At 74.0% G+C, this 56,915-nt stretch carries 46 protein-coding genes (1 of these 46 running past the window's edge); 28 read left to right on the top strand and 18 right to left on the bottom strand.

The window, feature by feature from the left end:
* Positions 1-134: 134 nt before the first annotated feature.
* Positions 135-311 carry a hypothetical protein gene (locus tag ACZ4U4_RS23235; protein ID WP_467877473.1) on the bottom strand — a complete coding sequence of 59 codons (177 nt, stop codon included), beginning with the start codon at positions 309-311 and terminating at the stop codon, positions 135-137.
* A gap of 229 nt (positions 312-540) precedes the next feature.
* Between ACZ4U4_RS23235 and ACZ4U4_RS23230 the strand changes: the two genes are divergently transcribed.
* Positions 541-1,362, top strand: coding sequence for a calcium-binding protein (locus ACZ4U4_RS23230; protein ID WP_467877471.1), 822 nt, complete (start codon positions 541-543; stop codon positions 1,360-1,362).
* Between the two features lie 72 nt (positions 1,363-1,434).
* Here the strand turns inward: ACZ4U4_RS23230 and ACZ4U4_RS23225 are convergent, their stop codons facing one another.
* Entirely contained in the window at positions 1,435-3,882 is a 2,448-nt protein-coding gene (locus ACZ4U4_RS23225; RefSeq protein WP_467877468.1) for an HAD-IC family P-type ATPase, read from the bottom strand.
* A 59-nt stretch (positions 3,883-3,941) separates the two neighbouring features.
* Positions 3,942-4,217 carry a DUF2530 domain-containing protein gene (locus tag ACZ4U4_RS23220; RefSeq protein WP_467877466.1) on the bottom strand — a complete coding sequence of 92 codons (276 nt, stop codon included), beginning with the start codon at positions 4,215-4,217 and terminating at the stop codon, positions 3,942-3,944.
* Positions 4,218-4,489: 272 nt separating this feature from the next.
* Here ACZ4U4_RS23220 and ACZ4U4_RS23215 point away from each other — a divergent pair, with 272 nt between their 5' ends.
* Complete coding sequence (locus tag ACZ4U4_RS23215) at positions 4,490-5,956, top strand: NCS2 family permease (RefSeq protein ID WP_467877463.1); 1,467 nt, start codon at positions 4,490-4,492, stop codon at positions 5,954-5,956.
* A 28-nt stretch (positions 5,957-5,984) separates the two neighbouring features.
* Here ACZ4U4_RS23215 and ACZ4U4_RS23210 read toward each other — a convergent pair whose 3' ends face one another.
* Both ACZ4U4_RS23210 and ACZ4U4_RS23205 read right to left on the bottom strand, forming a co-directional pair.
* Positions 5,985-7,394, bottom strand: a complete 1,410-nt coding sequence (locus ACZ4U4_RS23210; protein WP_467877461.1) for an MFS transporter — start codon at positions 7,392-7,394, stop codon at positions 5,985-5,987.
* Positions 7,395-7,531: 137 nt separating this feature from the next.
* Complete coding sequence (locus ACZ4U4_RS23205) at positions 7,532-7,759, bottom strand: CopG family antitoxin (protein WP_467877458.1); 228 nt, start codon at positions 7,757-7,759, stop codon at positions 7,532-7,534.
* A 130-nt stretch (positions 7,760-7,889) separates the two neighbouring features.
* On the opposite strand from ACZ4U4_RS23205, the gene ACZ4U4_RS23200 reads away from it, so the two are divergent.
* The 3 genes from ACZ4U4_RS23200 to thpR all read left to right on the top strand — a co-directional run bounded on the left by ACZ4U4_RS23200 (position 7,890) and on the right by thpR (position 10,464).
* Positions 7,890-8,327 carry a MarR family winged helix-turn-helix transcriptional regulator gene (locus tag ACZ4U4_RS23200; protein WP_030285761.1) on the top strand — a complete coding sequence of 146 codons (438 nt, stop codon included), beginning with the start codon at positions 7,890-7,892 and terminating at the stop codon, positions 8,325-8,327.
* Between the two features lie 29 nt (positions 8,328-8,356).
* Positions 8,357-9,793: an MFS transporter gene (locus ACZ4U4_RS23195; protein ID WP_467877456.1), complete on the top strand. Its 1,437-nt coding sequence runs from the start codon at positions 8,357-8,359 to the stop codon at positions 9,791-9,793.
* 86 nt (positions 9,794-9,879) lie between these two features.
* A complete protein-coding gene (thpR, locus tag ACZ4U4_RS23190; protein ID WP_467877453.1) occupies positions 9,880-10,464 on the top strand; it encodes an RNA 2',3'-cyclic phosphodiesterase in 585 nt (194 codons plus the stop codon).
* 170 nt (positions 10,465-10,634) lie between these two features.
* Here the strand turns inward: thpR and ACZ4U4_RS23185 are convergent, their stop codons facing one another.
* Together ACZ4U4_RS23185 and ACZ4U4_RS23180 are read right to left on the bottom strand one after the other, a co-directional pair.
* Positions 10,635-11,633 carry an aldo/keto reductase gene (locus ACZ4U4_RS23185; protein ID WP_467877451.1) on the bottom strand — a complete coding sequence of 333 codons (999 nt, stop codon included), beginning with the start codon at positions 11,631-11,633 and terminating at the stop codon, positions 10,635-10,637.
* Positions 11,634-11,690: 57 nt separating this feature from the next.
* A complete protein-coding gene (locus ACZ4U4_RS23180; RefSeq protein ID WP_467877519.1) occupies positions 11,691-12,389 on the bottom strand; it encodes a GDSL-type esterase/lipase family protein in 699 nt (232 codons plus the stop codon).
* A 187-nt stretch (positions 12,390-12,576) separates the two neighbouring features.
* Between ACZ4U4_RS23180 and ACZ4U4_RS23175 the strand changes: the two genes are divergently transcribed.
* Entirely contained in the window at positions 12,577-13,572 is a 996-nt protein-coding gene (locus ACZ4U4_RS23175; RefSeq protein ID WP_467877448.1) for a TolB-like translocation protein, read from the top strand.
* A 42-nt stretch (positions 13,573-13,614) separates the two neighbouring features.
* On the opposite strand, the gene ACZ4U4_RS23170 is transcribed toward ACZ4U4_RS23175, so the two are convergent.
* Complete coding sequence (locus ACZ4U4_RS23170; protein WP_467877445.1) at positions 13,615-14,355, bottom strand: VOC family protein; 741 nt, start codon at positions 14,353-14,355, stop codon at positions 13,615-13,617.
* Positions 14,356-14,683: 328 nt separating this feature from the next.
* Between ACZ4U4_RS23170 and ACZ4U4_RS23165 the strand changes: the two genes are divergently transcribed.
* Entirely contained in the window at positions 14,684-15,430 is a 747-nt protein-coding gene (locus ACZ4U4_RS23165; RefSeq protein WP_467877443.1) for a DUF4232 domain-containing protein, read from the top strand.
* Positions 15,431-15,685: 255 nt separating this feature from the next.
* Here the strand turns inward: ACZ4U4_RS23165 and ACZ4U4_RS23160 are convergent, their stop codons facing one another.
* Both ACZ4U4_RS23160 and serC read right to left on the bottom strand, forming a co-directional pair.
* Positions 15,686-16,159 carry a PPOX class F420-dependent oxidoreductase gene (locus ACZ4U4_RS23160; RefSeq protein ID WP_467877441.1) on the bottom strand — a complete coding sequence of 158 codons (474 nt, stop codon included), beginning with the start codon at positions 16,157-16,159 and terminating at the stop codon, positions 15,686-15,688.
* Between the two features lie 164 nt (positions 16,160-16,323).
* Complete coding sequence (gene serC / locus ACZ4U4_RS23155) at positions 16,324-17,442, bottom strand: phosphoserine transaminase (protein ID WP_467877439.1); 1,119 nt, start codon at positions 17,440-17,442, stop codon at positions 16,324-16,326.
* A 469-nt stretch (positions 17,443-17,911) separates the two neighbouring features.
* Between serC and ACZ4U4_RS23150 the strand changes: the two genes are divergently transcribed.
* From ACZ4U4_RS23150 to ACZ4U4_RS23135, 4 genes are all read left to right on the top strand, one after another.
* Complete coding sequence (locus ACZ4U4_RS23150; RefSeq protein ID WP_467877516.1) at positions 17,912-18,778, top strand: isocitrate lyase/PEP mutase family protein; 867 nt, start codon at positions 17,912-17,914, stop codon at positions 18,776-18,778.
* 184 nt (positions 18,779-18,962) lie between these two features.
* On the top strand, positions 18,963-19,382 hold the full coding sequence (locus ACZ4U4_RS23145; protein WP_467877437.1) for a hypothetical protein: 420 nt from the start codon (positions 18,963-18,965) through the stop codon (positions 19,380-19,382).
* Positions 19,383-19,499: 117 nt separating this feature from the next.
* Positions 19,500-19,814, top strand: a complete 315-nt coding sequence (locus ACZ4U4_RS23140; protein WP_467877434.1) for an SHOCT domain-containing protein — start codon at positions 19,500-19,502, stop codon at positions 19,812-19,814.
* 447 nt (positions 19,815-20,261) lie between these two features.
* Positions 20,262-23,111, top strand: coding sequence for an FAD-binding and (Fe-S)-binding domain-containing protein (locus ACZ4U4_RS23135; protein ID WP_467877432.1), 2,850 nt, complete (start codon positions 20,262-20,264; stop codon positions 23,109-23,111).
* A 5-nt stretch (positions 23,112-23,116) separates the two neighbouring features.
* Here the strand turns inward: ACZ4U4_RS23135 and ACZ4U4_RS23130 are convergent, their stop codons facing one another.
* Positions 23,117-23,974, bottom strand: a complete 858-nt coding sequence (locus ACZ4U4_RS23130) for a LysR family transcriptional regulator (RefSeq protein ID WP_467877429.1) — start codon at positions 23,972-23,974, stop codon at positions 23,117-23,119.
* Between the two features lie 69 nt (positions 23,975-24,043).
* Between ACZ4U4_RS23130 and ACZ4U4_RS23125 the strand changes: the two genes are divergently transcribed.
* The 9 genes from ACZ4U4_RS23125 (at position 24,044) to ACZ4U4_RS23085 (ending at position 35,812) form a co-directional block, all read left to right on the top strand.
* Positions 24,044-25,039 (top strand): EamA family transporter, encoded by a 996-nt coding sequence (locus ACZ4U4_RS23125; protein WP_467877426.1) that lies wholly within the window; start codon positions 24,044-24,046, stop codon positions 25,037-25,039.
* 323 nt (positions 25,040-25,362) lie between these two features.
* Positions 25,363-26,172, top strand: coding sequence for a TIGR03084 family metal-binding protein (locus tag ACZ4U4_RS23120; protein ID WP_467877423.1), 810 nt, complete (start codon positions 25,363-25,365; stop codon positions 26,170-26,172).
* Positions 26,169-27,878 carry an acyclic terpene utilization AtuA family protein gene (locus tag ACZ4U4_RS23115; protein ID WP_467877420.1) on the top strand — a complete coding sequence of 570 codons (1,710 nt, stop codon included), beginning with the start codon at positions 26,169-26,171 and terminating at the stop codon, positions 27,876-27,878. The genes ACZ4U4_RS23120 and ACZ4U4_RS23115 overlap by 4 nt, the downstream gene beginning before the upstream one ends.
* Complete coding sequence (locus ACZ4U4_RS23110) at positions 27,875-29,473, top strand: acyl-CoA carboxylase subunit beta (protein WP_467877417.1); 1,599 nt, start codon at positions 27,875-27,877, stop codon at positions 29,471-29,473. Before ACZ4U4_RS23115 ends, ACZ4U4_RS23110 begins: the two co-directional genes overlap by 4 nt.
* Positions 29,474-29,480: 7 nt before the next feature.
* Positions 29,481-31,412 (top strand): acetyl/propionyl/methylcrotonyl-CoA carboxylase subunit alpha, encoded by a 1,932-nt coding sequence (locus ACZ4U4_RS23105; RefSeq protein WP_467877414.1) that lies wholly within the window; start codon positions 29,481-29,483, stop codon positions 31,410-31,412.
* Between the two features lie 134 nt (positions 31,413-31,546).
* Positions 31,547-32,722: an acyl-CoA dehydrogenase family protein gene (locus ACZ4U4_RS23100; protein WP_467877412.1), complete on the top strand. Its 1,176-nt coding sequence runs from the start codon at positions 31,547-31,549 to the stop codon at positions 32,720-32,722.
* Positions 32,723-32,823: 101 nt separating this feature from the next.
* Entirely contained in the window at positions 32,824-34,419 is a 1,596-nt protein-coding gene (locus tag ACZ4U4_RS23095) for a 4-coumarate--CoA ligase family protein (protein ID WP_467877410.1), read from the top strand.
* Positions 34,416-35,210, top strand: coding sequence for an enoyl-CoA hydratase family protein (locus ACZ4U4_RS23090; protein ID WP_467877407.1), 795 nt, complete (start codon positions 34,416-34,418; stop codon positions 35,208-35,210). The genes ACZ4U4_RS23095 and ACZ4U4_RS23090 overlap by 4 nt, the downstream gene beginning before the upstream one ends.
* Positions 35,198-35,812 (top strand): TetR/AcrR family transcriptional regulator, encoded by a 615-nt coding sequence (locus ACZ4U4_RS23085; protein WP_467877404.1) that lies wholly within the window; start codon positions 35,198-35,200, stop codon positions 35,810-35,812. The genes ACZ4U4_RS23090 and ACZ4U4_RS23085 overlap by 13 nt, the downstream gene beginning before the upstream one ends.
* Before the next feature lie 63 nt (positions 35,813-35,875).
* On the opposite strand, the gene ACZ4U4_RS23080 is transcribed toward ACZ4U4_RS23085, so the two are convergent.
* Entirely contained in the window at positions 35,876-36,976 is a 1,101-nt protein-coding gene (locus ACZ4U4_RS23080) for a citrate synthase 2 (RefSeq protein ID WP_467877402.1), read from the bottom strand.
* A gap of 433 nt (positions 36,977-37,409) precedes the next feature.
* On the opposite strand from ACZ4U4_RS23080, the gene pdxH reads away from it, so the two are divergent.
* Both pdxH and ACZ4U4_RS23070 read left to right on the top strand, forming a co-directional pair.
* Entirely contained in the window at positions 37,410-38,108 is a 699-nt protein-coding gene (pdxH, locus tag ACZ4U4_RS23075; protein WP_467877400.1) for a pyridoxamine 5'-phosphate oxidase, read from the top strand.
* A 543-nt stretch (positions 38,109-38,651) separates the two neighbouring features.
* Positions 38,652-40,079, top strand: coding sequence for a PAS domain-containing protein (locus tag ACZ4U4_RS23070; RefSeq protein WP_467877398.1), 1,428 nt, complete (start codon positions 38,652-38,654; stop codon positions 40,077-40,079).
* 52 nt (positions 40,080-40,131) lie between these two features.
* Here the strand turns inward: ACZ4U4_RS23070 and ACZ4U4_RS23065 are convergent, their stop codons facing one another.
* A complete protein-coding gene (locus ACZ4U4_RS23065; protein WP_467877396.1) occupies positions 40,132-40,890 on the bottom strand; it encodes an SIS domain-containing protein in 759 nt (252 codons plus the stop codon).
* 259 nt (positions 40,891-41,149) lie between these two features.
* Between ACZ4U4_RS23065 and ACZ4U4_RS23060 the strand changes: the two genes are divergently transcribed.
* Together ACZ4U4_RS23060 and ACZ4U4_RS23055 are read left to right on the top strand one after the other, a co-directional pair.
* Entirely contained in the window at positions 41,150-41,842 is a 693-nt protein-coding gene (locus ACZ4U4_RS23060) for a metal-dependent transcriptional regulator (RefSeq protein WP_467877393.1), read from the top strand.
* 794 nt (positions 41,843-42,636) lie between these two features.
* A complete protein-coding gene (locus ACZ4U4_RS23055) occupies positions 42,637-43,509 on the top strand; it encodes an alpha/beta fold hydrolase (RefSeq protein WP_467877390.1) in 873 nt (290 codons plus the stop codon).
* 518 nt (positions 43,510-44,027) lie between these two features.
* Here the strand turns inward: ACZ4U4_RS23055 and ACZ4U4_RS23050 are convergent.
* The 4 genes from ACZ4U4_RS23050 to ACZ4U4_RS23035 form a co-directional block, all read right to left on the bottom strand.
* Positions 44,028-45,353, bottom strand: a complete 1,326-nt coding sequence (locus ACZ4U4_RS23050; protein ID WP_467877387.1) for a hypothetical protein — start codon at positions 45,351-45,353, stop codon at positions 44,028-44,030.
* The gene (locus tag ACZ4U4_RS23045; protein ID WP_467877384.1) at positions 45,343-47,631 is read right to left on the bottom strand and encodes a hypothetical protein; all 2,289 of its coding nucleotides are present in this window, start codon (positions 47,629-47,631) and stop codon (positions 45,343-45,345) included. The genes ACZ4U4_RS23050 and ACZ4U4_RS23045 overlap by 11 nt, the downstream gene beginning before the upstream one ends.
* A 118-nt stretch (positions 47,632-47,749) precedes the next feature.
* Positions 47,750-49,387, bottom strand: coding sequence for a transporter (locus tag ACZ4U4_RS23040; protein ID WP_467877381.1), 1,638 nt, complete (start codon positions 49,385-49,387; stop codon positions 47,750-47,752).
* Positions 49,384-50,190, bottom strand: a complete 807-nt coding sequence (locus tag ACZ4U4_RS23035) for an ABC transporter ATP-binding protein (RefSeq protein ID WP_467877514.1) — start codon at positions 50,188-50,190, stop codon at positions 49,384-49,386. The genes ACZ4U4_RS23040 and ACZ4U4_RS23035 overlap by 4 nt, the downstream gene beginning before the upstream one ends.
* A 614-nt stretch (positions 50,191-50,804) precedes the next feature.
* Between ACZ4U4_RS23035 and ACZ4U4_RS23030 the strand changes: the two genes are divergently transcribed.
* Entirely contained in the window at positions 50,805-52,196 is a 1,392-nt protein-coding gene (locus ACZ4U4_RS23030) for a transcriptional regulator (RefSeq protein WP_467877378.1), read from the top strand.
* A 273-nt stretch (positions 52,197-52,469) separates the two neighbouring features.
* Positions 52,470-54,161: a hypothetical protein gene (locus tag ACZ4U4_RS23025; protein WP_467877376.1), complete on the top strand. Its 1,692-nt coding sequence runs from the start codon at positions 52,470-52,472 to the stop codon at positions 54,159-54,161.
* 131 nt (positions 54,162-54,292) lie between these two features.
* Here the strand turns inward: ACZ4U4_RS23025 and ACZ4U4_RS23020 are convergent, their stop codons facing one another.
* On the bottom strand, positions 54,293-55,639 hold the full coding sequence (locus ACZ4U4_RS23020) for an ABC transporter substrate-binding protein (RefSeq protein ID WP_467877373.1): 1,347 nt from the start codon (positions 55,637-55,639) through the stop codon (positions 54,293-54,295).
* 117 nt (positions 55,640-55,756) lie between these two features.
* On the opposite strand from ACZ4U4_RS23020, the gene ACZ4U4_RS23015 reads away from it, so the two are divergent.
* Together ACZ4U4_RS23015 and purU are read left to right on the top strand one after the other, a co-directional pair.
* On the top strand, positions 55,757-56,269 hold the full coding sequence (locus tag ACZ4U4_RS23015; RefSeq protein ID WP_467877512.1) for an SCO4402 family protein: 513 nt from the start codon (positions 55,757-55,759) through the stop codon (positions 56,267-56,269).
* A gap of 60 nt (positions 56,270-56,329) precedes the next feature.
* Positions 56,330-56,915 carry the 5' portion of a formyltetrahydrofolate deformylase gene (gene purU / locus ACZ4U4_RS23010; protein ID WP_467877370.1) on the top strand. The gene runs 338 nt beyond the window's last position, so only the first 586 of its 924 coding nucleotides appear in the window; it begins with the start codon at positions 56,330-56,332; its stop codon lies beyond the right edge, outside the window.

Here is a 56,915-nt window from a genome sequence, read left to right as displayed (position 1 = left end):
ACCCTGGCCTCCCCTACACAACGCACGCCCCGACCGGGCCCCGGCTCCCCCCCCCCCCCCCCCCCCCTCCCCCGCCCCCCCCCCCCCCCCCCCCCCCCCCCCCCCCCCCACGTCCTACGCCAGCTGCCGGCGCCTCACCCGGTGAACTTCTTGACCGCTCCCCAGATCAGCGCACCCGCGCCGACCGCGAGGAGGAGCCAGCCCCACCACTGGATCGGCCCGGAGTCGCCGCCGGACGAGTGGTAGCTGTGGTGGTAGTGGTGCGACCGTGCCAGTACCTCGTAGGTGAGGTCCCCCGTGGAGAAAGCCATGGGCAGGGACCTTAGGCGGCGCGGCGGCGGGGGCGCCAGCCGCGTGCGGGCACTGTGACCCGCTTGATACGGCCCCCGGGGCGCCGTCCCCGCGTCCGGTCGCCGTAGCACGTCTGTGACGCGGAACGGGCATACGGCACAAGGGAGTTCACGCTTCCGCCAACCCTGCCGGATACACCTGCGGACATGCCCGCGGTGGGCCCGCCACCGCCTCACGAAGGTGTCCGCCATGCTCTCTTCCCGCACCGGCCGCCCGGCGCTCCGCGCCGCGGCCGCCCTCGCCCTCGTCCTCGCCGCCGGGGCCACCGCCCCGAGCGCCGTCGCCGCCGCACCGCAGGCCACCGCCGCCGTGGCCGACAACGGCCGGGAACTCGCCTACACCGCGGCCCCGGGCCAGGCCAACGAGGTCACCGTCACCGAGACGTACGAGGGGTCCGACCACACCCACCTCACCTACCTGATCGACGACCGCGTGCCCGTCACCGCAGGTCACGGCTGCACCCACCCGGACGCCGCCGACCCCACGAAGGTCCGCTGCACGGTCGAGACCGTCGAGAGCCAGAGCCCCTACGCCGCGCTGACGATGGACCTCGGCGACCGCGACGACCGGGTCGCTCTGGCCAACACCGCGGGGGAGACGTACTACTTCAACCGCATCCTGCTCGGCGACGGCAACGACACCGCGACGACCACCGGCGCCGCCGACGGCAGCACGGTCGTCGGTGGCGCGGGCGACGACCGGATCACGGCGGGGGAGGCGGCCATCGCCCTCGGCGGTGCGGGCCGCGACACGATCGAGGTGAACGGCGGCTCCGCGTTCGCGGAGGGCGGCCCCGGCGACGACGTCCTCAAGGGCGGCCCCGGCGACCAGAACCTCTCCGGCGGCGACGGCGACGACAGGCTGTACGGCGGTCCCGGCGACGACATCCTCAACGGCGGCGCGGGCGACGACATCCTGTACGGCAACAGCGGCAACGACCACCTGTACGGCGGCCCGGGCCGGGACCGGCTGTCGGGCGGGCCGGGCGAGGACGTCGTCCAGCAGGACTGAGCCGGTGAGCCGGACGCCGGGGGAGCGGGGCGGGCCGGCGCCCGGAAGACACCGGCCCGGGCCCGCCCGCCCTCACGGCATCGTCCGCCCCAGCCGCCGCCAGACGATCTCCAGCGTGAGCCCGGCGACCACCGCGATGCCCACCGCCGTCCACGGCAGGACCGTGCCCACCAGCCGCAGCGCGAAGAAGTGCTGGAGCCACGGCACGGCCAGCACGATCAGGAAGGCCCCGCCCATCGTCGCGACCAGCGCGATCCGCCACCAGGTGTAGGGGCGGGCGATGATCGCCAGCACCCACATCGCGGTGAGGAAGAGCGTCAGCGTCGCCGCGCTGGTCTCGGCGGACAGCGCGTCGGGCCCGGTGTAGTGGTGGCGCGCCAGCAGATACGTCACGAATGCGGCGACGCCGGTGATCAGCCCGGACGGCACCGCGTACCGCATCACCCGGCGGACGAAGTGCGGCCGCGCCCGCTCCTTGTTCGGCGCCAGCGCCAGGAAGAACGCCGGGACGCCGATGGTCAGCGTCGACAGCAGCGTCAGATGGCGCGGCAGATACGGGTACGGGATCTGCCAGCAGGCCACCAGGAGCGCCAGCAGCACCGAGTAGACCGTCTTCGTCAGGAAGAGGGTGGCGACCCGGGTGATGTTGCCGATCACCCGGCGGCCCTCGGCGACCACCGACGGCAGCGTGGCGAAGCTGTTGTCGAGCAGCACGATCTGCGCCACCGCCCGCGTCGCCTCCGAACCGGCGCCCATCGCGACGCCGATGTCCGCGTCCTTCAGCGCCAGCACGTCGTTGACGCCGTCGCCGGTCATCGCGACATGGTGGCCGCGCGACTGGAGGGCGGCGACCATGTCCCGCTTCTGCCGCGGGGTGACCCGGCCGAAGACCGTGCCGTCCTCGACCGCCGAGGCCATCGACTCCGGTGCGTCGGGCAGCTCCCGCGCATCCACCGGCGCCGCCGCCCCCGGCAGCCCCAGCCGCCCGGCGACCGCGCCGACCGACACCGCGTTGTCGCCCGAGATGACCTTGGCGGCCACGTCCTGCTCGGCGAAGTACGCCAGCGTCGCCCCGGCGTCCGGCCGCACCCGCTGCTCCAGCGCCACCAGCGCCGCCGCCTCCACGTCCCGGGCGAGCGCCGGATCGTCCAGCTCCCGCGCGCTGCGGGCCAGCAGCAGTACCCGCAGCCCCTCGGCGTTCAGCTCCTCGGTCTCGGCGAGCGCCGGATCGCCGGGCGGCAGCAGCACATCGGGGGCGCCCAGCAGCCAGGTCGTACGGCCGCCCGCGGGGTCGTCGAGGACCGCGCCGCTGTACTTGCGGGCGGACGAGAACGGCAGCGTCGCGGCGCACCGCCAGCCGTCCTGTTCGGGGAACGCCTCGATGAGGGCGAGCAGCGAGGCGTTCGGCCGCGGGTCGGCGCCGCCGAGCGCGCCGAGGATCTGCCGCAGCCGCCCCTCGTCGGCGCCGTTCAGCGGCCGCAGCGCGCTGACGTCCATACCGCCCTCGGTGAGCGTCCCGGTCTTGTCCAGACAGACGACGTCGACCCGGGCCAGCCCCTCGATCGCCGGCAGCTCCTGCACCAGGCACTGCTTACGGCCCAGCCGGATCACCCCGATCGCGAACGCCACCGACGTCAGCAGCACCAGCCCCTCGGGCACCATCGGCACGATCCCGGCGACCATCCGCCGCACCGCGTCGTCGCCCGCCATGTGCAGGGTGAAGAGGTGGCTGAGGATCAGCCCGAGCGCGGTCGGGATCATCATCCACGTCACATAGCGGAGGATCTGGCTGATGCCGGTCCGCAGCTCGGAGTGGACGAGGGTGAAGCGGCTGGCCTCCTCGGCGAGCTGCGCCGCGTACGCCTCACGGCCGACCCGGGTCGCGCGGAACGCCCCGCCGCCGGCCACCACGAAGCTGCCGGACATCATCGGGTCCCCGGGCTGCTTCAGTACCGGGTCCGCCTCGCCGGTCAGCAGCGATTCGTCGACCTCCATGCCGTCCGCCTCCAGGACGGTGCCGTCCACGACGACCTTGTCCCCGGGGCCCAGCTCGATGACGTCGTCGAGGACCACCGCCGAGGTGGAGAGCGGGGCGGCCCGCCCGTCCCGCCGGACGGTCGGCTTCGCCTCCCCGACCACCGCGAGGTTGTCGAGCGTCCGCTTGGCGCGCAGCTCCTGGAAGATGCCGATGCCGGTGTTGGCGATGATGACGAAGCCGAACAGCCCGTCCTGGATCGGCCCGACGATCAGGATGATCACGAAGAGGACGCCGATGATGGCGTTGAAGCGGGTGAAGACGTTGGCCCGCACGATGTCCGGCACCGAGCGCGAGGAGCGCACCGGTACGTCGTTGACCTCGCCGCGGGCGACCCGCTCGGCGACCTCGGCGGCGCTCAGCCCCGGATGCGCGGGTGGCCCGCCGTCGCTCCCCGGCGCCGCACCGGCGCTCGCGCCGTCCGGCCCTCCGGAGCTGCTGCTGTCCGATTCCGGACCACCGCCGGGTTTCGCCCACTGCGTCATGGTTCGACGGTACGGGGGCGGGGCGCGGCGCACCCGCCGGGGGTGGGCGGTGCGGTGGGTCAGGCGGTGTCGGGGGTGGCCTCGGTGGCCGCCTCGGCGGCGCGCTTGATGGCGGCGTCCCGCTTGCGGACGTACCAGATGCCGAGGCAGCCGAGGCAGCCGCCGGCCAGGCAGGTCCACACCCACCAGGCGTGGTGGTTCCGGGCGAAGAGCGGATAGAAGGGCAACTGGCCGAGGAAGAGGACGAACCAGATGATGGTGCCGCCGGTGATCGTGCCGACGACCGGCCCCTCAAGCGGCGCCGGAGCCGCGCGCAGTTCGGACTTCTTCCACATGGACCCCAGCTTACGGGGGCCACCGGACGGGCCCGCGCCCGGCCGTGGCGGGGTTCCGGCAGGCGTGGGGCGGCCGTGTGACGCAGAGGTCTACGCGCGAAGATAGCGATCAACGAATTGTTTATTCATACTGAACTCTTCCGGATCTGACTGGTTTGAATCGTTGATTGCTCCAAACTGATCAGGAAAGTTGCTGTCCGTGCCCCCGTCCCGGGATCACCCGGGCCGATCCCCCGCGCCTTTCCCAGGCCCGTACCACTGAGGTCCCGCCCATGTCGTCCTCGGCCACCACACCGGTCGAAAATGCTCTTCGGAGCCCAGGTCACCCGCCCAAGAACGGGCTCGACCGCTTCTTCAAGATCTCCCAGCGGGGCTCGACGGTGGGCCGCGAACTCCGCGGCGGCCTGGCGACCTTCTTCGCGATGGCCTACATCATCGTGCTGAACCCGATCATCCTCGGCGCGGGCGTCGACAAATACGGCCACCACCTCGACAACGGGCAGCTGGTCACCGCCACCGCCCTGATGGCCGGTCTGAGCACCGTCCTGATGGGCGTCGTCGGCAACGTCCCGATCGCCATCGCCGCGGGCCTGGGCATCAACGCCGTCGTCTCCCTCCAGCTCGCCCCCAAGATGAGCTGGCCGGACGCGATGGGCATGGTCGTCCTCGCCGGTCTGGTGCTGATGATCCTCGTCGCCTCCGGTCTGCGGCAGCGCGTCATGGACGCCATCCCGCCGGGGCTGCGGCGCGCCATCGCCATCGGCATCGGCATGTTCATCTCGCTGATCGGCCTGGTCGACGCCGGCTTCGTCAGCCGCAACCCGGACGCCGCGCACACCACCGTGCCGATGGGTCTGGGCCAGGGCGGTCAGCTCAAGGGCTGGCCGGTGCTGGTCTTCGTGCTGGGCCTGGTGCTGATGTTCATGCTGGTGGTCCGCAAGACCAAGGGCGCGATCCTGATCGGCATGGTCGTCATGGCCGTCGTCGCGATCATCATCAACGCCATCGCCACCATCCCGGACGCCGCCTGGGGACTCGCCGTCCCGAACGTCCCCGACAAGATCGTCGACACGCCGGACTTCGGGCTCATCGGCCACATCAGCCTCTTCGGCGGCTTCCGGGAGGTCGGCTGGCTGACCGGCTGCCTCTTCGTCTTCACCGTGCTGCTCTCCGGCTTCTTCGACGCGATGGGCACCATCATCGGCGTCGGCGAGGAGGCCGGGCTGACCGACGAGAACGGCACCCTGCCCGGCATGGGCCGCATCCTGATGGTCGACGGCATCGCCGTCGCGGCGGGCGGCGTCGGCTCCGCCTCCGCCAACACCTGCTTCGTCGAGTCCACCGCCGGCGTCGGCGAGGGCGCCCGCACCGGTCTGGCGAACGTCGTCACCGGCGGGCTCTTCCTGCTCGCGCTGGTCTTCACGCCGCTGGCGACCGTGGTGCCCGCCCAGGCGGCGACGCCCGCGCTGATCGTCGTCGGCTTCCTGATCATGGCGTCCAACGTCCGGGACATCGACTGGGGCGACTTCACCGTCGCCATCCCGGCGTTCCTCACCATGATCTCGATGCCGTTCACCTACAGCATCACCAACGGCATCGGCATCGGCGTGCTCGCCTTCATCCTGCTGCGCACCGCCACCGGCCGCTTCCGGGAGGTCCCCTGGCTGCTCAACGTCGTGGGCCTGTGCTTCCTGGTGTACTTCCTGCTCAACCCGATCGAGCAGCTGCTCGGGACGTGAGCGCTCCCCGGAGGTGCCGGCCGCCGCGTCAGCGGGCCGGCACCTCCGGCCCCGGAAATGTCGGAGGGCCCGGGGTCGCGTCGCGCACCGTGCGGGCGGCGCCGATCAGCAGCAGCGGGGTGGCCAGGGCCAGCAGCCCGGCGGCGAGCAGCGCGGTCCGCTCTCCGGTGGCGGCGGCGAGCAGCCCGCCCAGCGCGGTCAGCGCCGCGATGGACGCCCGCGACGTCACCGACCACGCCGCAAGCACCCGCGCCACCCGGTCCGCCGGAATCCGTTCCAGCCGGTACGTGACGAGCACCGGGGTGTAGACCCCGATGCAGCAGATCATCGCCAGCTCGACGGCGACGACCAGCGCGAAGCCGCCCACCCCCGGCCCGGTCAGCGCCAGCCACGGCAGCCAGCACACCCGCAGCACCCCGGTGGCGAGCAGCACCGCCCGGCGCCCGAACCGCGCGACGAGCGGCCGGGCCAGCCGGGAGCCGATCAGCCCGCCCGCGCAGGGCAGCGCGAAGGCCAGCCCGTACGCCCAGGGCGCGAAGCCCAGCCGGTCGACGAGGAGCACGGTCAGCAGCGGCTCGGTCGCCATGATCAGGCCGTTGACCAGCACGCTGTTGAGGAAGAGCGGCCGCAGCGCCGGATCGGCCAGCAGGAACCGCCAGCCGGTGAGCAGGTCGGCGGCGCGCGCCCGGGGGCGGACCGGGGCCTCGGCGGAACCCGGGGCGTCCGGCGCGAAGCCGCTCGATTCCGGCCCGCGCGGTGCCGGGGCGTCCGGCCCCTTCCCGTCCGCCTGCCGCCGCCCCGCGTCCCCGCCGGACGCCCCCTCCGTACGCGGTCCCGGCACGTCGCCCGGCCGGGCCTCGCCGCTTCCGATCGACCGCAGCCCCAGCGCCGACAGCAGATAGCTGACCGCGTCCACCGTGACCGTCAGCATCGGGCCCAGCACCCCGACCGCGGCGCCGCCGAGCGGCGGGCCGAGCATGGTGGTGGTCCAGGTGGTGGCCTCCATCCGCCCGTTGGCGCGCAGCAGCTGCTCCGGCGGCAGCAGCGACTTCAGGAAGGCGCCGCTCGCCGCGGCGAAGGCGATGTCGGCGGCGCCGACCACGACGGAGACCACCAGGAGCTGTACGAAGCCGAGGAGGCCCAGCGCGTAGGCGGCGGGGACGCTCAGCATCGCCGCGCACCGCACCAGGTCCGTCGCGATCATCACGGGCCGTTTGCGGCGCCGCTCCACCCAGGGCCCGAGCGGCACCGCGGCGAGCGCCCCGACCGCGGCGCCCACCGCCGACAACGCCGCCACCTGCGAGGGCCCGGCGTGCAACAGCAGGAGGGCGGTCAGCGGCAGCGCGTTGAACGCGAGCCGGGTACCGAAGGCGCTGACGGTGTACGCCGCCCACAGCCGGTTGAACCGCCGCCCGAGCGGCTCCCTGGACCCCGTCACGCCCGCGCTCCTCGCCTCCCGGCCGCACCCCGCGCGCGACCGGCCGAAGCTAGCGGGGCGCCGCCGCCGGGGCAAATGGCTTTCGGGGGAGCGGGGCGGGCCGCGCCGAGGGCGCTTGGGCGGTCCGCGCGGTGCCGTCAGCCGTGGGCCGCGGGGGACCCGTCGGCGGCTTCCGCCGCCGTGTCGCCCCAGCCGCCGAGACGTTCCGTCGCATCGACCGAGGACTGGAAGCGTTCGTCGAAATCCTCGCGGACGAGCATCCGGACGACGTAGTCCTGGACGCTCATACCGCGTTTCGCCGCGTGCTGCCGGATGCGCTCCAGCAGTTCGTCGTCCAGACGCAGGCTGAGCACTCGCGATCCCATGAGGACACCGTCCCCGCAGACACCCGTCAGGTGCGTCGTTTTCCCGCGGGTACTCACTCGTATGGGTGATATGGATACGTCCGTCTCGCGCGGCTTTCCTTAGAAAGGGTAATGAGTTACGCTAACAAACATGCCGGACCTGTCCCGCGGCGACGACGCTGCCGCCGTGAGCGCCCTGCGGGGCGCCGTGATGCGCCTCTCCCGCCGCCTCAAGCACCAGAGGGTCGACGAGTCGCTGAGCCCTACCGAGATGTCGGTGCTCGGCACCCTCGCCCGCTGCGGCCACGCCACCCCCGGGGAGCTGGCCCGCAAGGAGCATGTGCAACCGCCGTCGATGACGCGCATCGTGGCCATGCTGGAGGCAAAGGGGCTCGTCCGGCTGGAGCCGCACCCCGACGACCGCAGGCAGAAGGTCGTCACCCAGACCGAGCAGGCCGAGGCGATGCTCGCCGAGAGCCGCCACAAACGCGACGCCTGGCTCGCCGAGCTGGCCACCGGGCTGGACGACGACGAGTGGGCGAAGCTGCGCGCCGCCGCACCGGTCCTGGAGAAGCTCGCCCAGCTGTAGCGACACCGAGCCGAGGAGGCGAACCGACGTTGAGTACGGGATCCGGATCAGACTCCGTCCCCGCACCGCACACCCCGCACGAGACGGCCTCCGGCACCTCGCCCGAGGCCACCGGGCGCGGGGCGCCCCCGAGTGCACCCGCCGCCCCGCGCAAGGGCATGTTCAGCTCGCTGCGCGTACGCAACTACCGCCTCTTCGCCACCGGCCAGGTGGTCTCCAACACCGGCACCTGGATGCAGCGCATCGCCCAGGACTGGCTGGTGCTCAGCCTCACCGGCTCCTCCGGGGCGGTCGGCATCACCACCGCCCTCCAGTTCCTGCCGATGCTCCTGTTCGGGCTCTACGGCGGCGTGCTCACCGACCGGTTCTCCAAGCGGAAGCTGCTGCTGTTCACCCAGTCCGCGATGGGCGGCACGGGCCTCGCGCTGGCCGCGCTCACCCTCACCGGGACCGTCCAGGTCTGGCACGTCTATCTGACCGCGTTCCTGCTCGGGCTGGTCACCGTCCTCGACAACCCCTCGCGGCAGGCGTTCGTCGTCGAGATGGTCGGCAAGGAGGACCTGCGCAACGCCGTCAGCCTCAACTCCGCCAACTTCCAGTCCGCCCGCCTCATCGGCCCGGCCGTCGCCGGCGTGCTGATCAGCGCGTTCGGCAGCGGTTGGGCGTTCTTGCTCAACGGTCTGTCGTTCGCCGCGCCGATCGCCGGACTGCTGATGATGCGCACCGCCGAGCTGCACAAGGTCGACCGGGTGCCGCGCAGCAAGGGCCAGCTGCGGGAGGGGCTGCGCTACGTCTCCGGGCGGCCCGAGCTGATCTGGACGATCGTCCTCGTCGGCTTCATCGGCACCTTCGGCTTCAACTTCCCGATCTGGCTGACCGCCTTCACCTACCACGTCTACCACCAGGGTCCGGGCACCTACGCGCTGTTCAACTCGCTGATGGCGGCCGGTTCGCTGGTCGGTGCGCTGCTCGCCGCGCGGCGCTCGTCGTCGCGGCTGCGGCTGCTGGTCGGCGCCGCGGTCCTCTTCGGCGCCCTGGAGATGGCCGCCGCGCTCGCCCCGTCGTTCTGGATCTTCGCCGTGCTGCTCGCGCCGATCGGCGTGGTCGGTCTGACGATCAACGTCACCGCCAACTCCAGCGTCCAGCTGGCCACCGACCCGCTGATGCGCGGCCGGGTGATGGCGCTGTTCATGATGGTCTTCGTCGGCGGTACGCCGCTGGGTGCACCGCTCGTCGGCTGGGTCACCGACACCTTCGGCCCCCGGATCGGCTTCCTCTCCGGCGGCCTGGTCTCGCTGCTCGCCGCCGTCCTCATCGGTCTGATCCTGGCCCGTACGGGCGGACTGCGGCTGAAGATAGATCTCCGCCGCGGCCACCGGCACGTCGCCTTCGTGCCCCGCGCCGCCCTCCCGGAGGACGGCGCGGAACCGGCCGCCTCCCCGGACAAACCGCTGCCGGTCGCCTGACCCGGCCGCCCGTTCCCCGGCCCCCGCCTCCCGAGGCGGGGGCCGGAGCCGTTTCCGGGTGGCGGCGCCCGCGCGACACTGGCCGGGTGAGACTCTTCGCCGCGGTGCTGCCGCCCGCCTCCGCCGTCGCCGAGCTGGCACGGCAGGTCGACGCGCTGCGCGCGCTGCCGGACGCCGGACGGCTGCGCTGGGCCGGGCACGACGGCTGGCACTTCACCCTCGCCTTCTACGGCGAGGTCCCCGATGACACCCTGCCCGAGCTGCGCGAACGCCTGGCCCGTGGCGCCCGGCGGCACGCCCCGTACGGGCTGCGGATCGCCGGTGGCGGACGGTTCGCCGACCGGGTGCTGTGGGCGGGCGCGGACGGTGAGCTGGCGGCGATGCGGAAGCTGGCCGGCACCGCCGCGGCCGCCGGGCGCCGGGCGGGGGTCCCCGGGCCCGGCACCGACGGGCACCGCGGCTTCACCCCGCACCTCACCCTGGCCCGCAACCGCGACCCGCGGGTCGGCCTCGCGCCGTTCGCCGCCGTGCTGGAGTCCTTCGAGGGCAGCCCCTGGACCGCCGCCTCGCTCGCCCTCATCCGCAGTCACCCGCCCGCCCCGGGCGTCGCGGGCGCCCAGCCGCACTACGAAACGGTGGACGAGTGGCACCTAGGGGCAGCCGGTCGCTGAAACGTTCGGATCGCGCCCGGTACGCTCACAGGGTGGATCCCAAAACCCGGAACCGGATCATGTCCGGTCTGCTCGCGCTGCTGCTCGTCGTCGTCATCGTGGCGGCCGCCCTGCGCTGAGCCGCGCCCCGGACACGACGTACGACGCGCCGCCGCATCCGGGGCGGACGCTCACCAGGCGAACGCCTCCGGCGAGGCGCCCGGGCCCGGGAAGATCTCGTCCAGGGCGGTCAGCAGGCCCTCCGGCAGCTCCAGGGCGACGGCGCGGAGCGCCGAGGCGAGGTGCTCCGGGGTGCGCGGGCCGACGATCGGGCCGGTGAGGCCCGGGCGGGTCAGCAGCCAGGCCAGCGCCACCTCACCGGGCTCCAGACCGTGCTCGGCGAGCAGGTCCTCGTACCGCGTCAGCTGTGCGCGGATCACCGGGTCGGCGAGCGCGTCGGCGGCCCGTCCGGAGGTGGAGCGGGCCGCGCCGCCCTCCCGCTCCTTGCGCAGCGCGCCGCCCAGCAGCCCGCCGTGCAGCGGCGACCACGCGACGACGCCGAGGCCGTAGCTCTCCGCCGCCGGGATCACCTCCATCTCGGCCCGCCGCTCGGCGAGGTTGTAGAGGCACTGCTCGCTGACCAGCCCCAGCGAGCCGCGGCGCCGGGCCGCCTCGTTGGCCTGCGCGAGATGCCAGCCGGCGTGGTTGGAGGACCCGGCGTAGAGGATCTTGCCCTGCTGGACGAGGACGTCGATCGCCTGCCAGATCTCGTCCCAGGGCGTCGCCCGGTCGACGTGGTGGAACTGGTACAGATCGATGTGGTCGGTGCCCAGGCGGCGCAGCGAGGCGTCGACCGCGCGGCGGATGTTCACCGCGGAGAGCTTGTCGTGGTTGGGCCAGGCGGGCGCGCCGTCGGGGGCCATGTTCCCGTAGACCTTGGTGGCCAGCACCACCTTGTCCCGGCGCCCGCCGCCCCGGGCGAACCACGAGCCGATGATCTCCTCCGTACGGCCCTTGTTCTCACCCCAGCCGTAGACGTTGGCGGTGTCGAAGAAGTTGACCCCGGCGTCCAGGGCGGCGTCCATCAGGGCGTGGCTGTCGGCCTCGTCGGTCTGCGGGCCGAAGTTCATCGTGCCGAGAACGAGACGGCTGACCTTGAGTCCGGTGCGTCCGAGCTGCGTGTACTCCATGGAGGCAGCCAACGCCCTGGAGCGCGCTCGAAGCAAGGAAGGGCGGCGCGTGGCGGCTCAGCCCGCCGCGTACTCCGGGGCCGGCGCCGCCGCGTACGGGCCGCCGACGCCCCACGCCGTGTGCAGCGCCCCCGCGAACGCCGCCGCGAGGGCGTGCTCACCGGCGGGGGAGGGGTGGGTGCCGTCGTGGGTGTGGTGGGCGAGGTCCCAGGGGGCAGGGGGCGGGGCGAGGAGGAAGGGGGAGGCGGGGGTGGTGAGCGTGGCGGCGGCCCCGGCGAGGAGGGCGTTGAAACGGGCGCACTCCGCGGCGAACTGCGGGTCGTCGGCGGCCCGGGAGTTGGCGAGGACGGGCAGCAGCACGGCCCGGACGCACGGGTTCGCGCGGCGGGCGGCGGTCAGGAAGTGCCGTACGTTCGCGGCGGTCTGGGCCGCGTCGGTGTAGAAGCCGAGGTCTATCAGGCCGAGGGAGACCAGCAGGGTGTCGGCGCGGTGGGCGCGGACGGCGTCACCGATCAGCGGCGCCATGTGCAGCCAGCCCTCGCCCCATCCGGCGAGGTGACGGCGGGCGTCCGGCGGGAAGGCCGGGTCGCCGTAGCGCTGCGAGGTGGCGGCGTCGGTGGCGGTGTCGTGCAGCGCCTCGCGCGGCCCGACCAGCCGGAACGGCCCGTCGTGAGTGGCGTGCAGGTGCTGCCACAGGCGGTAACGCCAGGTGAAGTCACCGCAGCTGCCGATGGTCATCGAGTCACCGACGGGCATGATCCTCATCCCGCCATGATCTCCGACGCCATTACCGGGCGGTACGTGACCCTGCCCACGCGGGGCGCGCACGGGGCGCTCCTACGGCGTGCCCGCGGCGGCCCGGGGCGCCGTTCCGCACCCGGTGCCCGTCCGGGGTTGTCCACAGGCCGTCCCCCGCGGGAGCGCGGGATGGCACTCTGAGCACATGCGTTCGCTTCTGTGCGCGGCCGGTGCCGCGGGGCTTTTGATGAGTACGGCCGTCGCACCCGCGGCCGCCGACGAGCCGGACGGCTTCCGGATCAGCGACCACCGGATCACCGAGTCCAGCGGCCTGATAGCCAGCCGCACCCACCCCGGCGTCTACTGGACCCACAACGACAGCGACGACGGCCCGTACGTCTACGCCGTCGACTCCCGCACCGGCCGCACCGTCGCCACCGTCACCCTCCGCGGCATCGGCGACCCCCGCGACGTCGAGGCGATCTCGCTGGGCCCGGACGGCAACATCTACGTCGGCGACATCGGCGACAACCTCGGCGGCACGTGGGACCACGTCTGGATCTACCGCTTCCCGGAGCCGAAGCAACTGCGCGACCAGACCGTCACCGCCACGCAGTTCGTGGTGAAGTACGACGACGGCCCGCGCGACGCCGAGGCGCTGATGGTCCACCCGAAGACCGGCCGGGTCTACATCGCCAGCAAGAAGCAGGGTGGCGGAGGTGCGCTCTACGCCGCCCCCGAGCACCTGTCGGCCTCCGGTACGAACGTCTTCCGCAAGGTCGCCCCGATCGACCTGTGGGTCACCGACGGCTCGTTCTCCCCCGACGGCACCCGGCTGATCCTCCGCAGCTACTTCGGCGCCCGCATGTACGCCTGGCGGGACAACCGCCCCAAGGACCTCGGCAGCGTCGGCGTCCCCGTCCAGCAACAGGGCGAATCGGTGAGCTTCACCCCCGACGGCCGCACCCTGATGTTCGGCTCGGAGGGCGAGAACAGCCCCGTCGAACCGGTCGGCCTGAGCGGCGAACAACTCCCCGAATCGGCGGCGGGCAAGGACGCGGACCACGCCACCAAGGACGGCTCCGGCACCACCGGGGACGAGGCGACGCTCAGCCCCGCCCTGGTCAAGGTGGGCCTGGTGTTCGTCCTGGCGACGGTGGTGGTGACGGGGTTGCGGAGGGTGTTCCGGCGGAAGGGGTGAGGGGGCGGCACGCGAGCCCCGCACTCGCGGCCGGAAGTCCCCTCAGCGCGGCGCCCCCAGGATGCAGAACTGGTTGCCTTCGATGTCTGCCAGGACCTTCCAGGGGGTGTCGCCCTGGCCGATGTCGGCGGGGGCGGCGCCCAGGGTCTGGAGGCGGGCCGCCTCCGTCTCCTCGTCCTCGCCGCGGTACGGCATGACGTCGAGATGGGCGCGGCTCCGTACGTTCCTCGTGTCGGGGGTGCGGAGGAACTCCAGGTACGGGCCGACGCCCTTGGCGGAGCGGAACCGTGCGTGGTCGTCGGTCAGTTCGTGCAGGGTCCAGTCCAGCGCCTCGTCCCAGAAGCGGGCCATGGCGCGCGGATCGGCGCAGTCGACCACGACCGCGGCGATCGGGCCGGTGTCCCGGTAGATTTCCCGGGGCTCCAGCACGCAGAACACATTGCCTTCGGGGTCGGCGAGGACGGTCCACGGGACGTCGCCCTGGCCCACATCGGCGGGCGTGGCGCCGAGCTCCTTCAGGCGTGCGACCAGTTCCGTCTGGTGGTCCGCGGAGGTGGTGGCGAGGTCGATGTGGACGCGGTACCGGACCGTTTCGGGGTCCGGGACCCTGACGGTGTCGATGCAAAGAGCCTCGGGGGTGGGCCAGTTGAGTTCCTCGGGGTACACGTTGGTCACACCGGGGCCCTCGCTTTCGAGGCCCCAGCCGAGCGCCTCCGCCCAGAACTTGCCGAGTGCCACCTCGTCGCGTGCCTTGATGTTCACGTTCACCAGTCGCAGTGCCATGCGGGCGATCGTACGGAGACATCGATCGTCTGTCCGGGGGATTGTGGAGCGGAAGCAGGTGCGCGCGGAGCGGAATGCCCCTGCCGGGGTGGGTGGTTGACGTGGTGATGCGGTGGGATGCGGTGGCTTGTGCGACGGATGGGGTGAAGGTGGACGGTGGGGGCGAAAGCGCAGGTCCGGGGGTATATGGACGATCACCGGCGGGGCTTCCGTGAGGTGTTAGTCGCGCGTTAGCGGGACGCCAACGCGAGGGCGCACCTTGGAGGAGTCGAACCCCACGGCCCGGCGCTCCGGGCAGGCCGCCCCCATGGCAAAGGAACGCAGCCTCATGTCGCACCGCACCCTTCTCCGTCCGGTCCGTACCACCGCCGCTCTCGCGCTCGCCGCGGTCGCCGCCTTCGGCCTGACCGCGTGCGACAACTCGGACGGCGGCGCCGACGCGGCCGGTAAGTCCTCCTCCCAGGCATCCGACTCCTCGGGCGGCCAGGCGTCCTCCGCGGACGGTCAGGGCGCCGATGACGCGAAGTCCGGCGCCTCGGCCACCACCGGCGGCTCGGGTGCGTCCGGCGGTACCTCCGGTGGCTCGACCGGCGGTTCCTCCGGCGGCTCCGGTGCGGCGGCGGCCCGGGCGGCCGCGGCGGCCGCCTCGCAGGACAACGCGAGCGACCGCTGCGAGGCCGATGTCCTCCGGCTGGAGCTGGGGCAGAGCGACACGGGCGCCGGCAACATCCGCTACCCGCTGTCGTTCACCAACACCGGTAAGAAGAGCTGCACCCTGCGCGGCTACCCGGGCGTCGCCCTGCTCGCCAAGGACGGCTCGTCCCTCGGCCACCCCGCCGACCGCGAGGGCGGCGCGGGCAGCTCCGTGACCCTCGCCCCGGGCGGTTCCGCGCACACCGTGCTGCACACCATCAACGACGGTCTCAAGGACGGCGGTTGCTGGAAGGACGCGTCGCTGGTCCAGGTGTACGCGCCGGGCTCGAAGATCAAGATGACCGCCCGGGCCGCCGACGGCCTGCGGGTCTGCGGCAACGAGTTCCTGGTCTCCGCCCTCGAATCGGGCAGCGGCAGCTGACCCCGGGGCCCGACCGGGCCCCGCCCTCGGGCCTTCGGGCCCGGCCCACGGACTCGGCTCAAGGGGATGCCTGCCCCCTTGAGCCGGCCTACGGCCCCGGGCCACCCGCCCCGGCACCGGACCTCCCCTTCCCGGTTCCGGCGGCGGATGGCGACCGGGGCCCTCTCCGCCGGATGCCGGCACCGCCCCCCGTCGGTGCCGGCATCCGGTGCGTTCACCGCCGTACGAGGCCCAGGCCGCGGGCGGGCCCGAGCGCTACAGCGCCCCGCCCTCGTCGTCCCACCGTTCCTCCGCCGCGAGGTCGGAATCCCTGGCCTCGGGTTCCTTCAGGCCGGTCAGCCGCAGTTCGTAGTGGAGCGTGGTGTCGCGCACGATGCGGTGGGCGAGGGGGACGAACAGGCCGTGCAGCAGCGGGTACTTGCGGGTCAGGCTGCGGCCGGCGCGGCGGTACTCGCGGGTCGCCGGGTCGAGCAGCCGCACCCGCGCCCGGTAGGTGGGGCCGGTGGGGCGGCCGCGCCAGGTGGAGCAGCAGATCTCCACATCGGGGAAGTTCCGCATCCGCTTGACCTTCGCCGCCTTGCCATGCGTACGGAAGTAGGCGTGGTCCCCGTCGACGGAGAGGTTGACCGGGGTGCCGACACCCGTGCCGTCCCGCTTGAAGGTGGTGAGCAGCACCGCGCCCTGGTGTACGAAGGAGGCGAGGTCGGGGTCGGTGGGTGGAGTGCTCATACCTCCCATGGAGGCACAGGCGGCGGCGTTCGGCCCGTGGGGACGGGGCCGTTCGGGCGGCCGGCGGTCCGGACGCGGCGCGGCCCCCGGATCCGGGCGGGATCCGGGGGCCGCGGCGTCGTACCGCTCCGGGCGCGGCCGCCGTACGGCCGGGCCCGGGAGGGTCAGAGCTTGCCGATGACGTGGTCGATGCAGACCGTCAGCGCCTCGACGTCCGCCGGGTCGACGGCCGGGAACATCGCGATGCGCAGCTGGTTGCGGCCGAGCTTGCGGTACGGCTCGGTGTCGACGATGCCGTTGGCGCGCAGCGCCTTGGCGACCGCGGCGGCGTCGATCGACTCGTCGAAGTCGATGGTGCCGATGACCTGCGAACGCTTCGCCGGGTCGGTGACGAACGGGGTGGCGTACGACGACTTCTCGGCCCAGCCGTAGAGCGCCGCGGAGGAGGCGGCGGTGCGGCCCGTGGACCACTCCAGACCGCCCTGGCCGTTGATCCACTCCAGCTGCTCGTTGAGCAGGAAGAGGGTGGCCAGCGCCGGGGTGTTGTACGTCTGGTTCTTCAGGGAGTTGTCGATCGCCGTCGGCAGCGAGAAGAACTCCGGGATGTGCCGCCCCGAGGCGTGGATGGCGCGGGCGCGCTCCAGCGCGGCGGGGGAGAAGGCCGCGATCCACAGGCCGCCGTCGGAGGCGAAGGACTTCTGCGGCGCGAAGTAGTAGACGTCGCTCTCGGCGATGTCGACGGGCAGACCGCCCGCGCCGGAGGTGGCGTCGACCAGGACCAGCGCGCCCTCGTCGGCGCCCGCGACCCGCTTGATCGGGGCGGCGACACCGGTGGAGGTCTCGTTGTGGGTCAGCGCGTAGACGTCGGTACCCGCCTCGGCCTGCGGCTCGGGGTGGGTGCCGGGGTCGGACGCGATGACGGTGGGCTCCGCGAGCCACGGCGCCAGCTTGGCGGCCTTGGCGAACTTCGAGGAGAACTCGCCGAAGGTGAGGTGCTGCGACTTGTTCTCGATCAGGCCGTGGGTCGCGATGTCCCAGAAGGCGGTGGAGCCGCCGTTGCCGAGGATCACCTCGTAGCCCTCGGGGAGCTGGAACAGCTCGCGTACGCCGTCGCGCACCGAACCGACCAGGTTCTTGACCGGGGCCTGGCGGTGGGAGGTACCGAGCAGGGAGGAACCGGTGGCGGCCAGCGCGGCCAGCGCCTCCGTCCGCACCTTGGAGGGGCCCGCGCCGAAGCGTCCGTCGGCGGGCTTGATGTCAGCGGGAATCTGGATATCAGCCACGCAGGCAGCCTAATCCGTCCCCGATGCGGGCCCGACGCCCCGTCCACCCGGTGAGATGAGCCGTCCCGCTTGTGGGTGGGGCGTGCGGCCGAGCTTCGGTAATGGAGGAGTAAAGAGAGAACAAGGATTCCCGTCGGTCCCGGGTTTCGGTGGAGTGGTCGGCGTGGTGTCGCCGTTGGCGGGAGTGACGGTTCGTTTCCCGTGTTGACCTGGGGGAAAAGGCTTCACCCGGGAGGGCGGAACGGTGGCTCGACTCGCGTGTCGCAAGGCAATCAACGGGCAAAGTTTGCAAAGTTCTGTAGGGCCCCGCACGGAGCGCGGGCTCCCCTTCCTTTCGCCATGACGCCTCCCTTTGCCGTGCCCGTGGAACGCCGGGCGCCGGGGAGGAGCGATATTCCCGTCCCCCTGAAATGAGGCCCCCATGACGGACCCTGTGACGGCCCCCGCGACGCACTCCATGACGCACTCCATGACGTACGGAAGTGCGCTGCGCGAGGAAATCCGATCCCCCGGAACGACCCCGCTCATCGGCGTCTACGACATGTACTCGGCGTCCATCGCGGCGCCCCGGTACAACGGTTTCTTCGTCTCCGGATTCGGCTTCGCCGCCTCGCATTACGGGCTGCCCGACATCGGATTCATCGCCTGGCCCGACATGGTCGCCTTCGTCGAAAGGCTGCGGCTGGCCTTTTCCTCCCACCATCTGCTGGTCGACATCGACGACGGATACGTGGACCCCGAGGTCGCCTGCCACGTGGTGCAGCGCCTGGAGCGCGGCGGCGCCTCCGGCGTCATCCTGGAGGACCAGATGCGCCCGCGCCGCTGCGGGCACGCCGACGGCAAGCTGGTCCTCCCGCTCGACGCGTACCTGGAGAAGCTGAACCTGGTGCTGGAGAGCAGGCAGGACATGCTGGTCGTCGCCCGCACCGACGCGACGGAGGAGTCCGACATCCTGCGCCGCGCCGCCGCGCTCGCCGAGACCGACGCGGACGTGGTCCTCGTCGACGGCGTCCGCAGCGTCGAATGGATCCGCCGCATCCGCAAGGTCATCGGCGACAAACCGCTGCTCTTCAACCAGATCGCCGGCGGAAAATCCCCTCGCCTCTCCCTCTCCGAACTCGCCGATCTGGGCTGCCAGGTCGCCATCTACAGCACGCCCTGCCTTTTCGCCGCGCACACCGCCATCGATGCCGCCCTCGAATCCATCCAGAATTCCGACGGACGGCTGCCGGAATTCGCCGGACCCGGCGCGATCGGCGTACAGGGCTCCACGGAATTGCTGGAGAAGAACATCAGCCGGCATCACGCTCCGCGACGGACGGCCGTACGCGTCTGACGGCCCCGGGACGCCGGGCCCGATGGCCGTGGCCGAGCGCGCAGCACCACTCGGGCCCGTAACCGGAGAGGCGGCAGCGGAAGTGAACGACATGAGCGGACGGAGATCAGAAGTGCGGGAAGCGAGTGGCCGCAGGCGGCGGAAGCCACCGGGAGCAGGGCCGTTCCGGAAGGCGGGGGCGGCCGTGGCCGTCGCGGTCGGCGCCTGCTGCGGGGTGCCGTGGGCCGCCGCCCCGGCCGCGGCCGACGCCCCCGACGGCGGGATGGAGACCCACCACGGCCCTTCCCTCCTCACGATCGACAACTCCAACGCCGACTCCTGGCTGGAGGTCGACCGCACCCTCAACATCCTGGCCCCGCTGAGCAAGGGCACGGCCGGCAGCGACCACGACGGGGGTGGCGGCGCGATCGACCAGCGGGTGGAGAACGGTCAGGGCGTCAAACAGAAGTCGGTGCCCCATGACGATCCCCGCGACGAGGGCGACGACGAGGAGGAGGACACCCCGCCGCGCCGCGAGAGCGCGGCCACCGGGGGCGATGATCCGGAGGGGGACGCGGATCGCGACGATCGGCCGTCGAGGCGGAAGGCGGCGGAGCGGCGCTGACCGGGCCCGACCGGGGCCGTCGGCGCTTTCCGCCCCCGCCTCCCGGAGGGACCATGGAAGGGAGGACACCTACGGGCGCCCGCTGTGAGCAGCCACTACGTGGGGAAGTGAACCGCGATGGGGTACTGGTACGGACACGGCGGCGGGCTGTGGCCATGGATGCTGGTCGGCCACTTCCTGTTCTGGATAGTGATCGTCATCGTCGCCGTTCTGCTCTTCCGCGCCTTCTCCCGGCGCCCCGGCCCACCCGGCGACGGCCACCCCACCTGGGGCCCCCGGCCCTCGTCCGGCACTCCCCGTGAGCCCAGCGCCGAACAGATCCTCGCCGAGCGTTACGCCCGCGGCGAGATCGACGAAGAGGAATACAAGCGACGCCTGGCCACCCTCCGGGGCACGCCGCCGGGGCCGCCGGGGCCACCGGGGATGGCGTGATCGTCGGCCCGTTGCCCGGTTTGCTTGGCGCCCGACCGAGCCTCGGTGGCCGCGGCACGGCCCGTCCCTCGACACATCTCCGGCTACTCCGCCGACGTGAGCCCCGAGGCGGGATCGAGTACTGGATCCGCGAAGGACTCCCCGTCGAGGGTGCGAACGGCGTTGAGCAGCGGGCCGCCGACCCGTTGACGGCGCCGATCGGGTCCATCCACTGCGCTTGCTGACGGCTGTTCGGCCGGGCATGAGTGCAACCGGAGGCGAACGGCTGTGGCGGTCACGGTGCTGCCTGTTGCCCGCTGAGCGAGGGGCGGCCCGGCCCTGGGCGGCCGGTGCTCAGCCACCCGGCGGCTCAGGATCCCGGCGGCCCGGCGGCCCGGCGTCCCCCATCCGCCCCACCCGGCCACGCCGTAACGCGCGAATCAGCCTCCCCCTGGGCAGGCTGCCCCCATGGCTGAACGTGCGGAGAGACAGCGGCAGGACCTGGTGCGGGAGTTGGCGGCGGTGGTGCGGGGAGAGGTCTCCGGAGCCTCCGCCGAGCGGGCGCTGGTGACGATGGACGCGTCGAATTACCGGCGGGTGCCGGAGGCGGTGGTGGCGCCGCGGGACGCGGGGGATGTGGCGGAGGTGTTGCGGGTCTGCCGGGAGCGGGGGGTGCCGGTCGTGCCGCGGGGCGGCGGGACCAGCATCGCCGGGCAGGCGACCGGGGTCGGCGTCGTGCTCGACTTCACGCGGCATCTGCGGGGGATCGGCGACATCGACCCGGAGACGCGGACCGCCACCGTCGAGCCGGGGGTGATCTGCGACGACCTGCGGGCCGCCGCGGCGCGGCACGGGCTGACGTTCGGGCCGGACCCGTCCACGCACAGCCGGTGCACCGTCGGCGGCATGATCGGGAACAACGCGTGCGGGTCGCATTCGGTCGCCTGGGGCACCACCGCCGACAACGTCGAGGAGCTGCGGCTGCTGACGTACGGCGGGGAGGAGGTGCGCGCCGGGCGGGGCGCGGACGCGACGGGCGCGCCGACCGGGTTGCCGCCCCGCCTCGCCGACGGTGTGCGGGGCCTCGTCGGACGGGAGTTGGCCCTGCTGCGGACCGGCTACCCGGAGCTGCCGCGGCGGATCTCCGGCTATGCGCTCGATGCGCTGCTGCCCGAGAACGGGACCGATCTGGCGCGGGCGCTGACCGGCAGCGAGGGCACGCTCGGGGTGCTGACCGAGGCGACCGTGCGGCTGGTCGAGGCGCCGGCCGCGCGGGCGCTGGCGGTGCTCGGGTACGCGGACGAGTCCGGCGCCGCCGAGGCCGCCCACACGCTGTTGCCGTACGGGCCGCTGACCGTCGAGGGGATGGCCGCCGACCTGGTGCGCGACGCCGCCGGGCTGCCCAGGGGCGGTGCGTGGCTGTTCGTCGAGACGGGCGGGGCGAGCGCCGCCGAGGCCGCCGCGCGGGCCGAGGAGATCTGCCGGGCGGCGGGCGGGGAGACCACCGGGCACACCGTCGTCGCCGACCCGGCCGGGCAGCGCGCCCTGTGGCGGGTGCGGGAGGACGCGTCCGGCACCGCGACGCGGACCGCTGATGGCAGTGAAGCGTGGCCCGGGTGGGAGGACTGTGCGGTGCCGCCCGCGCGGCTCGGGCCCTACCTGCGGGAATTCCGGGCGCTCCTGGCCCAGCACGGGCTGCGCGGCACCCCGTACGGCCACTTCGGGGACGGGTGCATCCACGTCCGGATCGATTTCGATCTGCTGAGTGCGCCGGGCATCCGCCGCTTCCGGGAGTTCTCCGTCGAGCTCGCGGACCTCGTCGTCGCGCACGGCGGGTCGCTCTCCGGCGAGCACGGGGACGGGCAGGCGCGGGCCGAGCTGCTGCCGCGGATGTACGGAAGCGAACTCGTCGGCGTCTTCGAGGAGTTCAAGGCGCTCTGGGATCCGGCGGACGGGCTCAACCCGGGGATGCTGGTGCGGCCCGCGCGGATCGACCAGAACCTGCGGTTCGACGTGCTGCCGCGCCGCCCGGTGCCGGTGGAGTTCGGGTATCCGCACGACGGCGGGGACTTCTCGGCCGCCGTGCGCCGGTGCGTGGGCGTCGCCCGGTGCCGTACGGAGCACGTCGCCCCGGGCTCGTCCGAGGTGATGTGCCCGTCGTTCCGGGCGACCCGGGAGGAGCGGCACTCCACCCGGGGGCGGGCGCGGCTGCTGCACGAGATGCTGGCCGGGGAGGTCGTCACGGACGGCTGGCGGTCGCCTGAGGTGCGCGAGGCGCTCGATCTGTGCCTGTCGTGCAAGGGGTGCCGCAGCGACTGCCCGGTCGGCGTGGACATGGCCACGTACAAGGCGGAGTTCCTGCACCACCACTACGCGGGGCGGGTGCGGCCCGCCGCGCACTACAGCATGGGGCGGCTGCCGGGCTGGCTGCGGGCCGCCGCGCCGCTCGCGCCGCTGTTCAACGCGGCGGCGCGGACCCCGCTCGCCGCCCTCGGCAAACGCCTGGGCGGCATCGCCCCGCAGCGCGAGATCCCGGAGCTGGCGACGGAACCGTTCACCCGGTGGTTCGCCCACCGCAGCCGGGGGCGGACCGCCCCGCCGGCCGCCGCGCGGACCGTCGTGCTCTGGCCCGACACCTTCACCAACTACCTCGCGCCGCAGGTCGGCCGGTCCGCCGTCCGGGTGCTGGAGGCCGCCGGGCAGCAGATCGCGATGCCGGGGCCCGGCGTCTGCTGCGGGCTGACGTATGTGTCGACCGGGCAGCTCGACACCGCCCGGAAGGTGATGCGCCGGACCCTGGACCGGATGGATCGGGCCGGCGGCCACCCGCTCGTCGTCCTCGAACCGAGCTGCGCCGCCACCCTCCGCACCGATCTGCCGGAGCTGCTGCCGGACGATCCGCGGGCCGCCGCGCTCGCCGCGTCCGTACGGACCTTCGCCGAGGTGCTGGAGGAGCGGGCCCCCGACTGGCGGCCGCCGCGCCTGGACCGGCCGGTCGTCGGGCAGACCCACTGCCACCAGCACGCCGTCCTCGGTGACGCGGCCGACCGGCGGCTGCGCGAGAAGGCCGGCCTGACCGGGACGCTCAGCGGCGGCTGCTGCGGGCTGGCCGGGAACTTCGGCTTCGAGGACGGCCACTGGGACGTCTCCGTCGCCTGCGCCGAGGAACAACTGCTGCCCGCCGTACGGGACGCCCCGGACGGCGCGGAGGTCGTCGCCGACGGGTTCTCCTGCCGCACCCAACTCGCCCAGCTGGGGGAACGGCCCGGGCGCCATCTCGCGGAGGTGCTGGCCGAGGGGCTGGACCGGCCCGCGTAGGCGGGTCACCCCTCCCGCAGCACCTCCCGCGCCAGCCGCCGCAGATCCGCCAGCGCCGGATGCCCCGGCTCGTCGCGCCGGGCGAGGACCACCGGGACCGGCGGGGCGTCGGTCAGCGGGACGTACGCCATGGTCGGCAGCGGGTGCATCCGGGCGGTCGCGGTGGTCGTGACGCCGACCGCCCGGCCACCGGTGATCGCGGCCAGCCAGTCGTCGGTGTTGCCGATGGTCACCGTGGACGCGGGCCGGGCGTGCGGGGGCCACAGGTCGAGGGTGGTGGTGCCGGAGACGGTGTTCAGGGCGAGGGTGCGGTCCGCGAGGTCGGCGAGGGAGAGGTGCGGGCGGGCGGCGAGCGGATCATCGGCGGCGAGGCCCGCCACCCGCTCCTCGGTGAGCAGCAGTTCGGTGACGAGCCCCGGCGTGCGGACCTCGCCGCGCAGCAGCGCCGCGTCCACGTCGCCGCGGGCCAGCCCCGCCGTACGGTCGTCGATCCGCAGCAGCTCCAGCGGCGTCTCCGGATGCTCCTGGTGCCAGCGGCGCAGCAGCCGCGGGGTGTACGGGCCCGCCGCCGACCAGGCGTGGCCCAGCCGCAGCGGCCAGGCGGCGCCGCGGCCGAGGGCCAGCGCCCGGTCGAAGGCGGCGGTCGCGAGCGCCGCCTGATCGCGGAAGCGCAGCCCCTCGGCGGTGAGCGCCAGATGGTGGGTGGAGCGGTCGACGAGGCGGACGCCCAGCTCCTGCTCCAGTTGGCGCAGGGTGCGGGAGACGGCGGGCTGTGTCAGATGGAGCCGTTCGGCGGCGCGGGTGACGCTGAGGGTGTCGGCGATGGCGAGGAAGCAGCGGAGGTGACGCAGCTCGATGCTCATACGCGCGGAGCATAACAACAGGAAAAACGGCATTTCACGGACCGGATCGGCGGGCCTTAGCGTGGTGCCGTGAACTCCTCGTCGCCCGGTCCCGACGGCGCCGCCGCGCCCGCCTCCGCACCCTCCGCCGCGTCGCGCCCCGACCCGGCGGGCGGGCCGCATCCCGTCCCGCCCTCCCCGGAGGTCGCCGCGGCCGAGGCGGCGGGCGGCGGTGCGGGCGGGCGCGGCCGGCTCGTCTCGGTGGCGCTGGTGATGGGCGGGATCGTCTCGCTGCAGTTCGGCTCGTCGGTCGCGGTGCTGCTCTTCCCGCGCGCCGGGGCGCTGGGCGTCGTCACGCTGCGGCTGGTGGTGGCGTCGCTGGTGCTGCTGATCGCCTGCCGTCCGAAGCTGCGCGGCTACGGGCGCGGCGACTGGGCCACCGTCATCGGCTTCGGCGTCGCCCTGGCCGGTATGAACTCCCTCTTCTACCAGGCGATCGACCGCATCCCGCTGGGCGCCGCGGTCACCCTGGAGTTCCTGGGCCCGCTGATCCTGTCGGTCGCCACCTCCCGGCGGGTGCTGAGCCTGCTGTGGGCGGCGCTGGCCCTGGGCGGCGTGGTGCTGCTGGGGCGCGAGGGCTTCGACGGGCTGAACCTCGGCGGAGCCGCGTGTGCGCTGGCCGCGGGCGGGCTGTGGGCCGCGTACATCCTGCTGTCGGCGCGGGCCGGGCAGCGCTTCCCGCAGGCCGACGGGCTGGCGCTGGCGATGACCGTCGCGGCGCTGCTCAGCCTGCCGCTGGGTATCGCGACCGCCGGGCGCGCGCTGCTCGATCCGGTCACCATCGGGCTGGGCGCCGCCGTCGCCCTGATGTCGTCGGTGCTGCCGTACACCCTCGAACTCCTCGCCCTGCGCAAGCTCCCGGCCTCCGGCTTCGCCGTGATGATGAGCCTGGAGCCGGCCGCCGCGGCGACCGCCGGGTTCCTCGTCCTCCACCAGGCGCTGGGCTGGGCGGAGGCCGTCGCCATCGGCCTGGTCGTGATCGCGAGCGTGGGCGCGGTACGGAGCGCGGGAGACGGGCGCGGCTGAGCCGGTCTTCGACGAGGTGCGGGGCGCGGGCCTGAGGGCTCGCGCCCCGTCGCCGTCTCCGAGCCCCCTGCATGCTCCGGAGCGCCCGCCCCACCGCGGCCAAAAATCATGCAGGCGTGCTTGATTGTTTCTCTGAGGGCTGCCACGCTCGGACCGCGCCCCGGGGGCCCGCCGCGAACGGGCGGCCCGAGCGCTCCCCGGGCGCGTACGCGGAGCACGTAGCAGTCAGCACGTCACCATGAGCACATCGCACACCGCACACAGAACGCAGGCAGGGCAGCTGATCCGGGTCCGTCCACGGCGGGCCGGGGAGGGAGTGTCGCGTGGCCGATCCCGGCGCCGTACTGGCGGATCTCAGGGACGAGAGCGAGGAGCTGGACGCGCTGGTCGCCGCGTTGCCGGCCGGGCGGTGGGCGGAGCCGACGCCCGCCCCCGGCTGGAACATCGCGCACCAGATCGCCCACCTCGCCTGGACCGACCGGCAGGCGCTCGCCGCCGCCACCGACCCGGACGCCTTCGCGCGCGCCGTCGAGTACGCCCTCGCGGCGCCGGACACCTTCGTCGACGAGGGCGCGGAGGAGGGCGCGCGGCAGGAGCCCGCCGTGCTGCTCGCCGGCTGGCGGGCCGGGCGTGCGGCGCTGCTCAGGGCGTTGCGGGCGGTGCCGGACGGGGTGAAGCTGCCGTGGTTCGGGCCGCCGATGAGCGTCGCGTCGATGGCCACCGGGCGGCTGATGGAGACCTGGGCGCACGGCCAGGATGTCGCCGATGCGCTCGGTGTCGTCCGGACGCCCACCGTCCGGCTGCGGCACGTCGCCCGGATCGGCGTCCGGGCCCGGAACTTCGCCTACGCGGCGCGCCAACTCCCGCTACCGGACGAGGAGTTCCGCGTCGAACTGCGGGCGCCCGACGGGACGGTGTGGGCGTACGGACCACAAGGCGCCGGGCAGCGGATCACCGGCGACGCGCTGGAGTTCTGCCTGCTGGTCACGCAGCGGGCGCACCGCGACGATCTGCCGAGCCTGTGCGCCGAAGGCGCCGACGCCGACCACTGGCTGGACATCGCCCAGGCGTTCGCGGGCCCGCCGGGACCGGGCCGGCCGCCGTCCGGCACCGGCGGGGGAGCGGCCGGATGAGCGGCGGGACGCTGCGGATCGGCAACGCCTCCGGCTTCTACGGCGACCGCTTCGACGCGCTGCGCGAAATGCTCACCGGCGGCCCGTTGGACGTCCTGACCGGCGACTACCTCGCCGAGCTGACCATGCTGATCCTCGGCCGCGACCGGCTCAAGGACCCCCGGCGCGGCTACGCGAAGACCTTCCTGCGGCAACTGGAGGACGGCCTCGGGCTCGCCGCCGAGCGCGGCGTCAAGATCGTCACCAACGCCGGGGGACTGAATCCGGCCGGACTCGCCGACGCCGTACGGGAGGTGGCGGACCGGGTCGGCGTGCCCGTACGGGTCGCCCATGTCGAGGGCGACGACCTGCTGGCCACCGGCGACCGCGCCCGCTGGGGCGACGGCGTGCTCACCGCCAACGCCTACCTCGGCGGCGACGGCATCGCGGCGTGTCTGCGGGCCGGGGCGGAGGTGGTGGTCACCGGGCGGGTCACCGACGCCGCGCTGGTCAGCGGCGCCGCGGTGGCCCACTTCGGCTGGGGCCCGGACGACCTGGACGCGCTGGCCGGGGCGGTCGTCGCCGGGCACGTCCTGGAGTGCGGTACCCAGGCCACCGGCGGCAACTACAGCTTCTTCGGCGAGCACGACGTGCGCCGCCCCGGCTTCCCGCTCGCCGAGATCGCCGCCGACGGCAGCTCCGTGATCACCAAACACCCCGGCACCGGCGGCGCCGTCACCACCGGCACCGTCACCGCCCAACTCCTCTACGAGACCGACGGCGCCCGCTACGCCGGACCGGACGTCACCGCCCGGCTCGACACCGTCCGGCTGCGCCAGGACGGGCCCGACCGGGTGCGGATCGACGGGGTGCGCGGCGAGGCGCCGCCGCCCGCGCTGAAGGCGGGGCTGACCCGGCTCGGCGGCTGGCGCAACGAGGTCACGTTCGTCCTGACCGGGCCGGCGATCGAGGCGAAGGCGGCGCTGGTCCGGGAGCAGTTGGCGGCCGCTCTCGACGCGGCGGAGGTCCGCCCCGCCGAGGTGCGGTGGACGCTGGCGCGCACCGACCACGCCGACGCGGCGGTCCAGGAGGAGGCGAGCGCGCTGCTGCGGCTCGTCGTCCGCGACCGGGACGAGGCGGCCGTCGGCCGGGCGGTCAGCGGCGCCGCCGTCGAACTGGCGCTGGGCAGCTACCCCGGCTTCCACCTCACCGCACCGCCCGGCAAGGGCGCCCCGTACGGCGTCTTCGAGGCGGCAGCGGTGGCGCGCACGGAGGTGGCGCACACGGCGGTGCTGCCCGACGGGACCCGGCACCCGGTCGCGCCGCCCGCGGCCACCCGGGAGTTGGTCCGGCTGCCCGACCCGGAGCTGCCGGAACCGCTCGCCGCCGGGCTGCCGGTCCGCCGCGCCCCGCTCGGCGCGGTCTGCGGCGCCCGCAGCGGCGACAAGGGCGGCTCCGCCAACGTCGGCGTATGGGCCCGGACGGATGCGGCCTGGCGGTGGCTCGCGCACACGCTGACCGTGGAGAAATTCCGCGAACTCCTGCCGGAAACAGCCGAGTTGATGGTGGACCGGCATCTGCTGCCCGGTCTCCGGTCGGTGAATTTCGTGGTCGAGGGGCTGCTGGGGGAGGGCGTCGCCGCGCAGGCGCGTTTCGACCCGCAGGCCAAGGCGGTGGGGGAGTGGCTGCGCTCCCGGCACCTGGAGATACCGGAGGCATTGCTGTGACTGTTCTGCCCACCGCGCTCGACACCGCGGACGAGACGTACACGCAGCGGCGTACGGAGATGCTGGCGAAGCTCGCGGAGGTCGAGGAGGCCCACGGGCAGGCGCTGGCGGGCGGCGGCGAGAAGTACCTCGCCCGCCACCGCAAGCGCGGCAAGCTGCCCGCCCGCGAACGCATCGAGCTGCTGCTCGATGCGGACACCCCGTTCCTGGAGCTGTCGCCGCTCGCCGCCTGGGGGAGCGACTACGCGACCGGCGCCGCGCTGGTCACCGGTATCGGCGTGGTCGAGGGCGTGGAGTGCCTGATCACCGCCAACGACCCGACGGTGCGCGGCGGCGCCTCCAACCCCTGGACGCTGAAGAAGGCGCTGCGGGCCAACGAGATCGCGTACGCCAACCGGCTGCCGGTGATCTCGCTCGTCGAATCCGGCGGCGCCGATCTGCCCAGTCAGAAGGAGATCTTCATCCCGGGCGGGGCGCTCTTCAAGGACCTCACCCGCCTCTCCGCCGCCGGGATCCCGACCGTCGCGGTGGTCTTCGGCAACTCCACCGCGGGCGGTGCGTACGTCCCCGGGATGTCCGACCACGTGATCATGGTCAAGGAGCGCGCCAAGGTCTTCCTCGGCGGGCCGCCGCTGGTCAAGATGGCCACCGGCGAGGAAAGCGACGACGAATCGCTGGGCGGCGCCGAGATGCACGCCCGCACCTCCGGGCTCGCCGACCACCTCGCGCTCGACGAACCGGACGCGCTGCGCCAGGCCCGCCGGGTCGTCGCCCGGCTCAACTGGCGCAAGGCGCACCCCGATCCGGCGCCCGCACCGCCGCCGGAGTACGACGCCGAGGAGCTGCTCGGCATCGTCCCCGGCGACCTCAAGGCGCCCTTCGACCCCGGCGAGGTGATCGCCCGGATCGTCGACGGCTCCGACTTCGACGCCTTCAAACCGCTCTACGGCACCAGCCTGACCTGCGGTTGGGCCAGGCTGCACGGCTATCCCGTCGGCATCCTCGCCAACGCCCGCGGGGTGCTCTTCAGCGAGGAGTCCCAGAAGGCCGCGCAGTTCATCCAGTTGGCCAACCAGCGCGACATCCCGCTGCTTTTCCTGCACAACACCACCGGCTACATGGTCGGCAAGGAGTACGAGCAGGGCGGGATCATCAAACACGGCGCGATGATGATCAACGCGGTCTCCAACTCGAAGGTCCCGCACCTCTCCGTCCTGATGGGCGCCTCCTACGGCGCCGGCCACTACGGCATGTGCGGCCGCGCCTACGACCCCCGCTTCCTCTTCAGCTGGCCCACCGCCAAATCCGCCGTGATGGGCCCGCAGCAACTGGCAGGGGTCCTGTCGATTGTTGCCCGCGCCTCCGCCGCCGCGAAGGGGCAGCCGTACGACGACGAGGCGGACGCCGGGCTGCGGGCGATGGTCGAGCAGCAGATCGAGTCGGAGTCGCTGCCGCTCTTCCTCTCCGGGCGGCTCTACGACGACGGCGTCATCGACCCCCGCGACACCCGCACCGTTCTCGGCCTGTGCCTGTCCGCCGTGCACACCGCGCCCGTCGAGGGCGCACGCGGCGGCTTCGGCGTCTTTCGGATGTGAGGCAGCAATGACACCAACGACGCGTTCACCACTCACTCTTTCGGGTGTTCTTGTCGCCAACCGCGGGGAGATCGCCCGCCGGGTCTTCCGCACCTGCCGGGAGCGGGGCCTCGCCACCGTCGCCGTGTACTCCGACGCGGACGCCGACGCCCCGCACGTCCGCGAGGCCGACACCGCCGTCCGGCTGCCGGGCGACGCCCCCGCCGACACCTATCTCCGCGGCGACCTGATCGTGAAAGCCGCGCTGGCCGCCGGTGCCGACGCCGTCCACCCCGGCTACGGCTTCCTCTCCGAGAACGCCGCCTTCGCCACCGCCGTCACCGACGCCGGGCTGACCTGGATCGGCCCGCCGCCCGAGGCGATCGAGGCGATGGCGTCCAAGACCCGCGCCAAGGAGCTGATGGCGGCGGCCGGGGTCCCGCTGCTCGCGCCCGTCGACCCCGCGGCCGCCACCGCCGCCGACCTCCCGCTGCTGGTCAAGGCCGCATCCGGTGGCGGCGGTCGCGGGATGCGGATCGTCACCGAACTCTCCGCACTCGACGGAGAGCTGGCTGCCGCGCGGGCCGAGGCCGCCGCCGCGTTCGGGGACGGCGAGGTCTTCGTCGAGCCGTACGTCACCGGTGGCCGCCACATCGAGGTGCAGATCCTCGCCGACGCGCACGGCGGCGTCTGGACGCTCGGCACCCGCGACTGCTCCCTCCAGCGCCGCCACCAGAAGGTCATCGAGGAGGCGCCCGCCCCCGGGCTCCCCGAGGGGCTGCGCACCACGCTGCACGAGGCCGCCGCCCGCGCCGCCCGCGCCATCGGCTACCGCGGCGCCGGCACCGTCGAATTCCTGGTCACCGCCGACGGCCGGGCCCACTTCCTGGAGATGAACACCCGCCTCCAGGTCGAGCACCCCGTCACCGAGGAGATCTACCGCCTCGACCTCGTCGCCCTTCAACTCTCCGTCGCCGAGGGGCGCCCGCTGGACGCCGCCCCGCCGCTGCCGCGCGGCCACGCCGTCGAGGCGCGGTTCTACGCCGAGGACCCGGCGGCCGACTGGCGGCCCGGCACCGGCCCGCTGCACCGCCTCGCCGTCCCCGGCTCCGTCCGCCTCGACTCCGGCGTCACCGACGGCTCCGTGATCACCGCGCACTACGATCCGATGCTCGCCAAGGTCATCGCCTGGGCCCCGACCCGCGCCGAGGCCGTCCGCCGCCTCGCCCATGCCCTCGAACGCACCCGCGTCCACGGTCCGGTCACCAACCGCGACCTGCTGGTCCGCTCCCTGCGCCACCCCGCCTTCACCACCACCGACGGCCTCGACACCGGCTTCTACGACCGCCACCTCACCGAACTGACCGGCCACGACGCCGCGTACGAGGCCCGTGCCCGGCTCGCCGCACTGGCCGCCGCCCTCGCCGACGCCCACGGCCGCTCCCGCTTCGGCGGCTTCCGCAACCTCCCCTCCCGGCCGCAGGTCAAGACGTACGCCGCCGACGGGGAGACGTACGAGATCCGCTACCGGCTGGTGCGCGGCGCGCTGCACGCCGAGGACTTCCCCGGCGTACGGCTGCTGGCGCACACGGCGGACGGCGTCGTCCTCGACGTGGACGGGCTGCGGCGGGAGTTCGCGGTGGCCCGCTACGGCGACCGGGTCCATGTGGACACCGCCACCGGCGGCCACGCCTTCACCGCACTGCCCCGCTTCCCCGACCCCGCCGACCGCACCGAACCCGGCTCGCTGCTCGCCCCGATGCCCGGCACCGTCGTCCGCCTCGCCACCGGACTCGCCGAGGGCGACCGGGTCGAGGCCGGGGCGCCGCTGCTCTGGCTGGAGGCGATGAAGATGGAGCACACCGTCACCGCCCCCGCCGCGGGCACGCTGACCAGCCTGCCGGTGCGCGTCGGCACGCAGGTGGAGGTCGGCGCGCTGCTGGCGGTGGTGGGCGACTGACGCCCGCCGCGCCCGCGCCCGGGCCCCGGCGCAGGCCCGCACCCGGCCGGGTCGCCGACGGCCGGGCCCCGCCCCCGTACACCCCACGCCTCACCCAGCTCACCCGTCTCACCCACCGCACAGAGGGAGCCCTCATGAGCACCGCCCTGCGCAACTCCGTGATCGAGACCGAGGAACAGCGTGATCTGCGCGCCGCCGTCGCGGCGCTCGGCAAGCGGTACGGCCGGGAGTACTTCACCCGCGTCGTCGCCGAGGGGCGCCACACCGACGAACTCTGGGCGGAGGCCGCCGGACTCGGCTACCTCGGCGTCAACCTCCCCGAGGAGTACGGCGGCGGAGGCGGCGGCATCGTCGAACTCTCCCTCGTCCTCGAAGAGTTGGGTGCCGCGGGGTGCCCGCTGCTGATGATGGTGGTCTCCCCGGCCATCTGCGGCACCGTCATCGCCCGCTTCGGCACCGAGGAGCAGAAACGCGCCTGGCTGCCGGGGCTCGCCGACGGCAGCCGCACCATGGCCTTCGGCATCACCGAACCGGACGCCGGCTCCAACTCCCACCGGATCACCACCACCGCGCGGCGCGACGGCTCGGACTGGATACTCACCGGCCGCAAGGTCTTCGTCTCCGGTGTCGACATCGCCGAGGCGACCCTCATCGTCGGCCGCACCGAGGACGCCCGCACCGGCCGCCTCAAGCCCTGCCTCTTCCTCGTCCCGCGCGACGCCCCCGGCTTCGGCCGCAGCCCCATCCCGATGGAACTCGCCGCCCCGGAGAAGCAGTTCGAGCTGGTCCTCGACGACGTCCGGCTGCCCGCCGACGCACTCGTCGGCGACGAGGACGCCGGACTCCTCCAACTCTTCGCCGGACTCAACCCCGAACGCATCATGACCGCCGCGTTCGCCCTCGGCATGGGCCGCTACGCCCTCGAACGTGCCGTCGATTACGCCCGCACCCGGCAGGTCTGGAAGGACCCGATCGGCGCCCACCAGGCCATCGCCCACCCGCTCGCCCAGGCCCATATCGACCTCGAATGCGCCCGCCTGATGATGCAGAAGGCCGCCCAGCTCTACGACGCGGGCGACGACATCGGCGCCGGAGAAGCTGCCAACATGGCGAAGTACGCCGCGGGTGAGGCCGCCGTCCGCGCGGTCGACCAGGCCGTCCACACCCTCGGCGGCAACGGCCTCACCCACGAATACGGACTCGCGTCCCTCGTCACCGCCGCCCGCGTCGCGCGGATCGCCCCCGTCAGCCGAGAGATGATCCTGAACTACATCTCCCACCAGACGCTGGGCCTCCCCAAGTCGTACTGAGGCGGCAGCGATCGGGGGACCGCAGGACCACCCTCCCCGAGCACGGCGCGGCAGCGCCCCCGCGCCCCGCGTCGCGCTCCGCCACGGAAGGAATTTCCGGCATGACAACCCAGGCATCCCGCATCTTCCACAGCGACCACCCCCCGCTCGCCCCCGTCACCGAGCCGGTCCACTCCTACGTCCTGGCCGGCGCCGCCGCCCGCGGCGACCACCCCGCGCTGATCGACGCCACCGACGGCACCACCCTCGGCTACGCCCGCCTCGACCACCTCAGCCGCCGCCTCGCCGCCGGACTCGCCGCGGCCGGCCTCGCCAAGGGCGACGTGCTCGCCCTGCACAGCCCGAACAGCGTGCTCTTCCCCGTCGTCTGCTACGCCGCCTGGCGCTGCGGCGCGTCCGTCACCACCGTCCACCCGCTCGCCACCGCCGAGGAGTTCGCCGGGCAGCTCGCCGACTCCGGGGCGCGCCGCATCGTCACCGTCGCCGCCCTCCTCGACACCGCCCGGGACGCCGCCCGGCGTGCCGGACACGTCGTCGAGATCCTGGTCTGCGACCGCGCCGACGGCCACCGCTCCGTCCTCGACCTCGCCGACACCGGCGCCCCGGAACCGGACATCGCCCTCGACCCCGCCGCCGACCTCGCCGTCCTGCCGTACTCCTCCGGCACCACCGGCTCCCCCAAGGGCGTGATGCTCACCCACCGCTCGGTCGCCACCAACCTCGCCCAGCTCGACGCGTTCCTCACCGGCGGCCCCGACGACCGCATCCTCGCCGTGCTGCCGTTCTTCCACATGTACGGCCTCACCGCCCTGATGAACGCCCCGCTGCGCACCGGCGCCACCGTCGTCGTCCTGCCCCGCTTCGACCTGGAGCGGTTTCTCGACACGATCCAGCGGTACCGCATCACCGCCGTCTACGCCGCGCCCCCGATGGTCCTCGCCCTCGCCAAACACCCCCTGGTGGACCGCTACGACCTCTCGTCCCTGAAGTACCTGGTCTGCGCCGCCGCCCCGCTGGACGCCCGGCTCGCCGACGCCTGCGCCCGCCGCCTGGGCCTGACCTCCGTCCTCCAGGCGTACGGCATGACCGAACTCTCGCCCGCCAGCCACCTCGTGCCGCCGGGCGCGGACGCCCCGGCCGGCACCGTCGGACGGCTGCTGCCCGGCACCGAGATGCGGCTGGTGTCGCTCGCCACCGGCGAGGACCTGCCGCCCGGCGAGGACGGCGAGATCGTGGTGCGCGGCCCGCAGGTGATGAAGGGCTACCTCGGCCGCCCCGAGGCCACCGACGCCATGATCGACGCCGACGGCTGGCTGCACACCGGCGACATCGGCCGGATGGACGCCGACGGCTGGCTCTACGTCGTCGACCGCGTCAAGGAGCTGATCAAGTACAAGGGTTACCAGGTCGCCCCCGCCGATCTGGAGGCGCTGCTCCTCGCCCACGACGACATCGCCGACGCCGCCGTCATCGGCGTCACCGACCCCGAGGGCAACGAGATCCCCAAGGCGTACGTCGTCCGCCGCCCGGGGGCCGCCCTGCGCGCCGACGACGTTCTCACGTACGTTGCCGGACGAGTCGCCCCGTACAAGCGGGTGCGCCGCGTGGAGTTCACCGACACGGTGCCGCGCGCGGTGACCGGCAAGATCCTGCGTCGCGAACTCCGCGCCAGGGAAAGGAGTTCCACGGCCCGATGACCGACACCACGCCAGCCGCCGCCGCCCCGGACGACGCCGCTCCGTCCGTGCGCACCGCCCACGACCGGGGCGTCACCACCCTCACCCTGGACTCCCCGCGCAACCGCAACGCGCTCTCCACCCGCCTCGTCGGCGCACTCCACGCCGCGCTCGCCGCGGCCGCCGCCGACGACGCCGTGCGCGCCGTCGTCCTCACCCACACCGGCACCACCTTCTGCGCCGGCGCCGACCTCACCGAGGCGACCGGCGGCGCGCCCACCGACGCGCCCCTGGGCCTGGCCCGGCTGCTGCGCGCGATCGTGGAGCTGCCCAAGCCGGTCGTCGCCCGCGTCACCGGGCACGTCCGCGCCGGGGGCACCGGGCTGCTCGGCGCCTGCGACATAGCGGTGGCCGGGCCCGGCGCCACCTTCGCCTTCACGGAGGCGCGCCTCGGACTCGCCCCGGCCGTCATCTCGATGCCGCTGCTGCCCCGCCTCGATCCGCGCGCGGCCGGCCGCTACTACCTCACCGGCGAACGGTTCGACGCCGCCGAGGCCGCCCGCATCGGCCTGGTCACCGTCGCCGCCGACGACGTCGACACCGCCCTCGCCCCCATACTCGACGGGCTCCGCCAGGGCTCCCCGCAGGGCCTGGCCGCCTCGAAGGCGCTGGTCACCGCCGAGGTGCTGGGCACCTTCGACCGCGACACCGAGCGGCTGGCCACCGAGTCCGCGCGGCTCTTCGCCTCCGCCGAGGCGCACGAGGGCATGACCGCCTTCCTGGAGCGGAGGGCCCCGCGATGGGCACGCTGAACACCACCCGCGCCGCCAAGGCACCCCAGCAGGAACGCAGCCGGGCCACCCGCCGCGGCCTGCTGGAGGCGGCGGTGGCCTGCCTGGCCGAACACGGCTGGGCGGGCTCCACCGTCGCCGTCGTCGCCGAACGCGCCGGGGTCTCCCGCGGCGCCGCCCAGCACCATTTCCCCACCCGCGAGGACCTGTTCACCGCCGCCGTCGAGCATGTCGCCGAGGAGCGCTCGCAGGCGCTGCGCGACCTCTTCCCGGCGACCGACGGCGCCGCCACCGACCGCCGCGCCGTCGTCGCCGCCGTCGTCGACCTCTACACCGGCCCGCTCTTCCGCGCCGCCCTCCACCTCTGGGTCGCCGCTTCGTACGAGGACCAGCTGCGCACCCGCGTCACCGAACTGGAGGCGCGGGTCGGCCGGGAGTGCCACCGCACCGCCGTCGACCTGCTCGGCGTCGACGAGTCCGTCCCCGGCGTCCGCGAAACCGTCCAGGGCCTCCTGGACATGGCCCGCGGCCTGGGCCTGGCCACCCTGCTCAGCGACGACTCGCCCCGCCGGGAACGCGTCGTCGACCAGTGGGCCGGACTGCTGGACGAGGCGCTGGGCTGAGGCGGATGTCCGCGGCGGACGGGCCGCACACCGGGCGGCGCCCCGGTGTGCGGCCCGTCGGCCTCAGTGCGCCGCCGTGTCGAACCCGGAGATCTCCCGCGGGTCCCGCGCCGCCGGACCCACGTACCGGGCCGACGGCCGCACCAGCCGCCCGGTCCGCTTCTGCTCCAGGATGTGCGCGCTCCACCCGGCCGTACGGGCGCAGGTGAACATCGAGGTGAACATGTGCGCCGGGACCTCGGCGAAGTCCAGCGTGATCGCCGCCCAGAACTCCACGTTCGTCGCCAGCACCCGGTCCGGACGCCGGTTGTGCAGCTCCTCCAGCGCCGCCTTCTCCAGCGCCTCGGCCACCTCGAAGCGGGGCGCGCCCAGCTCCTTCGCGGTCCGCCGCAGCACCCGCGCCCGCGGGTCCTCGGCCCGGTAGACGCGGTGCCCGAAGCCCATCAGCCGCTCACCCTTGTCCAGGGTCTTGCGGACGTACGCCGCCGCGTCGCCGGTCCGCTCGATCTCCTCGATCATGCCGAGCACCCGCGACGGCGCCCCGCCGTGCAGCGGCCCCGACATCGCGCCGACCGCCCCGGACAGCGCCGCCGCCACATCCGCGCCGGTCGAGGCGATGACCCGGGCGGTGAACGTCGACGCGTTCATGCCGTGCTCCGCCGCCGACGTCCAGTACGCGTCCACCGCCGCGACATGCTTGGGGTCCGGCTCCCCGCGCCAGCGCCGCATGAACCGCTCCACGACGGTCTCCGCCTTGTCGATCTCCCGCTGCGGCACCATCGGCAGCCCCTGCCCGCGCGCCGACTGCGCCACGTACGACAGCGCCATCACCGCGGCGCGCGCCAGATCGTCGCGCGCCGTCCGCTCGTCGATGTCCAGCAGCGGTTTGAGCCCCCACACCGGCGCCAGCATCGACAGCGCCGACTGCACATCGACGCGGATGTCCCCGGAGTGCACCGGGATCGGGAACGGCTCGGCCGGCGGCAGCCCCGGGTCGAACGCCCCGTCCACCAGCAGCCCCCACACCTTGCCGAACGACACGCTGCCGACGAGGTCTTCGATGTCGACGCCGCGGTAGCGCAGCGCGCCGCCTTCCTTGTCCGGTTCGGCGATCTCCGTCTCGAACGCGACGACACCCTCAAGTCCTGGTACGAATGCGGACATCTGGCGACTCCTCAAGGTACGGACGGCCCACGGTCGGTGACCGGTTGCCGTGGTCGGCTCGGTGTGCGGCGCCGGAACGGTTCCGCGGCTGCGCCCGGCAGCTCGCGGTCCGCGCCGGTCACCGGATGCCTCGCTAAGGCATGGTGACGCGATTCCCTGCCCGGGGTGGACGGCCCTCGGGCGCGGTTCGGGTGGTGCGCCGTGTGGCCCACGGGACGCGCGGCCCCGGCGAGGGACGGCGGGTGCCCGCCGGTCCGGTCACGATGGTCGCCGATGTACGAAGTCCACACAGCACCGACCCGCAAGTTTGGCGCTTTCCCCACCTGCAAGGAAGCGTGACGTCCGGCACACTGGTCGATTCGCCTACGAGAGGGTTACGCGCGGGCGACGACGGGCAGACTTCCCGGCCCACGCCCTGCCCCCGCACGGACCGATGCTGCAAGATGAGGCCGTGCACTCCGCCGACGCGCCTTCCCCCGATGCCCACGAAACCCTCGACCCCTCGTCGATGCGCGCCCAATACCGCGCCGAAGGGCTGACCGAGACCGAGCTGGCGGCCGAGCCGTACGCACAGTTCGCGCGCTGGTTCAAGGAAGCCGCCGCGTCCGGGATCCACGAGCCCAACGCCATGGTCGTCTCGACCGCCGACGCCGCGGGCCGCCCCAGCTCACGGACGGTGCTGCTGAAGGCGTTCGACGACCGCGGCTTCGTGTTCTTCACCAACTACACCAGCCGCAAGGGCCGCGACCTCGCCGAGAACCCGCACCTGGCGCTGCTCTTCCCCTGGCACCCGCTGGCCCGTCAGGTCATCGTCACCGGCACCGCCGCCCGCATCGGCCGCGACGAGACCGCCGCCTACTTCCGCTCCCGCCCGCACGGCTCCCAACTCGGCGCCTGGGCCAGCGACCAGTCCGCCCCGATCGCCTCCCGCGCCGAACTGGAAGGCGCCTACGACGCGTTGGCGGCCCGCTACCCCGAGGGCGAGCAGGTCCCCGCACCGCCGCACTGGGGCGGCTACCGCGTCACGCCCGAAACCGTCGAGTTCTGGCAGGGCCGCGAGAACCGCCTCCACGACCGCCTCCGCTACGTCCGCGCCACCACCGGCTGGACCGTGGAGCGCCTCGCACCGTGAGCCCGGCGCCCCTGACCCCCGGAAACGGCGAACGGTCCGGGGGTCGGGGCGCGGTGGGCCCGCGCGTTTTGCCGGGCAGCGAAAAGGGCCCCGCGAAGGGCCCGGAAAACGCAGACGACCCGTGGGCCGCTTCCGCCGCGCCGGGTGGCGCGGTGGCCGGTCGGACGGACCGGGGCCCACGGGTCGGGTGACTGCTGGGAATTGGCCGGTGACGCATCTGCAGTATGCGCGGGCCGGCACTGCACTGGGTGTGAAGCGACGGCCCTAGGCCGCAGCCACCTCACGCGTCCGGTGAGAAATCATTGGCCGAACCACCTCCCTTCTCGTGTGCGCACCAGCCTAGGAACGCGCCCGGACCCGTACAAGCGAATTAATTTCCCGCGACGTGCGGGGCGGCTGCGGCCCCCGGGGCGCCCGCGTCGTCCGGGGCGGTCCGACCGCGCGAACGGGCCCGGGATTTCCGCGAAGGGGGTGTGTGCTGCGTCACGTTCGAGTTGAATGTGCCCAGGTCCAGCACGCGCCACCGCGTCGTAGGGGGTTCCAGTGACCGCTTCGTACGGCTCCGCTTCGTACGGTTCCTCGGCGGAACACACCCCGGCCACGGCCGCCGCGCCGCCCGGCTCCGCCGACGACACCGGACTGCTCGCCGCCCTCCTCGACGGCATGGACACCGCGCTCCTCGCCCTCGCCGCGGACGGCACGGTCACCCACTGGAACCACGAGGCCGAACAGCTCCTCGGGTGGCCCGCCGCCGAGGCCGTCGGCCGCCGCGGGCTGACCGGCTGGGCGGTCCGCGACGAGGACGCGGACGCCACCGGGTCCGCCCTCCTCGCCGCCCTGCACGCCCCCGGCCCTCAGGTGCACGACTACGCCCTGCTCACCAAGGACGGCCGCCGCGTCCTGGTCCGCGGCCAGACCTCCGCCGTCCCCGGCCCCGACGGCCGGGCCGCCGGTGTCTACTGCGTCTTCACCGCCGTCCACGCCCAGATCGGCCTGGAGCGCTCCCTCGCCCTGAGCGAGGCGCTCTGCGACGACGCCCCCTGGTGCGTCCTCCTCGTCGACGCCGACCTGCGGCCCGCCGTCGTCAACACCCCCGCCGCCCGCGCCCTGGAATCCGGCCGCGACGCCCTCCTCGGCCGCCCCCTCGGCGACCTGCTCGACCAGGGCGCCGAGGAGGTGGAGGCGGTGCTCCAGCACGTCCTCGCGGAGGGCGAGCCGCCCGGGCTGGGCGACCTGTGGGTGACGCTCCGCGCCCCCGACGCCGAACGCCCCCGCCGCTGCTGGCGCAGCGGCTTCGTCCGCCTCGCCTCCCCGCTCTCCGAGGAGCCGGCCCCGCTCGGCGTCGCCTGGCTCTTCCAGGACGTCACCGACGCCAAACAGGCCGAACAGGACGGCGCGCTGCTCCGCTTCCGCACCCAGCAGCTGCACCGCGCGAGCCGCGCGGCCGCCGACTGCCCCGACCCGCGGGAGGCCGCCGCCGTCCACCTCGACTACGCGCTGGCGGGCTTCGCCGACCACGCCCTCGTCGACCTCGTCGCGCCCGGCCCGGGGCCGGCCCAGGAGGACGAGGCGCGGGACGGCGCCCCCGTCCGGCTGCGGCGGGCCCTCGCCTCGCCCGCCGGATCCCCCGGCCCCTGCGCGGCGCCGCAGCCGTCCGCCGTCCCCGTCGCGTACGCCGCCGGACACCCGGCCAGGCAGGCATGCGCGCGCGGCGGCTCGGTGCGCACGAGCGTGGGCGCGAGCGGCGAGGACGGCTGGGCGGCGGCCCGCCGGTGGCCGGACGGCACGGTCCACGGGCTCTGCGTGGTGCTGCGCAGCCGCGCCCGCACCCTCGGCGTCGCCACCTTCCTGCGCACCCCGGCCCGCCGCCCCTTCGACCGCGCCGACGCCGCCTACGCGGAGGAGGTCGCCGCCCGGATCGCCGCCGCCCTGGACCTGGCGGCGGCGTCCGACGGCCGGAGCGAGGGCTGAACGGTTCCTGCACCCGGTGGCGGCCCGCCGCCGGGGACGGGCCGTCCCCGGCTCACTGCCGGTAGAAGATCCGGTCCGCGTACTCCCGCATCACCCGGCCGTTCCACTCGTGGCCGCCGTCGACGTTGCCGGAGCGCAGCAGCGGCGGTTCGATGCCCCGCTCGGCCAGCACCCCGGCGGCCGTCGCCACCACCGCCTGCATGATCGCGCTGGTGACGACCGTGGAGGCGGGCGCGAACGGCGCACCGCTCCCGGGGAGCCGCAACTCCGCGTCGCCCACCGGGATGCGGCTGTCGAGCACCAGATCGCAGTGGTCCTTGAGGTAGGTGCCCGAGACGTGCCGGGACGCGGTGGCGTCCGCGTAGGCGACCGAGGTCAGGCCGATGACCTTTATGCCGAGCGCCCGGGCGTTCATCGCCATCTCGACGGGCAGCGCGTTCCGCCCGGAGAGCGAGATGATCACCAGCACGTCCCCGGCCCGCAGCGGGCTGGTGTCCAGCACCGCGGCGGCCAGCCCGTCCACCCGCTCCAGCGCACTGCCGAGCGTCGCGGGCCGGACGTCCACGCCCACCACCCCCGGCACCGACAGCAGGTTCATGATCGCGAGGCCGCCCGCCCGGTAGACGGTGTCCTGCGCGGGCAGCGAGGAGTGCCCGGCGCCGAAGGAGAAGACCCGCCCGCCCGCCTCGACGGTGTCGGCGATCAGCCGTCCGGCGGCGGTGACGGCGGGACCCCCGTCGTCGCGAGCCTGCCGCAGCAGCTCGATCGCGGCATCGAAGTACTGCCCGGCAAGCCGGTCGCTCTCAGCCATTCCCGCGCTCTCCCTCGTCGCAGCTCATGGATTCCCCCGCCCCGGCCCGGGTGCGGACGCACCGGACGGCGGGCGTCCGTGGCGCGGATCACGTTGCGGTCTGGACCAGTGCGCTGTCAATACGGCTGAGGTGACAGACCCTGGACGGCTTGTGTGCGTCCCCGGGCGGCGACCGCCGTGGGCTCAGGCGGCGCCGTTGTCGGTGGGATGCGTCAGAATTGAATCCAGGGCCACCCGCACGACACAGCTAGGGGCACGCATGTCCGGACTGATCGACACCACGGAGATGTATCTCCGCACCATCCTCGAACTCGAAGAGGAAGGTGTGGTCCCGATGCGCGCCCGGATCGCGGAGCGGCTCGAACAGAGCGGCCCCACGGTCAGCCAGACCGTGGCGCGCATGGAGCGCGACGGCCTGCTCTCCGTCGCGGGCGACCGCCACCTGGAGCTGACGGAGGAGGGCCGCCGGCTGGCGACGCGCGTGATGCGCAAGCACCGCCTCGCCGAGTGCCTGCTCGTCGACGTCATCGGGCTGGAGTGGGAGCAGGTGCACGCCGAGGCGTGCCGCTGGGAGCACGTGATGAGCGAGGCGGTCGAGCGCCGCGTCGTCGAGCTGCTGCGCCACCCGACGGAGTCGCCGTACGGCAACCCCATCCCGGGCCTGGCGGAGCTGGGCGAGAAGGCGGAGGTCGACCCGTTCCTGGAGAACGGCATGGTCAGCCTCACCGAGCTGGACGCCGGTCCGGACGGCAAGACCGTCGTGGTCCGCCGCATCGGCGAGCCCATCCAGGCCGACGCCCAGCTGATGTACACCCTGCGGCGCGCCGGGGTTCAGCCGGGCGCGGTCGTCAGCGTGACCGAGGCGCCCGCCGGTGTCCTCGTCGGCAGCAGCGGCGAGGCGGCGGAGCTGGAGTCGGAGATCGCCGCGCACGTGTTCGTCGCGAAGCGCTGACCCGCCGCGCCGGACACGCGGTTCCACCGCCGCGTCCGGCGGCCGACCTGCGCCCCGTGCCGCACCGGCACGGGGCGTCGGTGTGTGCGGAGCCGGTGGCCGGCCGTCGCGGTGGAGCGCCGCCGCCCGGTCGGGCCCCGTTTCCTCCGCCGTTCTCCCCTGGTGGCCGTTTCGTCGGCCGTTTCACCCCCTGAGCTGCGGAGAAGGCCGCGAGCCGGGCTCCGTGGCGCCTCCCCGGAGGGGCGGGCACGGGATGAGGAATTGCGCGAACCGGTGCGGAACGGCCGGGGACGTGTCACCCTTGGCGCCCACACGGATGCTCGCCGTGGTGCCGACCGGCATGCGGACGAGCCCGGTCCGGGCTGCGGCGGCCCGGTGTGGAGTGGTGCGGGGGAGCCGTGGACGGCGGCTTCCGGGGGAGGAGGCGCGGTGGGGGCAGCGGAACCGGACCGAACGCGGCGCTCGGCGGCGGGGCGCAGAACCTGCGGACCACGGCGTCCGGCGACGCGGCGCAGGCCCTGCGATGCCTCGGGGCCCCGGCGCTGCGAGCATCCGGGGCCCCGCCTCCCCCAGCTCCCCCGTCAGGACCTGGAGCCCCGAGCTCTCAAGGTCCCGCATGACGGACCCCCGGTCCGGCGGGGTCCGTCCCCCGGTAGCTGTCTCCCCGTGCGGATCCCCGGCTATCCCTACGCACTGTCACCCGAACGAGGGGACTTCCGCACGAGACCGCCGTATTCGAATGAAGATTCGATAGTGTGGAGTGGGTCAAGGGACGAGTGGGGGTGCCAGGGCACATGGTGCGGCGCATCGAGGTGACGGGGTCCGGCGGGGTACGGCTCGCGGCCTGGGAATTCACCGACCCGCCCAAGGGCGACGGCGGGCCGGAGGACGGCGAGCGGCGCCCCGGCGTCCTGCTGCTCCACGGCCTGATGGGGCGCGCGTCCCATTGGGCCGACACCGCCCGCTGGCTCGGCGCGCGCCACCGCGCCGTCGCCCTCGACCAGCGGGGCCACGGTCGCAGTGAGAAGCCCGCCGACGGCCCCTTCGACCGCGCCTCCTACGTCGAGGACGCGATAGCCGCCATCGAGCAGCTCGGCCTCGCGCCGGTGACCGTCATCGGCCACGCCATGGGCGCGCTGACCGCCTGGCAGCTCGCCGCCCGCCGCCCCGACCTGGTCGGCGCGGTGGTCATCTGCGACATGCGGGCGTCCGCGCTGGGCGCCGCCTCGCAGCGCGAATGGGCCGACTGGTTCGCCACCTGGCCGCTGCCCTTCGCCACCCTCGCGGACGTCCGCCGCTGGTTCGGCGAGGAGGACCCGTCGCTGGAGCGCCCCCGCCCGGCGCGCGGGGCGTTCTTCGCCGAGGTGATGGCCGAGCGCGCCGACGGCTGGCGCCCGGTCTTCTCCCGCCGCCAGATGCTCGCCATCCGCGAGACCTGGGTGACCGAGGCCCACTGGGAGGAGCTGGCCGAGGTCCGCTGCCCCGCCCTCGTCGTCCGGGGCCAGGACGGTGAGTTGGGCCGCGCCGAGGCACAGGAGATGGTCCGCGTCCTCCCGGGCGGCAGCTACGCCGAAATACCCGACGCGGGCCATCTGCTGCCCTGGGAACACCCCGACGCCTGGCAGCGCGCCGTCGAGCCGTTCCTGCGGGCCGCGATACCGGGGTGAGCGGGGCCGGGTGACGGGTGCTCATGCCTGCCCGGGCATGAGCCGCGGTCGGCTGATGCTTCGTGGTCGGAGGGCCGGCCGGCGGGCCGACGGGTGGCCGTCGGGCTTTGGCGGGGCGCGTTCGCCGGTGTGCGCTGCCCGTTGCCCTGGCGCGATGCCCGGGCCGGGGCGCCAGCAGGTGGGCGGAAGGCGTACGGCCGGACCGGCGCCCCACGGGTGCGTACGCGCCCGGCCCGGGGCCCGCGCCCGCCTCGTCGGGAGAGCCGGAAGGTACCGGATTTCGGCCGACGTGACGATGCACTGCCGTGCCGTGCCGTGCCGCGTCGGCCGTCGTCCGCGTGGGGAGCCTGCGGGAGCGCCCGCGCGAGGTGTTCCCCGTATCTCCCGACAGATGTGAAGGCCCGCGATGGACCCCTTGCTCTCGGACGAGCAGCAAGCCCTCGGGCCGTACCGCCTGTTGGGCCGGATCGGCGTTGGTGGGATGGGGTGCGTCTTTGGACCGGGCGCCCGCCGCCGCGCTAGGAGGCGTCCAACGTGCGGGTGAAGTCGCCGCGTCGGACGCGCGCGGTGAGGGAATCGTCGGGCTCCCCGGAGGTGAGGGAGCCGTAACCGGTGGCGGCCCAGAGGCTGCGTGCGGCGTCCACCTCGAAGTACGGCACCGGGCGGTCGTCCTCCCGGTCGGTGAGGACCTCGGGCGCCCGGCGGGACCGTATCGCGCGGATACAGGTTTCACAGGCCGCGACCCGCAACTCCTCGCGGCGGCCGAGCGGGCGCCACGGCAGGACGCGGGCGGCCGGTCCGTGCAGCGGGTGGAAGAAGCACAGGGGCAGCGCGGCGTCCTCGGGGCCGAGCGCCGCGCGGCCCTCGGCTATCAGCGCGAACACGCCTGCAAGATCCGGCAGCCCCCGCGCCCGGTCCAGCACCGAACCGGCCGCGGAGTACGCATCGAGGGCCCGCTCGACGGCCTGCGGATCGCCCTGCGCGGCGCGCGCCTCCTCGCCCAGCCGCACCACTTCCTCCGCGGCGCGGTCGCGCAGCTCCGCCTCGTCTGCCCGCCGGGCGGCGGCGAAGACGGAACGCGGCAAGGCGAACGGCGTGTCCAGATCCCGCACCCGGGCACGCCGCCGCCACAGCAGCCCCACCGCGCCGAGCAGCAGCAACGGCCCGGCCACCAGCGTGAGCGCCCGGATCACGGGGGAGCCGGAGGACTTCGCGGCGGCCGAGGGCTTCGCGGACGCGGATTCCTCCGGACCGGCCGAGGAGGAGGGGGAGTTGAGGTCGGCGGTGGCCTTCTCGTACTCCTTGTCGCCGTCGCCCGCCGCGATGATGTCGATGGCCCGCTCGATGCGGCGGGCCGGCCCCGCGCCCTTCATGTCGTCCTGGTGGAAGACGGCCGCCGCGGCGTGCTGCGCCTGATGCGCGTCGTTGGGCCATTCGCGGGCGGCGATGTCGTCATGGAACTCGCCGAGCGTGATCACGATCGACGGATCGCTGCCCAGCCGGTCGTGGACCACCTCCGCGAGCTGTGCGGGATCGCCGCCCCAGCTGTCGCCCTCGACCAGCGGCACCAGCACCACCCGGATCGGCAGCTGCGTCCGGCGGATCTGCTCGGCCAGCCGCTTCCGGTCGGCCGCGCCGACCGCCGAGTCCAGCGACGGATCGACGTAGACGGGGGAGCGGCGCAGCGCATCGGCGATCTTCTGCCCCGGGCTCCCGGCGGCGGCCCCCGGCGACGCGGTACACCACACCAGGGCCAGCGCCGAGACCGCGGCGGCGGCCACGGCAGGCATCCGGCGGCGGGCCCCGGCGCGGCGCGGGCGGCGGGGGTGGAGGTCAGTGAACACCGAAGTACTCCCGTACGTCGCGGGTGAGTTGATCGATCCAGGTGCCGGTGGTGAGCGAGGCCAGCGGCCCGGGCAGCTCGGGGTAGGGCACGCGCTCCGCCCGGCCGCTGTCCGCCGCCGGACCCAGCCGCAGCACCGGCGCCGGGACGGCGCGGCACCGCTTGCAGACCGGCAGCGACCGGGGGCGGCCGCCGCCCACCGGAGCGATACGCCGGGTGCCGTGCGCCGGGCCGTGCAGCGGATTGCGGTGGCACAGCCGCTCCGGCGCGGCGCGCTCCGCGACGGCCGCCCGTCCGGCGCGGGCCAGTGCGACGGCGCACGCCAGGGAGGCGGGGGTGGCGTCCGCGTCGACCCGGCCGTCGCCGTCACCGTCGATGAGCAGGGCGGCGGCGTCCAGGCACTCCCAGGCCCGGCGGTGCGCCGGCTCCGGCAGGGAGGCGTGGGCGTCCAGCGCGGCGGTGAGGGCGTCGACCTCCTGCCGGGCGGTGCGCCGCAGCCAGGTGAGGGACGGCTCGGCCGGCGCCTCGACCGGGACCGGGGCGTCGCCCGAGGACCCGCCGTCGGCCGTCCGGCGCCGCAGGACCGCGGCGACCAGGGCCCGTACCGTCGCCACCAGTCCGAGCAGCAGCGCCGCGAGGAACGCGCCGATCATCAGCCCCGGCGCGAAATCCGCCGCGAACACACTGGGCAGCACCTTCTCCGCGACCGGGTCGTCCGCGGCCCCGGGGTCGTACGAGTGGGTGAGCGACGAGTCCCGCGGGGCGCGGGCGACTTCGCGGAGCACCGCGTCGAGCCGGTCGCCGAGGGTGCGGGTGTCGTCCCGCTCGGGGAGCGTGAAGAGGCTGTCCGGCAGGGCGTACGCGTTGATGGGCGCGCCGTGGTTGATGACGGAGAGGGTGTCCGACAGCGGGTCGGCGAGGACGAACAGCGCGTCGCGGTGGAGGCGTTGGTGGAGCGTCTTGGCGAAGATGTCGTCATCGCCGCCCGATTCGTCGTCGCTGAGGCTGGGGACCGCGACAACCAGCACCGGGAGGGGGAGCGCGGCGAGGCGTTCGTGGATCCGGGTGCGCTCGGCTGAGGTGAGGACCGGCTCGCTCTCCGGGTCGGTGTAGAGCGGGTCGTGGCGTAGCCCCGCGGCCACCCGCTCGATGCGGGCGCGCAGGTCGGCCGGGGTCGGGATGGCGTCGTCGCTGTAGGAGCGGTCGTCGAAGAGGCGCGCGGCGGTGACGGCGAGCCCGCCCGCGAGAACCACCGCCACGACCAGCAGCGCCGTCACGGCCCGCGGCGGACGCCGCAACCCGGCCAAGCGTCCGGGCGAGGCGGCGGTGCCCTTGCGCCTTCCGTTCGCCGCGCCGCCCTGCGCCGTCCCCTCCTCGGCCTTCTTGTCCGGCGCGTCGCCGGCTTTACGGAGGGAGGGAGCGGTGCGCGGGCCCGGGAGCGGTGCCCCGCCGCGCCCCCGGCGCAGCCGGAGCCGACGGCGTATGTAGAGGCCCAGCAGCACGACGGAGAGCGGAATACCGGCGACCGCGATGCCCGTGACGAAGCTCTGGTTCTCCCGGTCGACGGGGTCGGGGTGCAGCCGCGGCACCTCGGCGCCGTGCTCGGACGCGGTACGGCCCGCCTCGGCGCGTTCATGGGCCCGCCCCGAGCGGAGGACGTCGACGAAGTGCTGGAAGAGTTCGCGGGCCGTCGCGTCGTACGGCATCTCGTAGAGCGTGGCGGTGGCCGCGTCCCGGGCGCCGGGCAGCTCCACGCCGTATGTCTGCACCTCGGGCATTCCGGGCCCGCTCAGCGCGACGTACAGACCTTTGCGGCCGAGCCGGTCGTGGACGCCGGCTAGGAATCCGCCGCCGTCGGAGCCCAGCGCCTCGTCGGGCAGGACCATGACGTAGACGGGTACCCGGATCCGCGCGGCCTGGGCGGCGAAGACCGGGGCGCTGGAGCGGGGCGCTTCGCGCGGCAGCTGGTCGCTGATGTACACCGGATCGCGGCGCAGTTGCGCGGCGATGTACGCCTGTCGGCTGCGGGTGGCGCCCGGGCCGGAGGCGGTGGGCGGGGCGTCGGCGGCGGCCTCGACGGCGGTCGCCCCGGCCGCGCGGGCCAAGGCGGCGTGCCCGGCGGCCGGTCGACCGGGAGCCGTGGCCCCGGACGCCGTGGCCCCGGAAGCCGCGGACGATGGCTGCGCCACCGCCGGGGCGCCGCTCAGCAGTACCGCCAACCACCCCGTGACCAGCATCAGCGCGCCTCGACGCACCGCCCCCACCCCCTCGTTCCGCATGACGCCCCGACGCTACCTCCCGCGCGCGGACGCCGTCGGAGCCTGTGGACAACTGCCGGCGGACCGCGGCGGGGGCGCCGGGAGAGGGCGCCGGGCGGCCCCGCCCGGCGCCTGCGTCTCACCCCTTGCGCACCGCCGCCAGGATCTCCGGCATCCGGCGCACCACCAGCGGCGCCGCGATCCGCAGGCCGACCTGGGCCATCAGCGTGCCGTAGACCACGCCGACCGGCAGGAGCGTCCACAGGAGGCCGTGGTGGTCCGCCAGATGCAGCCAGAGCGTCAGGGCCACCAGCGGTGCGCTCAGGACCAGGCCCGCCAGCAGGCCGCCGAAGAGGCTGAACCAGGCGAGGGACGCCTGCCCCGGCGCGATGTTCTTGTTGCCGTCGGAGGGGATGGAGTACGGGAAGAGCGCCGAGGTGAGTGCGCCCGTCGCCACCAGCGCGCCGAGCAGCGCCAGCGACAGCCCGTAGACCTCCACCAGCGACGACCAGGCGTCCAGGAACGCGATGGTGCCGACCACCACCAGCGTGACGTACGGCACCGCCGCCAGGCACAACGCCAGGGCACGCGCCCGCAGTTCGCGGTAGGCGTCCCGGGGTGTGGCGAGGGTCGAGGCGACCATCCAGAACGCCGAGGTGTCCTGACCGAACTGGTTGTACATCTGCATGCCGAGCAGCGCGGGCGCCACGAACGCGGTGTAGACCGTGCCGTTGCCCTGCAACGAATAGACGATCGGGATCAGCAGGCCCACGCCCATCGACGTGGCCCAGCCCATCTTCGTCTTCGGGTCGCGCCAGGCGTAGCGGAGCGTCCGCAGCATGACCGCGCCCGTCCGGCCGTCCGGCAGCAGCCGGGCCAGGCCCCGCGCACCGTCCTTCGCCGCGCGCCCGCCGTCCTTCTCCACCGCCTGGAGCGTCGATCCGTCCGGCGAGGTCATCAGGGTGGTCAGCATCCGCTGCCACCACCACAGCAGCAGCACCAGGGCGAGCACCGTCAGCCCCAGGCCGAGGGCGGCCGGGCCCCAGTCGCCGCGGCCCGCGTCCGCCACGGCGCTCATCGCCGACGCCGGCGGCACCCGGCGCAGCACCTCGCCGACCGGCTCCAGGACGGCCAGCCCGTCGGGTCGGCCCAGCTTCTGTGCGGCGATGTTGACGAGCTGCCCGCCGATGGCGACGAACAGGCCGCCGAGCACCGCCAGATCCCGGCCCCGGCGGCTCGTCAGCAGCCGTATCGACGCGGTGGCGACGGCCCGTGCCAGCGCGACGCAGACCAGCACCGTCAGGGGCACCGCGACCACCGCGACCACCGTGGCGGCCGGGCCGTCGGCGACCGCGACGGCCGCGCCGGTGGCCAGTGCGAGGGTGACGAACGGGCCGATGCCCACCAGCGACGCCGTCAGCAGCGCCACGATCAGCGGGCGGGGCCGCAGCGGCAGCATCACCAGCCGCGTCGGGTCCAGCGTCTCGTCGCCGGACGGGAAGAAGAGCGGCATGACCGCCCAGCCGAGCGTGAGCAGCCCGGTGAGCAGCACCACCAGCGCATCGACGTGCGCCGCCCCGCGCAGCAGCACCAGACCCGTGGTCGCCCCGGCGGCAACCACAAGGCCCACCAGGATCGACGCGACGTAGGCGACGGTGCGGCCGGGCGAGCGGCGCAGCCCGTTGCGGAGCAGGGAGAGCTTCAGGCGGACGAACAGCGGGGTCAGCGCGGGCGGTGCCAGCTGCCCCGGGGCGCCCGGTGCGAATCCGGCACTCATCGGGAGCCGCCCCCCAGCCAGTCGAGGTTCTGCCCGGCGCGGGCGCGGTCGGAGGCGCCGACCAGCTCCAGGAACGCCTCCTGGAGCGACGGCGCGGCGCCCCGCACCTCGGCGAGCGGACCGTCCGCCCGGATGCGTCCGGCGGCGATCACCGCGACCCAGTCGCAGAGCGATTCGACCAGCTCCATCACATGGCTGGAGAAGATCACCGTCGCCCCGGAGGAGGTGTACCGCTCCAGGACGCCGCGGATGGTCTGCGCCGACACCGGGTCGACGCCCTCGAACGGCTCGTCCAGGAAGAGGATTTCGGGGTTGTGCAGCAGCGCCGCGGCCAGGCCGATCTTCTTGCGCATGCCGGTGGAGTAGTCGACGACCAGCTTGTGCTGCGCCCCGGACAGGCCGAGGACGTCCAGCAGCTGATCGGCGCGCTTGTCGGTCTCGGCGCCGCCCAGCCCGCGCAACCGGCCCATGTAGCCGAGGAGTTCACGGCCGGACAGGCGCTCGAAGAGCCGCAGCCCCTCGGGCAGCACCCCGATCCGCGATTTGACGGCGACCGGGTCGCGCCACACGTCGTGCCCGCCGATGAGGACCTCGCCGGAGTCCGGCCGCAGCAGTCCCGTGATCATCGACAGGGTGGTGGTCTTGCCCGCGCCGTTCGGCCCGACCAGCCCGATGAAGCGGCCCGCGGGCAGCGTCAGATCGATGCCGGCCACCGCGGTCTGCTCCCCGAAACGCTTGGTCAGCCCGCGGATCTGCACCGCCGGTACGCCCTCGGGCACCCCGCTCGACGGCGGCGCGGCCACCGTCTCCCCGCCGCCGCGCTCGGTCGGCTCCCCGCTCTTCCCCGTTACGTCCGCCACCGGTCCAGCCCTTCCCCGTCCGCGCAGGGGCCGGTCGCCCCCGTCCTTCCTCACCATACGGACCGGGGCTGACAAAGGGCCGGGCCCGGCCGCTCGCGGCGACGAACGGCCGGCCCCGGCCCCTGCCTCATGAACGGCCCCGGGGCCACCCGTACCGCCCGGCGGGACCGGAACGAGGGACGGCGGAAACGCGTGTCCCGGGCGCACCTACCGGCACGTGGGGCGCATCGAGGCATCGGCGGGGGCGCGTAGCGGTGGTGAGCCGGGTGCGGGGTAGCGACCCGCCCTTCCGGGCAAGCAGGATCGCGGCATACGGACCGTGGGGGCGAAGGGCCGTGGAGAGTACCGGGACGCACCGGCGCCACGGCGCCCCGTGCGGACACCGACGTCACCCGGGCCCCGCGTACCGACGCACCCGCCGCACGGCACACCTCACTCGTATCGCCGATATCCGGAATCTCCTGGATATCCGGGAATACATGGGGAATTGATCGCAACCAAACGCTCCGGACCGCGTTCACCGGTGAACGCACCCAGCCGCAACAGGGGGTACAAACATGGCCGCAAGGCCACTCGTCGCTCGTCAGCCCAACGAGCGGCTCCAGGCGCTGATCCAGGAGGCCGCCTGCTCCAACGCGGGTCTGGCCCGCCGCGTCAACATGTGCGGCGCCGAACACGGCCTCGATCTGCGCTACGACAAGACCTCGGTGGCCCGGTGGCTGCGCGGACAGCAGCCGCGTGGCCGTGCGCCCGCCATCATCGCGGAGTCCCTGGGGCGCAAGCTCGGCCGCACGGTCACCATCGACGAGATCGGTATGGCGGACGGCAAGAACCTCGCATCCGGTGTGGGGCTGCAGTTCTCCCCGACCGTGCTCGGCGCGATCGAGCAGGTCAGCGAGTTGTGGCGGAGCGACGTCGGGCGGCGGGACTTCCTGAACGGCTCCTCCGTCGCCGCCTCGGCGCTGGTCGAGCCCAGCCGCGACTGGCTGATCACCGGGGCGGACCCCCAGGTGGCGCGCAGTGCGGGCGCCCGGGTGGGGCGCGCCGACGTGGAGGCGGTGCGCGCCATGACCACGGCGCTCGGCGACCTCGACCACCGCTTCGGCGGCGGCCATGTCCGGCCGGTCGTCGTGCACTACCTCAACAGCGTCGTCTCCGGGCTGCTCGCCGGTTCCTACCGGGAGTCGGTGGGGCGGGAACTCTTCGCCGCCGTCGCGCGGTTGACCGAACTCGGCGGCTACATGGCCGTCGACACCGGGCAGCCGGGCCTCGCGCAGCGCTACTACATCCAGGCGCTCCGCCTCGCGCAGGCGGCCGACGACCGCGCGTACGGCGGCTACGTCCTCGCCGCGAGCATGAGCCACCTCGCCGCCGAACTGGGCACCCCCCGCGAGATCGCCCAGCTCGCGCGGGCCGCGCAGGAGGGTGCACGGGGCCGGATCACCCCGCGCGCCGAGGCGATGTTCTGCGCCGCGGAGGCGCGCGGCCATGCGCTCATGGGGGACGGCCGGGCCTTCCAGTCGGTGGCCGCCCGCGCGCTGACCGCGATGGAACGCGCCGAGGCGGAGGGCGATGCGGGCGACGACCCGGACTGGATCAGCCACTTCGACCGGGCCTACCTGGCCGATGAACTCGCCCACTGCCACCGCGATCTGGGGCAGGCGGCCGCCGCCGAGGAGCAGGCCCGGCTGGCGCTCCAGGGGCTGCCGCGCGGCAAGGTGCGCCGCCGCGCCATCGGCCTGGTGCTGCTGGCCGGGGCGCAGGTGCAGCAGCGCGAGGTCGAACAGGGCTGTCACACCGCCACCGAGGCCGCGGAGTTGCTCGGTGAACTCCGCTCGCACCGGGGCGTGGAGTACCTCGACGACTTCCGGCAGCGCGTCGAGCCGTACCGGGACGAGCCGGTGGTGCGGGAGTTCGGCGCGCGGCTGGAGTTGCGCGTCGCGGTGTGAGAACACCGGTCCGGGGACGGGCCCGTGGTGCCGCGCCTGGTGCGTGGTGCCGCGGGCCCGTTCCGTGTACGGGTCAACGGGCCGGAGGAATGCGGCGAATATGCGGAACCGTGGCGCGGTGCCGCGAGGCGCGCGGCGCGTTCTTGGGGGCCGACGTCCCGGGCGTGGCCTGCGAGGCGGGCGGTGGGCCTGACCGGGGGACGTGGTCGAACGCCTCGGCGACCCGGTAGCGTGAGCCGACGATTCCGTAGGTCTGCAGAGGTAGGAGTCCCCGTGACGCAGAGCGGACAGGGCCACGACCCGCAGAATTCTGCGGCCGGTCCCGCGCGAGAGGGTGTGGTGCTGCCCGCCGGCGGCGAGTCATGGCCGCCCGCCCAGCAGGCCGCGCCCCCGGCCGGGCAACCCTGGGGCCAGCCCTGGGGACCCGACCAGCAGAGCCCGCAGACGTACGGGCAGCACCCCGAGCAGCCTCAGGGGCAGATATCCGGGCAGTACCCGGGTGCGTCCCAGGGCTACGGTCAGGGCCAGTCCCCGACGCACGGTCAGGGACTGCCCCCGCACCAGGCCCCGCAGCCCCAGGGCTACGGCCAGAGCCAGGCCCCCTACGGGACGGGCCAGGTCTCCCAGCAGCCTCAGCCGTACGGGCAGCCCCAGTCGTACAACGAGCCTCAGCAGGCCCCGCCGTTCCCGGCGCCGCCGCAGGGGCGGCCGCCGGTCCCGCCGATGCCGCCCGCCGCGTCGGACGCCGAGGCGACGGCGCTGATCCCGCCCTTCGGCACGCCCGGTGCGCTGCCGCCCGAGGGCGCCGCACCGCAGCCGCCGACCGGACAGCTGGTGAAGTCAGCCCCGCAGCCGGCCGCGCCGCTGCCGCCCGCCGCGGGCGAGGCGGACGCCACCACCGTGCTGCCGCCGGTCGGCGCCGCGCCGCTGCCGCCCGAGACCGCGGGGCGCCCCGAGACGCCCGGCGAGTCGACCCAGATGCTCCGCAGCATCAAGCCGCCCCGTAACCGCGCGGCAGCACCGCCCCCCGCCGGGGACTCCGAGGCGACCCAGTACATCCCGCCGGTCGGCGCCGGAGCCCCCGCGCCGCAGCCCGGTGGCGCGCCGTTCGGTGCGCAGCCCGGTGGTGCGGAGCGGCCCACCCCGGCCGAGTTCGAGGGCCTGTTCCGCGCCGACTCCGGCGCCGTCCCGCCCCCGGCCCCCGACGCCACCGCCCAGCTGCCGCGCTTCGACGACCAGGCTCCGCCGCCGTACGGCCCCGGTGGCGGTCAGCAGGGCTTCGCGTCCGGTGGCCACCAGGCGCAGCCGGGGTACGACGACGCGCCGGGCGGCCGCCGTCGCCTGAGCCCGCCCGTGATCATCGGCATCGTCGTGGTGGCCCTCGCGGGCGCCGGGCTCGGCCTGGGCTGGGCGCTCAGCGGCGGCGACGACACGAAGAAGGAGACGCCCAAGGCCAATGCGGCCGGGTCGGCGCCCAAGGACACCGCGCCGCCGTCGCCGACCGCCGACCCGGCCGAGGAGCAGGCCAAGAAGCTGGACGCGCTGCTCGGCGACAGCAACAACAGCCGCTCCGCCGTGATCAACGCCGTACGGGACATCCGTAACTGCGACAACCTGCCGGACGCGGCGAAGAACCTCAAGGACGCCGCCAACCAGCGCAATCAGCTGGTCAGCCGCCTCCAGGGGCTGCCGCTCGACCAGCTCCCGCAGCACGCCGAGCTGACCGCGGCCCTGACCACCGCGTGGAAGTCGTCGGCCGCCGCCGACAACCACTACGCCGCGTGGGCCGGACAGGTCGCCGGGAAGCACGGTTGCCACAAGGGCCACGCCCGCAACACCGGCCAGACCTCCCAGGGCACCGCGGCCAGCGGCGCGGCCACCAAGGCCAAGGAGCAGGCGGCCGGTCTCTGGAACCCGATCGCCCAGAAGTACGGCCTGCGGGCGCACCAGGCCGGCGACCTCTGAGCCACCGGCCGGGCGGCCCACCCGGCGCTACGGCGCCGCGGTGAGCCCCGCCCCGCAGCCCCGGGGAGCGCCCGCCGACGCCCCGCACCCGCTCCGTACGCCCCCGGCGCCCGCCGCCGCGGGCGCGCCCCTCACATGTCCGCGCGCCGCCGCTCCAGCGTCCTGGCGACGTTCACGAATCCGTCGGACGCGGCGAGGACCTGGCCGTCCGCGACCGTCTGGTACATCACCATCCCGTTCACGATCCGCGGGAAGTCCTGCACGGCGAGCATGTCCTCCGCGCGCCACCGCAGCTTCGGCGTCAGCCCGCCGGTGTCCACCGGGTGCTTCCCCCGGTCCAGCACCTTCTGGAGCGCGTACGGAGTGATCTCGTCCACCCCGTCCGCGTCGAGCTGCTCCACCATCGCGCGCAGCACCGTGTACGCGATCCACGTCGTCTGGACGCCCTGGTCGGCCGGGTCGACGCGGTTGTCGCCGAAGGCGTGCTCGTTGACGACCCGGCGCATCGGGTTCCACCGCGGATCGCCCGCCGCCGGGTACCAGCCGGTGACCAGCGCGCCCTCCAGCGGCCCGGACCGGCCGCCGGTGCGGTTGACCAGCGCCTGCCCGACGCTGCCCAGCACCGAGGCGACATGCACCTTCGGGCTCTGCTGCTGGAGGCGCCTGAAGGAGTCGAAGAAGGCGTCGGTGTGGTCGCCCAGCGACGCCGTCACACAGGAGCCCGGCGCCTCGCCGCCGTACGCCGCCGTCCCGTAACGCCCGGGATCGGCGCCGACGGCGTCCAGCGCCCGGTGCACCTCGGTGGAGTAGTCCGTGCCGTCCTCGGGCGCCCGGATGTCGGTGGCCGGCGACCGGTGGCCCTGCTGGAGACCGGAGTCGAGGAGGGAGGGCATCTGGTCGCCCTGGATGGTGTCGGGCCGCACCAGGGCGACCCGGTCGCACTCGCGCGCCAGCTGGCGGCCGTTGCCGGCGAGCAGCGACGCCTGACCGCCGTTCACCGGGTACGACAGCGGACTCTCGAACTCCTCGTCGGAGGCGCCGTAGCCACCTATGTAGGGGATGCCCTCGACCTCCAGCGGCGACATGAACGACCGGCCGAACTGGCTGTACGAGCCGACGACGGCGACCGCGCCCGCATCGACCGCGCGCTGCGCGCAGCGCGTCGCGCCCACCGAGTCGTTGTGATCGTTGCAGGTCAGGACCTTGAGCGGATGGCCGGCGAGGCCGCCGGTGGCGTTGGTCCAGCGCGCATACGTCTGCGCCATCGCCGGCATGCCCGGCATGTTGGTGGCACCGGTGCCCTCCGGGGCCCAGGTCATCACCGTGATCGGGTCCTTCCCCGCGGAGGCGGTGCCCGGCAGCGAGCCGCAGCCGGTGAGCAGCGACGCCATCACCGCCGTACCGGCTGCCCACCGTGCGGTGGTCCGTGCGGAGGCGGTCGGGAGGAGTCGGGGGGAGGGGCGGCGCCGTCCGGTCATGGTCCGTGAGCCTCGCGGCCCGCCCGAAACGCGTAAGTGATTTCAAGTAAGCGGAGGGTGCCGGTGGGGTGAACTCCGGGGGGCGATAGATGATCGGGAGCGAGGAACGTACGATCGATTGCTGTGCAAGGTTCGGAGAACTCTTCCCGTCGCGGCCGCCGCTCGACCACCATGGGCGCCATGCCACACAACGACATGCCGTGGTGGCGCTGGCGCAGCAATGTGCGCTCCGCGCTGCACATGCTCTCCGACCCCGGATTCCACCAGGAGACCTGGCTGGCCGGCCACCCCGGATACGGAGACGTGACCGACGCCGTCTACCGGCTCGTCGAGGACACCTGGCTGGACAACTGGTCCGCGGAGAAATACGTCGGCACGATCTTCCGCGACACCCAGGAGGCGGCGCTCGTCGACGCCACCGTGCTCCAGGTGCTGCGGATCATGCACCAGGTCGGCGCGGACTCGCCCGTCACCGCCTATGTCGAGCACCCCGGCTGGCCCGAGGCGGTCCGGGCGGCGCGCGAGGCACATGTCTGGCTGGCCCGGGCGGACGGCGACGATCCGGATGCACCGCCGCTGTCGCTGGAGGCGTTGGCGCAGGTGACCGGCGGTGCTCCGGTCGGCGCCTGAGCCGACACGACAGCGAGGCCCGCGTCCGGCCGGTGTCCGGGTATGCGACCCTATGAGGTCATGAGCGAGTCGCAGTCCTCCACGCCCGGCCCGAACGACGGGCCCGCCACCGGCGGTTCCGATCAGGGCCGTCCCACCGACCAGTACGTCCTGACGCTGTCCTGCCCGGACAAGCAGGGCATCGTGCACGCCGTGTCCAGCTTCCTGTTCATGACGGGCTGCAACATCGAGGACAGTCAGCAGTTCGGTGACCGCGACACCGGGCTGTTCTTCATGCGGGTGCACTTCACCGCGGACGCCCCGGACAGCGTGGAGAAGCTGCGCGCCAGCTTCGCCGCGGTCGGTGACTCGTTCCGGATGGACTGGCAGATCCACCGCGCCGACGAGAAGATGCGCGTCGTCCTGATGGTGTCGAAGTTCGGCCACTGCCTCAACGACCTGCTCTTCCGCTCCCGCATCGGGGCGCTGCCGGTCGAGATCGCCGCCGTCGTCTCCAACCACACCGACTTCGCCGAGCTGGTCGCCTCGTACGGCGTCCCCTTCCACCACATCCCGGTGACGAAGGCGACCAAGGCGCAGGCCGAGGCGGAGCTGCTGGAGCTGGTGCGGGCCGAGCAGGTCGAGCTGGTGGTGCTGGCGCGCTACA

Source organism: Streptomyces sp. NPDC029159 (assembly GCF_055564055.1).
Note: the sequence above shows the minus strand (reverse complement) of the source record. Positions and strands in the feature narration are given on the sequence as shown.

Coding starts and splice junctions, on each gene's coding strand:
- ACZ4U4_RS23235 (WP_467877473.1), bottom strand. CDS start 311: ATGGCTTTCTCCACGGGGGACCTCACCTACGAGGTACTGGCACGGTCG.
- ACZ4U4_RS23230 (WP_467877471.1), top strand. CDS start 541: ATGCTCTCTTCCCGCACCGGCCGCCCGGCGCTCCGCGCCGCGGCCGCC.
- ACZ4U4_RS23225 (WP_467877468.1), bottom strand. CDS start 3,882: ATGACGCAGTGGGCGAAACCCGGCGGTGGTCCGGAATCGGACAGCAGC.
- ACZ4U4_RS23220 (WP_467877466.1), bottom strand. CDS start 4,217: ATGTGGAAGAAGTCCGAACTGCGCGCGGCTCCGGCGCCGCTTGAGGGG.
- ACZ4U4_RS23215 (WP_467877463.1), top strand. CDS start 4,490: ATGTCGTCCTCGGCCACCACACCGGTCGAAAATGCTCTTCGGAGCCCA.
- ACZ4U4_RS23205 (WP_467877458.1), bottom strand. CDS start 7,759: ATGGGATCGCGAGTGCTCAGCCTGCGTCTGGACGACGAACTGCTGGAG.
- ACZ4U4_RS23200 (WP_030285761.1), top strand. CDS start 7,890: ATGCCGGACCTGTCCCGCGGCGACGACGCTGCCGCCGTGAGCGCCCTG.
- ACZ4U4_RS23185 (WP_467877451.1), bottom strand. CDS start 11,633: ATGGAGTACACGCAGCTCGGACGCACCGGACTCAAGGTCAGCCGTCTC.
- ACZ4U4_RS23180 (WP_467877519.1), bottom strand. CDS start 12,389: ATGCCCGTCGGTGACTCGATGACCATCGGCAGCTGCGGTGACTTCACC.
- ACZ4U4_RS23175 (WP_467877448.1), top strand. CDS start 12,577: ATGCGTTCGCTTCTGTGCGCGGCCGGTGCCGCGGGGCTTTTGATGAGT.
- ACZ4U4_RS23170 (WP_467877445.1), bottom strand. CDS start 14,355: ATGGCACTGCGACTGGTGAACGTGAACATCAAGGCACGCGACGAGGTG.
- ACZ4U4_RS23165 (WP_467877443.1), top strand. CDS start 14,684: ATGTCGCACCGCACCCTTCTCCGTCCGGTCCGTACCACCGCCGCTCTC.
- ACZ4U4_RS23160 (WP_467877441.1), bottom strand. CDS start 16,159: ATGAGCACTCCACCCACCGACCCCGACCTCGCCTCCTTCGTACACCAG.
- ACZ4U4_RS23150 (WP_467877516.1), top strand. CDS start 17,912: ATGACGTACGGAAGTGCGCTGCGCGAGGAAATCCGATCCCCCGGAACG.
- ACZ4U4_RS23140 (WP_467877434.1), top strand. CDS start 19,500: ATGGGGTACTGGTACGGACACGGCGGCGGGCTGTGGCCATGGATGCTG.
- ACZ4U4_RS23135 (WP_467877432.1), top strand. CDS start 20,262: ATGGCTGAACGTGCGGAGAGACAGCGGCAGGACCTGGTGCGGGAGTTG.
- ACZ4U4_RS23130 (WP_467877429.1), bottom strand. CDS start 23,974: ATGAGCATCGAGCTGCGTCACCTCCGCTGCTTCCTCGCCATCGCCGAC.
- ACZ4U4_RS23115 (WP_467877420.1), top strand. CDS start 26,169: ATGAGCGGCGGGACGCTGCGGATCGGCAACGCCTCCGGCTTCTACGGC.
- ACZ4U4_RS23105 (WP_467877414.1), top strand. CDS start 29,481: ATGACACCAACGACGCGTTCACCACTCACTCTTTCGGGTGTTCTTGTC.
- ACZ4U4_RS23100 (WP_467877412.1), top strand. CDS start 31,547: ATGAGCACCGCCCTGCGCAACTCCGTGATCGAGACCGAGGAACAGCGT.
- ACZ4U4_RS23095 (WP_467877410.1), top strand. CDS start 32,824: ATGACAACCCAGGCATCCCGCATCTTCCACAGCGACCACCCCCCGCTC.
- ACZ4U4_RS23090 (WP_467877407.1), top strand. CDS start 34,416: ATGACCGACACCACGCCAGCCGCCGCCGCCCCGGACGACGCCGCTCCG.
- ACZ4U4_RS23085 (WP_467877404.1), top strand. CDS start 35,198: ATGGGCACGCTGAACACCACCCGCGCCGCCAAGGCACCCCAGCAGGAA.
- ACZ4U4_RS23080 (WP_467877402.1), bottom strand. CDS start 36,976: ATGTCCGCATTCGTACCAGGACTTGAGGGTGTCGTCGCGTTCGAGACG.
- pdxH (WP_467877400.1), top strand. CDS start 37,410: ATGCTGCAAGATGAGGCCGTGCACTCCGCCGACGCGCCTTCCCCCGAT.
- ACZ4U4_RS23065 (WP_467877396.1), bottom strand. CDS start 40,890: ATGGCTGAGAGCGACCGGCTTGCCGGGCAGTACTTCGATGCCGCGATC.
- ACZ4U4_RS23060 (WP_467877393.1), top strand. CDS start 41,150: ATGTCCGGACTGATCGACACCACGGAGATGTATCTCCGCACCATCCTC.
- ACZ4U4_RS23055 (WP_467877390.1), top strand. CDS start 42,637: ATGGTGCGGCGCATCGAGGTGACGGGGTCCGGCGGGGTACGGCTCGCG.
- ACZ4U4_RS23045 (WP_467877384.1), bottom strand. CDS start 47,631: ATGCGGAACGAGGGGGTGGGGGCGGTGCGTCGAGGCGCGCTGATGCTG.
- ACZ4U4_RS23040 (WP_467877381.1), bottom strand. CDS start 49,387: ATGAGTGCCGGATTCGCACCGGGCGCCCCGGGGCAGCTGGCACCGCCC.
- ACZ4U4_RS23030 (WP_467877378.1), top strand. CDS start 50,805: ATGGCCGCAAGGCCACTCGTCGCTCGTCAGCCCAACGAGCGGCTCCAG.
- ACZ4U4_RS23020 (WP_467877373.1), bottom strand. CDS start 55,639: ATGACCGGACGGCGCCGCCCCTCCCCCCGACTCCTCCCGACCGCCTCC.